Raw genomic sequence first — 56821 nt, forward strand, 5'->3', positions numbered from 1 at the left:
GACCTGATAGCTGTCCGCGCTGCTGTTGCCGCCGAGATTGCCGTTATTGTCGAAATTGCCGTAGCCGAGCGAGATGCCGACCAGGCCGTTGCCGAGCACCTTGTCCACGCCGAGCAGGACGCCGACACCGGTCATGTCGAAGGCGCCCGCGCCGCCGACGCTGGTGGGGCCGCCGAGCACGCGGGCCCAGGCGGAGACCGCGCCGTCGCCGGCACCCTTCTGCCCGGGGCCAGACTGGGCGACCGCCGCCGAGGCATCCTGAAGCGCGCCGCCGAGGCCGGCGCTATCCGGCCCGAGCGAGAGCATGGAGGCGTTGGCGCCGAGGTCGCCGGTGCCGCGACCCGAGCGCCGGGCGGAAATGCGGTCTTCCAGCGCGCGGGTGAACTGGCCCCGCTGCACCGCGTCCGCGGTGAGCAGATTGCCGATGGACTGGCCGGAGAGCTGGTCCAGCGCGGCGGCGCCGACGGCGTTGGTCCCCGTGGTGTCGAGCCCGTAGAACACATTGTCGAGGTCGCCCTGGGAACCGCTCTGGTAGGATGCGTTCAGATGGGCGGCCACGGCCCGCTGGTTCGCGGTCACGGCCGGGGCCGCGAAATTGCGCGAGAAAGTCACGTTGACCGAATTGGCGGTATAGCTCAGGGTTTCCGAGAGGAAGGGCGAGAGATCCACCACCTCGTCATATTGGCCGATCAGCCCGCCGCTGGAACGGGCGACGGTGAAGGTCTGGGTGGTCAGCTTGTCGGTCGGGTCGGTGACGATGCTCACGTCGCCGTCGAGGGTGATGGTCCCGGTGACGATCAGATTGTCGGTGCGGCTGGAATCGACTTCCAGCTGGTAGGAGCCGCTGTCCTGCTGGATGAGATCGCCTTGAATGGTGAGCGTGCCGATGGAATTGCCCGGCGTGAGGCGGCCGGCATTGTTCACGGTGCCGATGATGGTGCCGTTGCCGCCGAGCGCGCCCTGCGCGCCGATATTGAGCACCTTGGTGCGATATTCGCTCGCGCTGTTGATCTTCAGCAGGCCGGCATCGACCTGGGTGAGGTCGCGGGAGCCGGTGACGCTGGTGCGGATATCCAGCGTGCCACCGCCGTTCTTGCGGATATCGGCGGTGCCGGAAAGCGCCGGCCCCTGCAAGGTCAGCACCGCGCCGGGGTCCACATTGAAGGTGCCGCCGAATGTGGTGCCGCCGATTTCGCCATAGGAGACCGAGGCGTTCACCCGCACTTCGCGCAGCATGGTGAAGGACTGGCTGGCACTGATGCCGCCGCCCTGCAGGGTCAGCAGGCCCGAGACGTCGCCGAGATTTGCGTCGGAGGCGACGCGCACCAGGCCGTTGTCGACCCGCGTGCCGCCCTTATAGGTATTGTTGCCGGCGAGCGTGAGCGTGGACTCGCCCTGCTTGATCATCGAGCCGGTGCCGCCGATCGGCCCGCTATAGGTGCGATTGCGGATCTCGATATTGGCCACATAGGGCTGGGTGAGCGTGACCGCGGCGCCATATTCCAGATAGTCGGTGGTTTGGGAATATTGGGCGATCATCTCGTGGGCCTTGGTCGTGGGATGGAATTGATCCCAGAACAGGTAATCGCCCACATTGGCCGCCGAGCAGCCGTTGGTGTATTTGCCGGTTTCTGAATCGACGCAATTGTCCTTGGCGTTCTTGAAGCCGAACGAGGTGGGATCGCGCTGCACTTCCGCGAGCAAAGCGGCGGTGTCGATCACCACCAGGCGGGTCTGCGCATTGGCCTGCGCGAATTCATCACCGAGATTGTAGAGGCTCGCCTTAAGCTGGCGGTTGGTATCCTTGATGGCGGCGCTCAGCGGCTGGCGGTCGGCATCCGAGAGGCCGAGGAATTTCGGCGTGGTGCTGACGTCCGCGATGGTGGGCACATAATAGGTGGCGCCCAATTGGGCGATGTCCTTGCGGTCGTTGATCGTGGAATTGATGGTGCGTAGGTCTGCGGGAATGTTCTTGAGCAGAATGTCCTTCTGCGTTTGCAGCGTGCTGTAGAATGCGGTGCGGTTGGAGATGAAGGTGTACCAATTGGTATCTTCGATCTGCTGGCGGAAATTATTGCCGCCGATCCAGAAGGTGATCAGCGGCTTGTTGCCATAGCTGGAAGCCGGCTCCGCGGGAACATTGCTGCGCGGATCGTACCAGGAGCGCGTGATGCCGGTGACCTTGTCGTCGAATTGCCCGACCTGTTGCTCCAGGTGCTGCACGACGGCGGCCAGCGCATTGCTGTAGGGGGTGCCCGTCACCGCACCGCCCCAGGCAAGATTGCGATCCGCATTATAGGGCAGGTTGTTCAACTTGGAGAGGTATTCGACCCAGACCTGCCCGTTGGAGAAATGCCCCTTATAATAAAGCGGACCCTTTGGCTGCGTGATATCCGGCACCCAGCTGCCGCCCAGGACGCCGCCAATGCCCTGGCCGATCGAGCTGAGGAAGGACGTGCGGTCATAGGTGCGCCCGACGTCGGACAGGCTGTCTCCGAGGCTCCAAAGGGAGGTGTATTGCGGAGGTGCCTTTTGGGCGTAGGCAGTCGAGGAAAGCAATAGGAGCGAAATCGAAGCAAGAACCCGGCGCATGGGAATCTCCGCAAATAAATATCGCCGGCATAAGACCAGGCTTTGCCGCGAATGACGCTTTTGTCGAGGGGATGTTCGCTGACTAAATTGCAGCGCGTGACCCACGCTGTTTATGTCGATGTATAAAAATGATTTTCACCATGATCCTACACCGGCCGACATTTGGTTCTGTTTCTTATGGGGAGGTATCTTTGTCAAGCCGGAAATCGGAGAAATCGACGCGATTCCGTAAGGTTCTTACAAGGTCACATTCGGTAAAACGGCATCGTGGCCGTCAGGTCGAGGCAATATTTCGATTTTATGAAGGTCATCGTTTCGTCGTGGACAGAATAATATCTAAGTTTTGACAGGCGTTCGCAGTGCCCTGCCCGGACCTTGAGGATCGGTGGCGCCGGGGCCGCCCGATGTGCGGCCGGTGCGATGCCGCGCGTCGCGGAGCGGGCGCGGCGCTCCCCCTCGTCCACGGGCCTGTGGATGGTGAATAGCGCTTTTAAAAAAATGAGTTAGGTTGTCATACGGCCGTTGAAGCGTACCGTCAGCGTACGGGATGGTCGTACTTTCGGGAGAAGCGACAGATGTCCAAATTGTCCAACGTTTTCGTTGCCGTGGCATTGCTCGCGGGTGTGCCCGCCGCTTCGGCGCAGACCATGAATATGCCTGCGGCCAGCGCCGCGTCCCCGGCCAGCCCCTCGCCCGCCGAGATCGCCAAAGGCGCGAGCGTGCCGGCCACTCCGGTGTTCGTGGATACGGCGGCGCGGGCCAACCAGTTCGAGATCGTCACCAGTCAGGTGGCGCTGGAAAAGAGCAAGAACAAGAAGGTGCTCGCCTTCGCCAAGAAGATGGTGAAAGACCATACCAAGATCGGTAAGAATTTCGGGACCGCCTTCGGCAAGGCGAATACCGGACTGACCCTTCCGACCGGCCTCGGAGATGAGTTCGACAAGATTCTCGCCCGCCTGAAGAGCGAAGATGGCGCGACCTTCGATGCCGATTACATCGCCGTGCAGACCAAGGGTCATCAGGATGCCGTGGGCCTGTTCGCCGGCTATGCCAAGGGCGGCGACAACAAGACCCTGAAGGCATTCGCGCATAAGACGCTGCCGATCATCGAGATGCACCTGAAGATGTGCTACGAATTGGCCAAGCTGAAGCTCTGATCTGCTTGGATCCGTTCGAGATCAAAATCCGGATGACGCCCCCACCGCGTCATCCGGAACAGGCGCCACGGTTTCCCGCCAGGATGCGCCGGCGCCCGAGCCCGATCGGCTTACGCGCGGCGGCGGGCCTGGCCCGTGGACACGGGGCTTTCGGCCCACCGACGCTCCGCGATATCGGTGATCAGCGGCAGGCCGTGATCGCGCCAGAAATCGCCGTCGAACTTCACCAGGTCCGCGGCGTGCCAGAAGCCGGGCGCGGTTTCGGAAAAGTCGTCGTACTGCACATGCCAGCCGAGCGCGCGCTCTTCCGGGCTCCAGCGGGTCCGCCGCTCGGCCAGGATCTTCCGGCGGCCATGCGCCGCCGAGCGGATGGGATAATGGCGCAGGAGAAACCGATAGGGAAAGTCGACGGCGCCGGGGAATGAGGCCACATGGCCCCCGCTTGAAGCCAGATCGACCAGCTCCGGTCCTTGCAGCCACGCCTTGACCTGCTTGAAGTGCCCCGGGCGCGTGCCGAATTCGAAATGGCTGAAGGCGCTCTTGAGCGTGCCGGGCCGAAACGGCCGCGCGTCGATGGGCCGGAAGTGGATGAGATTGCTCGCCACGCGGTTCGCGCCGGCTTGGGCGGCCACATGGAGCGCTGTCGCAAGATCCAGCCCGGGGAAGGGCGAGCGGCGCAGTTCGTCCGCATCCGTATGGAGAATCCAGCGCCCCGCAAAGCCATGCGCGATCTGCGCCTTGCGCTGAAGGATCCGGCGCCATTCATAATGTTTCGCGGGCCCGTCCTGCGGGAAACGCTCGATGCGGACATGGTGCGGGTGGCGAGCGGCCAGCATGCGCAGAAGCGGCCAGGTTTCGTCGGTGGACCAATTGTCGATCGCCGCCACGTCGCAGCCTTGCTCGATCAGGTCCTCGACGACTTCGGCGATGACATCGGCCTCGTTATAGGCCGCGAGGATGGCGAGCGGGCGTTGTTGCGGCTGGGTGGCGAGCGCTGCGCGCGCGCGATCGACCGTGATGTCGTGCACCGTCACGATGGTGCGCAGCGCCCGGGCGATATTGTTGTTGATGGTATGGCCCGCATGGGTCGCCGGCAGGCCGCAGGCTTCCAGAAAGGCGATATATTCGTCGAGCGCCCATTCCCGCACATGAGCCGGATTGGCGGGCGGGCCCTTGTCGTCCGCGCCGCGCACCTTCACGCGATCGGGAGTGCTGGTGATGACGATGGCGCCGCGACGATAGCATTGCGCAAGCAAATTCAGCAGCGGCGTCGGGTCCAGGAGGTGTTCGACCACATCGGCGCAGACGACCACGGTGCTGGCGTCGGCATAGGCGGCGACCGACGCGCAACTGCGCTGGCAGAGATCGGCGTCCAGCCAGGTGCCCCAGGCCCCGAAGCGCTGGCGGCACGCGTCGATGTTCGGTCCGAAATCCACTCCGATATGCTCGCGCGCGCGCACTTGGCGCAGCTTGCGACCGTTGCCGCAGCCAATGTCCAGGATCCGCGTGCGCCCGCCCGCTTGAAGAAAATAGTCCGCCGCCTCATAGATTTCCGGCTGGTGCACGATCGTGCCGTCGAAGAACGGGGAATCGTCGAAATAATAGGACGCTGAGCGCGCCACATAATCCGCAGGCAATTGAAAGAGAGACATGCGTTCTCGCGCCTTGGGAAGGGGGCAGCGTGCCGCCGTTTCAGATGCTGGTCCGAGCGGATGTATAAATGCACGTGATGTACATGTATATATACTGTAGATGGTAATTTATTACATACGTATGTCAGTTTTGGGTGAATTTTTATTATACAACCGCAAGGTGATTATAATAATAAATGTCTATATTTTTGCAATCCCGGTGCCGGCGAGCCTCCTCGCGCCTGGAAGTGTCACCCCAGCGTCACGGCCCGTCGATAGGGAGCGTGTGAAGCTGGCGGTCCGTGGGCCGCAGGGGGGCTGAACACACATGGATCCGATCCTTCGCGTGGAAGACGTGCGCAAGTCCTTTGGCGCACACACCATTCTCAAAGGTGTCAGCTTTCAGATCGAGGAGGGCGACCTTGTCTCGATGATTGGGCCCTCGGGCTGCGGCAAATCCACCTTGCTGCGCTGCCTGAATGGGCTGGAATCCATGGATTCCGGCGTCATCGAAGCCTGCGGCGTGCGCATGGAGCGCAAGCCCGGCTCGGCCGCGCCGCTCAACGATGTGGCGCATCGGCTGCGCAAGAATGTCGGCATGGTGTTCCAGAGCTTCAACCTGTTTCCGCACAAGACGTTGCATCAGAACGTCATGATGGCGCCGATGGTGGTGAAGGGGGTGAGCCGCGACGAGGCGGCCGCCAATGCCGAGCGCCTGCTGAAGAAAGTCGGCCTGTTCGAGCAGATGGACCGCTATCCCATCAATCTATCGGGCGGCCAGCAGCAGCGCGGCGCCATCGCTCGCGCGCTCGCCATGTCGCCCAAGATCATGCTGTATGACGAGCCCACCTCCGCGCTCGATCCCGGCCTCGTGCACGAGGTGCTGGACGTGATGAAGGAGCTCGACAACGAGGGCATGACGCAGATCATCGTCACCCACGAAATGCGCTTCGCGCGCGATGCTTCCGATTACATCATCTTCATGGACAAGGGCGAGATCATCGAGATCTCGGACGAAGACGAGATCTTCGACAATCCCAAGGATCCGCGCACGCGCCAGTTCCTGCATCGTTTCGTCTGATGGCTCCGCACGACCCTTCGCCCTTCTCTCCCGCTTCGGGGATTGCCATGCGTCTTGCCCGCCTCGCCCTCTCGTCTTTGCTTCTCGCCGTTTCGCTGGCGGCGGCCGCTGTGTCCCCCGCATCGGCGCAGACCGCACCTGCGGCGCCGACCGCCGCGCGCACGCTCACCTATGGTGGCGACAGCACCAGCGGCGCGCCTTATACCTTCAAGGATCCGGCCGACCCCAATATTACGGTGGGCTTCGAAGTCGACATCATGAAGGAACTGGCGGCAAAGCTCGGCCGCAAGCCGGTGTTCATCCAGAACGACTGGAGCAATCTCATTCCCGGTCTTGATGCCGGCCTGTACGAGGCGGTGATCAACGGGCTGGAAATCACGCCCGACCACCAAGCTGTGGCGGATTTCTCGGCGCCTTACTACACCACGTTCGGCCAGATCGTGATCCGCCGCGGCGATGCGCCGATCGACAATCTGGAAGGCCTGAAGGGCAAGAAGGTCGGCACGCTCAAGTCCAGCCAGATGGAATATGTGCTGCGCAATGCCGGCGGCATCGATCTGCGCACCTATGACCAGGAGATCGACGCCTATTCCGATCTCAAGCTCAAGCGCATCGACGCCACCGTGATGGATTTCCCCATCGCGGTCTATTACGCCCAGCCCGACCGCGAGCTTCAGTTCACCGGCCAGCCGGTCGGCCGCATCGAATACGGCATCGCGCTGAAGAAGGGCGCGCATCCCGAGCTGCTGGCCGAGATCAACACCGGCCTGTCGCAGATGATGCATGACGGCTCGATGCGCACCATCCTCGATCATTGGGCGATCTGGACCCCGCTGATGGCCCAGCTCACTGGCGATCAGCGCCCGCTCCAGGCACAGCCGCTGGCCTATGATCATTTCGTCCAGGCGACCCAGCCGCAGGGCTGGAAGATGCAGCTTGAGCGCTATATGCGCTTCCTGCCCCAGCTCGGCTGGGCGGCGGTGATGACGCTGGAAATCTCCATCCTCGCCATGATCATCGCGGTCGGCCTCGGCGCAACGCTCGCCTTGTGCCGGGTGTATGGCGGCGTGCTGCTGGATCGCCTCGCCCAGGTCTATATCGAGGTGGTGCGCGGCACGCCGCTGCTGATCCAGGTATTGTTCATCTATTACGGCCTGCCCAAGGTGGGATTGCAGCTCGAACCGTTCGTCGCCGGCGTGATCGCGCTCGGCCTGAACTATGCGGCCTATGAGGCGGAAAATTATCGCGCCGGCCTGCTGGCCATTCCGCGCAACCAGATGGAAGCGGCCATCGCGCTCAACATGACAGAGCGCCAGGCGCTGCGGAACGTCATCATCCCCCAGGCGGCGCGCATCGTGCTGCCGCCCACCACCAACGACTTCATCTCGCTCATCAAGGATTCCTCCCTGGTGTCGGTGATCTCGCTGGTGGAACTGACCAAGACCTACGAGCTGATCTCCACCACTTATTATGATTATTTCGGCACCGGCCTGCTGGTGGCGGCGATCTATCTGCTCATCGGCCTGCCGTTCGTGCGGCTTGCCAAATGGGCAGAGCGCTATGCCAGCCGCGGCGTGACGCGCTCCATCGGCTGATCGCACGCCGCCTCAAAGGGACCCGCGTCAAAGGGGGTTGACGCTCATCCGTAGCGGGCGAGCGTCAATCCCTCGGTGTCGATCTCGGGCGTGCGGCGGGTGATCAGGTCGGCGAGCAGGCGCCCGGTGCCCGCCGCCATGGTCCAGCCCAGCGTGCCGTGCCCGGTGCCGAGGAAGAGGTTGGGATATTTCGCTTGCCCGAGGATGGGCGGCCCGTCCGGCGTCATGGGGCGCAGGCCGCTCCAGAAGGTGCCGGCCTTTGGATTGCCGCCGTCGGGGAACAGATCGCTGACCACGTGCTCCAGCGTTTCCCGCCGCGCATGGGGCAGCGAGAGGTCGAAACCCGCCAGTTCCGCGGTGCCGCCGATGCGGATGCGGTCACCGAGGCGGGTCACGGCCACCTTGTAGGTTTCGTCCATGACGGTGGATTCGGGCGCGCCGTCGGCGTCGGTGATCGGGACGGTGAGCGAATAGCCCTTCACCGGATAGACCGGCAGGCGGATGCCGAGCGGCCGCACCGCCTTGGGCGAATAGCTGCCGAGCGCCACCACATAGATATCGCCCCGAATGGTCCCGGCCTGGGTCTGGACGCCGGTGATGTTGGCGCCGTCATGCTCGATGGCGCGCAGCGCCCGGCCATAGGTGAACACCGCGCCCTTCTCTTCCGCCAGAGCGGCGAGCGCATTGGTGAATTTGTAGCAGTCGCCGGTCTCGTCGCCCGGCAGGCGCAGCCCGCCGGCGATCTTTTCCGCGACCCGCCCGAGCGCCGGCTCGGCGGCGATGCAGCCGGCGCGGTCCAGCAGCTCGTAAGGCACGCCGAAGCGATCGAGGATCGCCATGTCCTCGCCGGCATGGTCGAGCTGCGCCTGGGTGCGGAACATCTGCAGCGTGCCCTGCATGCGCGCGTCATAGGCGATGCCGGTCTGCTGGCGCAGGGCGATCAGGCAATCGCGGCTGTATTCGGCAAGGCGCAGCATGCGCCCCTTGTTGATCTCGTAGCGGGCATGGGTGCAATTGGTCAGCAGCCGCAGGCCGAAGGCGAGCATCGCCGGGTCGAGGCGCGGGCGGATCACCAGGGGCCGGTGCTTCATCATCAGCCATTTGATGGCCTTCAGCGGCAGGCCCGGCCCGGCCCAGGGCGCGGAATAGCCGGGCGAAACCTCCCCGGCATTGGCATAGCTGGTTTCCAGCGCGGGGCCGGACTGGCGGTCGACCACTTCCACCTCATGGCCGGCGGCCGCCAGATAATAGGCGAGGGTTACGCCGATGACGCCCGACCCCAGAATCACCACCTTCATCGTCCGGCCTCCCGCAGCCCGGCGCTGCGCGCCTGCCGCACCGCAAAATCGGATCAGACACCAAGGCGGCCCTGCCCGACAAGCGCGACGATGGAACGGCTTGCCCGGCCGGGCGGGATCGCCGCCGGCGGCGCGCCATCCGCACCGGCGCGTCGGAGTTTTCCGAGAGATGGATCTCTCCGCGCGCTCGCGTGTTCTTCCGTGCGCGGCGGTTCTCGCGAGCGCTGCGGAAGGCGGTCGTGCGGGCGGATCGCGAAAGACGGCCGGGCCGGTTGAGGCCGCGCGCGATGCGGGCGATAACTGGCCTCGCGGTCAATGGGCGCGGAGGCGGGCGCGCCGACGGAAGGGAGGTGCGGGTGTTCACAAACGCCGGGCTGCAGGGAAGCGACATCTCGGCGCTGTTCAACGCCGTGCCCAATCCCTATGTCATCCTCACGCCCGATTTCACCATCGTCGGCATGAACGACGCCTATCTGCGCGTGACCATGCGGCGGCGGGAGGACATTCTCGGCCTGTCCATGTTCGCGGCGTTTCCGAGCGATCCCGCGTCCGCGTCCAACCAGATGCTGCGGGCGTCGCTGGAGCGGGTGATCCGCAACAAAGCGCGCGACGACTTGCCCTTCATCCCCTATCCGATCCAGCGGCCCGACGGCGGGATGGAGATGCGCTATTGGAGCGCCACGCACACCCCCCTGTTCGGGCCCGACGGCAACGTCCGCCACGTGGTGCAGCACACGGTGGATGTGACCGAGCTGCACAATCTGCGGGTCAGCCTCGGCGCCACGACGCCGAGCCCGGCGCTGCTGATCGAGGGCGAGGTGTTCGACCGCGCCGAGGCGGTGCAGGAAGCCAATGCGAAGCTGCATCGCGAACGCCAGCGCTTGCAGGCCCTGTTCGAGCAGGCGCCGGCCTTCACCGCCGTGCTGCGCGGACCCGACCATCTGGTGGAACTGGCGAATGCCGCTTACCTGCGCCTCGCCGGAGGCCGGCCCCTGGTTGGGCTGACGGTGCGGGAGGCGTTCCCGGAACTTGCCGGGCAACCCGTCCTGGCTGCGCTGGATGAAGCCTATCGCACCGGAAAAGCCTTCGTCGCCCATGGCCTGTCCTTGATGCTGCGCCCAGCGCCCGGCCTGCCGCTGGAGGAGCATGTCCTCGACTTCATCTACCAGCCGGTGGTGGATGCGGACGGCTCCGTGGGCGGGATTTTCGTGCAGGGCCAGGACATCACCGAGCAGCGGCGGGCGGAAGATGCGCTGCGCAAGCTCAACGAATCCCTGGAAGCGCTGGTCGCCGAGCGCACCCGCGAGCGCGACCGTCTGTGGCGGCTCAGCGGCGATCTCATGGGCGTGTGCCGCGAGGATGGCGTCCTGGAGGCGGTGAACGGCGCCTGGAGCGATCTGCTCGGCTGGAGCGAGAGCGACCTGCTGGCCCACGGCTTCCTCGATCTGGTGCATCCCGAGGACGTGGCGGCAACCCGCGCCGCGCTCGCCCGCTCGCGCGAGGCGCCGGCCATTCCGCGCTTCGAGAACCGCTGCCGGCGCAGCGACGGCACCTATCGCGTGCTGGCCTGGACGCTGGCCGCCGACACCGGGCGCCTCTACATCGTCGGCCGCGACATGACCGACCAGCGCCTCACCGAAGAGCAATTGCGCCAGTCGCAGAAGATGGAGGCGGTGGGCCAGCTGACCGGCGGCATCGCCCATGATTTCAACAATCTGCTCCAGGGCATCACGGGTTCGCTCGATATTCTCAAGCGCCGCGTCGCGCAGGGCCGCACCGCCGAGCTGGAACGCTTCGTCGACAATGCCATGAGCTCGGCCCATCGCGCCGCCGCGTTGACCCATCGCCTGCTCGCCTTCTCCCGCCGCCAGCCGCTCGATCCCAAGGCGCTCAGGATCAATCCGCTGGTCCTCTCCATGGAAGACCTGCTGCGCCGGACCATGGGCGAGAGCATCCATCTGAACCTGGGGCTCGCCGAGGACCTGTGGTCGACCTTGTGCGACGCCAACCAGCTGGAAAATGCCATTCTCAACCTCGTCATCAACGCCCGGGACGCCATGCCCGAGGGTGGCCAACTGACGCTGGAGACCCGCAACGTCCACCTGGACGAGGGCTACGCCGCCCGCGTGCCCGGGGTGACCGCGGGCCATTATGTCTGTCTCAGCGTGAGCGACACCGGCACCGGCATGGACCCGCAGGTGATCGCGCGGGCGTTCGATCCGTTCTTCACCACCAAGCCCATCGGCCAGGGCACCGGGCTCGGACTGTCCATGATCTACGGCTTCGCCCGGCAATCGGAAGGGCAATGCCACATCTATAGCGAGGTCGGGGTCGGGACCTGCGTGAAGGTCTATCTGCCACGCCACCACGATGGCGTGCCCGAGCCCGCCGAACCGCCCGCCCCGCAGGTGCGGCAAAGCGGCGGCGCGGGGGGCGTGGTGCTGGTGGTGGAGGATGACCTGGTGGTGCGCGGGCTCATCCTGGAGGTGCTGCACGAGCTGGGATATGCCACCGTCGAGGCGGTCGACGGCCAGGCGGGCCTTGATCTGCTGAGGTCCGACCAGAGGTTTGACCTCGTGATCAGCGACATCGGCCTGCCGCGGCTCAATGGCCGGCAGATGGTGGATGCGGCGCGCGAGGCGCGGGGCGACCTGAAGGTGCTGTTCATGACCGGCTATGCGGAGACGGCCGCCGTCGCGGCGGGGTTCTTGGAGCCTGGAATGAGCATGGTGACCAAGCCGTTCGCGGTCGCCCACCTGGCGGCCCGCATCCGCGCCATGCTGGGGCAGGCGCAGCCCTGAGGACACGCGCTAAAGGTCGATGGTCAGCCGATCCTCGGCGGAGAGCGCGACGCAGGCCATGAGCGCATGGGTGCGATCCTGCGGCGACAGGAACCGGTCCCGGTGGATGGGGGTGCCCTGCGTCCATTCGATCTTGCAGGCGCCGCAAATGCCTCCGCCGCAGGAATTGGGAACGCGCACACCGTTGCGCTCCAACGCATCCAGCATGGAAACGCCCAGGGGCACGTCGATCTCCCGGCCCGAGCGGGCGAGCACCAGCGTATAGGGCAGGGCGCGCGGATCGAGCACCACGGGCGGCGGCGTGAAGCGTTCCACGTGCACCTGGTCCGCCGGCCAGTCCTGCGTTGCGGCCTCGAACGCGTCGGTCATGCCCTGCGGCCCGCAGCAGGCGACCATGACGCCGGGGCGCGGGGCGCCGAGCAGCGCGGCCAGGTCCGGCCGGGGGGCGGCGGCCGTGTCGTGGATCACCAGTTCGGCTTGGCCCGCCAGGGGCGTCAGCAGATCGGCGAGCGGCGGGGCGCCGCGCGCGAGAAGATGCAGCGTGAAATCCGTGCGCCCCTGCTTCACCAGGGCCGCCGCCGCCGACAGGAACGGCGTCACACCGATGCCGCCGGCGATGAAGATCAGGCGGCCGGCAGGAACGGGCACGCCGCCGCGCGGCACGGAGACGCCGATCTCGGTGCCCACCTGAAGCGTGTCGTGCATCTGGATCGAGCCGCCCCGCCCCTTCGGCTCGCGTTTCACGGCCACCACGTAGCGGTCGCCCTCGGTCGGCGGGTTACACAGGGAATAGGTGCGCAGGGTCCCGCCGGGCAGGCACAGGTCCACGTGCGCGCCGGGCTTGAAGCGCGGCAGGTTCCACCCCTCCGGATCCTGCAGCACGAAGCGCTTCACGCCCGCGCCGGCGGGTGTGATCTCGGTGACGACGGTGCGAATGGTCCGGCTCATGGTCAGATGTTTCGCACCAGATCGCCCACCCGCACCACACCGCCAACCAGGATGCGGCAATTGAGCCCCGAGCGGTTGATCAGGGGATCGAAGATCGCCTTGCCGGTGATCTCCTCGATATGGCGGCAGGGCACCGAGAGCCGGGTCGCCTCTAGCACCGTGTCGCCGAGCAGGAAGCGCTTGCCCACCAGATGGTTCAGCGGCACGCCCTCCACCGTCACGTTGCGCCGGTGGTCCTGCGGCTCGATCTCGATGCCGGCATCCCGCTTCAGGGCATCGAGGGTTTCGATTTCGAACAAGGTGATCTGCCGGCCTTCCTCTGGCCGGTCGGAATAAAAGCCCTCCTCGCGTCCGATCATGTAGCGGTCGCCTTCGATTCCCTTGCCCGGAACAAGGGTGATCTCGTTCATCGCGCGCATGGGCAGGAAGGCGCGGGCGGTGATGTGCAGGCACCGGACGACGCCGGTGAAGGTGGTGAGCGGGGCGCTCGAGGCGAGCGTGGTATCGCTGGCAAGCATGGAAGATCCTCGGTTTCGCTGGGAAGGGCCCCGGCGTGCCGGAGCCCGGGCGGCCGCTGGAGGGCCGGAGCGCTGGGCGCGGTCAGGTCATCGCCTTGTTGGCGGTTTCCGGGGCCATGAAGGTGGCGAAGGTGGTGATGAGGCCGCACACGATCAGATAGACCGAGATCGGCCAGGTGGCCCCGCCGCTCCAGGCCATGAGCGAGGCGGCGATGAAGGGGGTGAGGCCGCCGGAGATGGCCGCGCCGATCTGGAACCCGAGCGAGGCGCCGCTGTAGCGCAGGCGCGCCTCGAACAATTCCGAATAGAACGGCGCGCCGATGCCGAACATCACCATCTGGCCGAACGAGATGGCCACCACCACGGTGAGCGACACGATCAGTGGATCCCGGGTTTCCAGCAGCGCGAACATGGGGAAGGCGAACCCCATGCAGAACAGGCAGCTGAGATAGAACATGGTCTTGCGCCCCCATTTGTCGGACAGCCAGCCGAAGAAGGGGATCGAGAACAGGGCGATGAAGGAGGACAGCATCACCCCGTTCAGGATGGTGCTGCGCGACATGCCCAGCGTCTGCGTCGCATAGGAGATGACGAACACGCCGGCGATGGAGGCATAGGAGATTTCGGCGATCTTCAGCCCGACCGCGGTGAAGAACGGGCGGCGATGATATTTGAAGATCTCGACGATCGGCATCTGCGCCACTTCGCGCTTGGCCTGCAACTGGCGGAACGCGGGGGTCTCTTCGAGCCGCAGGCGGATGAACAGGCCGACGCCGATGAGCACGATCGAGAGCAGGAACGGCACGCGCCAGCCCCAGCTGAGGAAATCCGCGTCGGGCATTTGCGAGACCACGGCGAAGATGCCGAGGGCGGCGAGGTTGCCGATGGGATTTCCCACCTGGACCATGGAGCCGAACAGGCCGCGCCGATGCGCCGGCGCATTCTCCACCACCATGAGCACCGCGCCGCCCCACTCGCCGCCGATGCCGATGCCTTGAATGAAGCGCAGGGCCACCAGCAAGGCCGGCGCCGCGACGCCGACCTGGGCATAGGTGGGCAGTAGGCCGATGAGGAAGGTGCCGAGCCCCATGATGACGATGGTGGTGGCAAGCATGGCCTTGCGGCCGAGCTTGTCGCCGTAATGGCCGAAGATGGCGGCGCCGAGCGGGCGGGCCAGGAAGCCAACGGCATAAGTGCCGAAGGCGGCGATGGTGGCGAGGGCCGGCTCGGCCACGGAGAAGAACAGCTTGTTAAAGACCAGCGCGGTCGCCACCGCATAGATCAGGAAGTCGTACCACTCCACCGCCGTGCCGATGACCGACGACCAGATGATGCGGCGAAGGCTGGAGGGCGACGAGACTGCGGCGGGAGCCGCCATATGTTCGGTGATGGCCATGTTAATCCCCACGATGGAAGGTTAGTCTTCACCAGGACGCACGTTCCCGTTCCCCGTCCGGCTTCTGTGTCCGGGCGTGGCGTGTCGATGGCGGGCAGCAGCGCGGCGGGGCGCTGCGGCGGGAGGTTCAGGCTGGCAGGGCCGCGATGACGGCGATTTCCACCTTGATCCCCGGATTGGCGAGGCGGCTTTCGATGCAGGCCCGAGCGGGCGGCTCGGCCGGCACCCAGGCGTCCCACACCGTGTTGAAGGCGGCGAAGTCCGAAATATCCGGCAGCCAGACGGTGGCTGAGAGCAGGCGGGACTTGTCGGTGCCCGCTTCCGCCAGGATCGCGTCGATCTTGGCCAGCACCTGAATCGCCTGGGCTTCCACGCCCACCGAGAGATCGTCGGGCACCTGGCCCGCGAGATAGGCGATGCCGCCGAACACCGTGGCGGCGCTGAGCCGCTTGCCGACGCCGATATGCTTGATCATGAGGCCACCTTCAGGTCAGCCGCGACCGGCGCCTTGCCGAGCGCGCGGGCGATGGTGTCGTCCAGCATGGCGAGGCGGTCCTGTCCCCAGAAGCCCTCGCCGCGGAACACGTAGAAGGGGGCGCCGAACATGCCGGATTCCACGGCGCGATCGGTGTTCTGGTAATAGCCTTCCGCCGCCGCCTTGCCCTTCGAGTGTTCAAGGATCGCCGCGCCGTCAAGCCCGAGGTCGGAGGCGATGGAAACCAGCGTCGCCTCGTCCTCGATGTCGCGCTCCTCGACCCACAGGGCGGTCATGATGGCGTGGATCAGATCGTGCGGGGGCATGCCCATTTGGATCGCCGCGATGGCGAAGCGCGAGGGGATCTCCACCGACTGGGTCATGTATTTCGGCTCGAGATTGATCGGCATGCCGAGGATGTCGCGGAAGCGCCGCATCTCGAGGAAGCGGTAATCGCGCCTTTCCTTGGAGCGGAGCGGCAGCTTGATGCCGCCGGTGCGGGCATAGACCGCGCCGATATCGACCGGATAATAATTCACCGGCAGGCCGTAGCGCTCCGCCATGTCTTTCAGGCGCGGGTTGCCGAAATAGGCCCAGTCGGAATTGATCCAGAAATAATAGTCGATGGCGTCCGAAGTGGTGTCGCTCATGAGCGTTCTCCGAGGGATCAGCGTTCGTTGAATTGCGGGGACCAGCGCAGGAGGCGCCGTTCCACGCGCTCGGCGAGGGTGACCAGGCAGATCCCCGACAGGCCGAGAACCGTGATGGCCGCGAACATCTCGCTGGCGTTGAGGGTCGAGAGGGAGGAGACGATCAGATAGCCCATGCCCGTGGTCGTGCCGACGAACTCCGCGATCACCACGCCCACCAGCGAGAAGGAGATGGCGTTGGGCAAGGCGGCGAAGGTCCAGGCGAGCGCGCTTGGAACGCGCACGTTCCAGAGGATCTGGCGCGGTGAGGCGCCAAGCGTGCGGCAGAACTGGAGGATGTGGGCCTCCACCGACAAGGAGCCCTTGAAGGTGTTGAAGAAGATGAGGAAGAACACCACGAACCAGACCGTGACCACCTTCGCCACCAGGCCGAGCCCGAACATCATGGTGATCAGCGGCACCATGGCGATGCGGGGCAGGGAATTGCAGCAGACGATGAAGGGGTTCAGCGTCCGCGCGAGAATGGGATTCTGACTGAGGATGAGGCCGGCGGCGAAGCCGGTGACGCCCGCCACCGCGAGGCCCAGCAGCGTTGCGCCGAGGGTCGAGGCGAGGTGCGGGAACAGGAAGCCGGCCTGGGCGCCGAAGGTCCACGACCACAATTGCTCGGCGATGAGCGAGGGGCGGCTGATGAAGAACGGATCCAGGAACGTGTTCTTGATCAGATACGGCACCCGCGTCAGCCCCTCCCACAGGCCGAGGAACAGGGCGAGCAGCGCCAGCTGATAGAGCCGAACGCGCGTGGTTTCGCCGAACCGCGGGTCCCGGTGGGGGCGGGCGGGCTGCGCGAGCTGCGCGTTGACGCTCTCCATGACGCGACTCATGCTGCGGCTCCGATCACGCCCTGGGTGCCATCCGGGGTGCGCTGGTATTCACGCCCGAGCACGGCCCAGATGGCCTTGAGGTGCTGGCTGAAGGCGTCCGTCTCGCGCACCGTGTAGGGATCGCGGGGATGGGGAATGTCGATGCGATGGTCGAGCAGGACCCGGCTCGGCGGACCCGACAGGACGATCACCCGATCCGCCAGCGCCACCGCCTCGTCGAGGTCGTGGGTCACCATGACGATGGTCTGGTTCAATTGCCGCCAGATCTCGTGCAGTTCGCGATGTAGGTTGATCTTGGTGTGGGAATCGAGCGCGCCGAACGGTTCGTCCAGCAGCAGCACGCGGGGATCGCATGCTAGCGTCATCAGCAGTGCCGTGCGCTGCCGCATGCCGCCGGAGATCTGGTAGGGATAATAATGCGCGTAGGGCTCAAGCTTGGCGAGCTTGAGCAGGCTCTTCACCTTGGCCGCGATCTGGTCGGGCTGGAGATGCGCGAAGCGCGGTCCGAGGCCGACATTCTGCTCCACCGTCAGCCAGGGCAGCACTGTGTCCTTCTGGAACAGATAGCCCAGTCCCTGGGGGACCGTTCCCGGCAGCACCGGCATGCCGTCGAGGGTGATCGTGCCGGCGGTCGCCGGCTGGAAGCCGGCGATCATATTGAGCAAGGTGCTTTTCCCGCAGCCCGATGGACCCACGAGGCACACGAACTCTCCCTGCGCGATATCGAGCGAGACGCTGCCGATCGCGGTGTGCCGGGTGCTCTTGGAGCTATAGGTCTTGCCGACCGCGTCCAGGCGGATCATCACCCGCATCACGCTTTCCCCCGGGCCTTGAGGACGAAGGAATTGTCCACCTGGTCCGCGAACTTCGCGCGGGCCGCAAGATCCGCGGAGGGATACATCCGGCCATCGCCCATCAAGCTCATGAGGTTGGCATAGGCCTCCGGCGTATAGGTGTTTTCGAAGTTCCAGGTGGTCTTGAACTTCTTCACCGCCTCGACGAGGGCGGGCAGCGAGGCGCCGGGCAGGAAGTCGGATTTCACCAGTTCCGCCACGTCCTCGGGGGAGGCGGACTTCACATAGTCCGTGCCCTTCACGAGGCCGTTCACCAGCATCTGCACTTCGGCGCGCTTTTCTTCGAGGGTGTCCTTGAGCACATAGACGCCCACGCCCGGCAGGTCGCCCTTGAAGGAGGCGTTCCATTCGGCGCTGTCGTAGGAGCGGAAGATGGGGACGCCCCAGCCCTCCGCCTCGGCCGCATCCAGCATGGCGAAGGACGCGATGCAGCCGTCGACGGACCCGGCCTTCACCGCGCCGAGCATGGTGGTGAAGTCGCCGAGCGGGCGGAAGTCCACCTTGCCCTTCAAGCCCGCGGCCTCGGTGATGGCGACGCCGAGCAGCCAGGTCAGCGACTGGGGCTGGGTGACGCCGATCTTCTTCCCGGCGAGATCCTTCACGCTGCGCACGCCGGCATCATAGGCCGCCTTGCTGACGAGGATGTTGGCCAGCGCCGGCCGCCGCTCCAGCGAGCACACCAGCACGGACGGCTTGCCGGCCATGGTCAAAGCGACGGCGTCGCTGGACCCGGTGCAGGCGGCGAACACCTGCCCGGCGGACAGCATTTGCTTGGTCCGCGGGCCGCTCTGGGAGTTGAGATGCTCCACATCGAGGCCGGCTTCGGCGAAATAGCCCTTCTTCAGGGCGGCGTAGATGAAGGCATAGCTGGCATCGAGGCTCGCCACGCCGAACGTGACGTGCGGAGCCGCCCAGACCCGCCGCGGGAGCAAGGAAACGCCGGCGCCGAGGGCGGCCAGGCTGAGGACATGGCGGCGGGTGAAAGATGTGTCGGCCATACGGGTCCCCTGGGGTTATTGTTAGCTGCGAGCCACTCGCAAACACAAACAAGTTTACCCTCAGAAATCAATAGCCGCTAAATGATGCATATAAGGCATGCGCCCAAAAAAGCGGCACAGGCAGGTCGCGTGCCGCAGTGTTGGCCACAATTTTGAGGATTTGCACATCTCGCGGGAAAACCCAGGCGCAAATTTCCGCACAAGATCGTGTTTCCCGGTGGAAAAATTTCGTCGGTCCGCTTATGGCTTTCGCCTTGGCCGGGCCTCGGCGCGGTAGCGGGCAGGGAGACCAGTGGTGCTGGACGTCAGCCGGGCGGATCGCCTTGGCCCTAATCTGCGGGAATTGCGCCACGCGCGCGGCTTCACGCTGGACCAACTCGCAGGCCTGAGCCGGTTGACACGCGGGTATCTTTCCCTCGTCGAGCGCGGGTTGAAGACACCCTCCGTCACCGCCCTGCTGCGCCTTGCGGACGCGCTCGGCGTGAATATCGCCCAGCTGTTCGATCCCAATGCCGACCCGGCGCCGCGCTATACGCTGCACCGTTCCGGCGAGGGGCCGGCACCGCACATGGATGGCGCCTTCGGCCTCGTGCCGCTGGCGGCGGGACGGGCACGCAAGATGATGGAACCGTTCCTCATGACGCCGTCCATCGTGCCCCTGCAGAAGACCGGGCCGCGCTGGGAGCATGGCGGCGAGGAGATGCTGTTCGTCGTCAGCGGCCGCATCGCGGTCAATCTCGGTGCCGACGAACTGACCATGGAAAAAGGCGATTGCCTTTATTTCTCCGGCGAGATCAAGCATGAGGTGCGCAGCCTCGGCCGGCAGAAGGCCGAGGTGCTGGTGGTCATGGCATTGCCCCTCGACGGTCCGGCTTCGCGCGCGTCCTGAGGCGGCCTGCGGGCCGGCAGCTCCGCCCCGCTTCGCCCTGGATGGTCCATGTCCCTGCTTGCCCGCACCTCCACCGTCACGGCCGCGACACTCGGCTCGCGGGTGATGGGCTTTGCCCGCGATGCCGGCACGGCCGCCGTGCTGGGCGCGGGTCCGGCGGCGGATGCCCTCATGGCCGCGCTCTCCCTGCCGCTGCTGGCGCGCCGCCTTTTGGCGGAAGGCGCGTTCAACGCCGCCTTCCTGCCCGGCCTTTCGGCGGCGCAGGCGCGCGGCGGAGATGCGGCGGGCGATGCGCTCTCGCGCGCGGTGCTGATCCTCCTGGTGCTGCTGCTCCTGGTGTTGGCCGGGCTCGGCGCACTGTTCATGCCGGTTCTGATCGGCGTGCTCGCGCCCGGGTTCGGGCTCGGGGGCGAGCGGGCGGACCTTGCAATCGCCTGCGGGCGGATCGCGCTGCTCTATCTGCCCTTGGCGGCCGGGGCGGCGGTGTTCGGCGGCATCGCGAACGCCGGTGGGCGGGTGTTCTTGCCGGCGCTGGCACCGGGGCTCGCCAATGCCGTGGTGCTCTGCGTGATCCTTTATCTCGTGCTCTCGACCGACATGGCGACGGGGACGGCGGCGGTGCTGGTCGCCATGGCCCAGGTTGCGGCGGGTATCGCCCAGCTCGCGCTGATGAAGCTGGCGAGCCTTGGCGCGCCGGGCGCGCCCGCAGGCGCGAGACATCCGCCGGACTGGCGCGGCGCCCGCTCCGTGTTGCGCGCCTGCGCGCCCGCTTTGCTGTTCGCCGGCCTCTCCCAATTCCGCCTGCTGATCGCGGCGGCTACGGTCTCCGCCTTGCCGGGCGCGGTGGCAGCGCTGAATTATGCCCAGCGCCTCGTGGACCTGCCGCTCGGCCTCGTCGGCGCCAGCGCCGGGGCGGTGCTGGTGCCGCTGCTGGCGGCGGGCGGCGGGGGCAGGGGGCGCCATGCCAGCGGCGCCAGCCTTGCCGCGCTCGCGCTCGCCTTGCCGGCGGGCACCGGGCTCGCCGTGCTGGCGCAGCCCATCGTGGCCGTGCTCTACCAGCGCGGCAGCTTCGATGCGGAAGATGCGCGCCTCACGGCGCTGCTGCTGGCCGCGCTCGCCTTCTCCCTGCCGGCGCAGGGGCTGGAGCGGGTGCTGTCCGCCACCGCGCTCACCCATGGCATGACGCGGACCGTGGAGCGCGTGGGCCTCGCCTCGCTGCTCGCCTGCGCGCTCGCCTGCATCGGCCTCGGCGCCGCCTTCGGCCCGGCGGGGGCGGCGAGCGGGGTTGCGGTCTCGGCGGTGCTGAGCGCGCTGACCATTGGCGCCCTGCTGGCGCGCGCCGGCCATCTGCATGTGGATGGCGCGCTCGCCCGCGCCGTCGCCGGGCTCGCCGGTGGGTGCGTGCTGATGGCGCTGGTGGTCGGCGCCCTCGCGCAGGTCTGGCCGCATCCCGGTGCGGGCACATTCGCCGCTTTGGCGCGGCTCGTGGTGCTGGTGGGGGCGGGGATGCTCAGCTATGGCGCGGTCGCGCTGCTGGTGCGCCGTTCCGTGGCCCGCGCCGACTGAGCCGTCTTTCAACCTTCGCCCGAATGGCCTTAGGTGTTCCCAGCCCGAAGGAGTGCATTCATGGTTGAGCCTGTTCCCGCCACCGAGACCGCCCCCGCTTCCGCCCCGCCCTGCCGCTTCTTCGCTTATGCCACCGCCGACGGGCTCGCCTTGTTCGGCCGCGAGTGGGGCACTGCGGGCGAGGATCTCCCGGTGGTCTGCCTGCCGGGCGTGACGCGCAATTCGCGTGATTTCGAAGCTTTGGCCGGGGCGCTGGTGGCGCGCGGGCGGCGTGTCGTGGGGCTGGATTTCCGTGGCCGCGGCGGCTCCGCCTTCGGGCCCGTCGCCACCTATACCCCGCTCCAGGAGGCGATGGACACGATCGCCGCGCTCGCATCCCTCGGCATTGCCCGCGCGATCTTCATCGGCACCTCGCGCGGCGGGCTGGTGATGATGGTGCTCTCCCAGCTGCGCCCCGATCTGATGGCGGCGGCGGTACTGAACGACATCGGCCCGGTGATCGAGAAGGCCGGCCTTGCCCGCATCTCCGGCTATGTGGGCGTGCCGACTTTCACCGACTGGCCCTCCACCGTCGCGCGTCTGAAGGCCAGCCAGGGCTTCCTGTTTCCGAGCCTCGACGATGCCGGGTGGGAGCGCTTCGCCCGCCAGATCTATCGCGACGATGCCGGCACGCCGGCCCTCGCCTATGACCCGGCGCTCGCCGTCGCCTTCAAGGCCTTCGATCCCAAGGCCGAACTGCCGGACATGTGGCCGGGGTTCGAGGCCATGAAGGATATTCCGGTCATGGTGGTGCACGGCGCGCTGTCCGACATTCTCAGCACCGATACGGTGGCGCAGATGGCGGCGCGCCATCCCGGCCTTGCCGTCCACACCGTGGGGGACGAGGGTCATGCGCCGCTGCTCTGGGACGCGGCGACCCAGGAGGCCATCGGCGGCTTCATCGACGCGGCAAATCCGCCCCGCTGAGCGTTCCTTCCCCGCGCAGCGTGGCGCTTGCCCGCCGGGCAGCTTGCGCGGCGCGGCGGCGGGTGGCATGAGGCGCGCTTCGTCTTCGCGCGCGGCCGTCCGGCCGCTGCGCTGTCATGTCTGACGGCGGTGCCTTGGCACGCCGGTCTTCGGGAGGTCGCCATGGCGGCGGTCGCGGAACGCGTCTTTTCCGGTGTGCAGCCCACCGGCAACCTGCATCTGGGCAATTATCTCGGCGCCATCAAGCGCTTCGTCGCCCTGCAGGACAGCCATGACTGCATCTATTGCGTGGTCGATCTGCACGCCATCACCGTGTGGCAGGACCCGGAAGAGCTGAAGCGCCACACGCGCGAGGTCACCGCCGCCTTCATCGCCTGCGGCATCGACCCCAAGCGCCATATCGTGTTCAACCAGAGCCAGGTGTCCGGCCATGCGGAACTGGCCTGGATCTTCAATTGCGTCGCCCGCATGGGCTGGCTCAACCGTATGACGCAGTTCAAGGAAAAGGCCGGCAAGGACCGCGAGAACGTGTCGCTGGGCCTGTTCGCCTATCCAAGCCTGATGGCCGCCGACATCCTGCTCTACAAGGCCACCCATGTGCCGGTGGGCGAGGACCAGAAGCAGCATCTGGAACTGACGCGCGACATCGCCCAAAAGTTCAACGTGGATTTCGCCGCTTCCATCGCCGCCAATGGCCATGGGGAGGGCTATTTCCCGCTCACCGAGCCGCTCATCGCCGGCCCCGCCACCCGCGTCATGAGCCTGCGCGACGGTTCCAAGAAGATGTCCAAGTCCGATCCCTCGGACTTTTCCCGCATCAATCTCACCGACGACAAGGATGCCATCGCCGGCAAGGTGCGCAAGGCCAAGACCGATCCCGAGCCGCTGCCCTCCGAGGAAGCCGGGCTCAAGGCGCGTCCCGAGGCGGACAATCTGGTGGGCATCTATGCCGCGCTCGCCGACGGCACTAAGCAAGGCGTGCTGGATGAATATGGCGGCGGGCAATTCTCTGCCTTCAAGGCGGCGCTGGTGGATCTCGCGGTGGACAAGCTCGGCCCCATCGCCGGGGAGATGCAGCGCCTGATGGCCGATACCAGTGCCATCGACGCCATACTCACCGACGGCGCGGCCCGCGCGCGGGTGATCGCCGACCAGACGATCCGCGACGTGAAGGACATCGTGGGCATGGTGCGGGGCTGAGCGGTTCCCCGCGACGCCGGGGGCTTCGCGCCCGGCGTCGCGTGCTTTCCGCCCTGGGTCCTTTCGGCGTCCCAGCGGCGGCCGGGCGCCGGCCGCCACGGCGGCTTTTCGGAATTTGATCGGAGGCTGCGCCAATTTGATTGACTAGGAAATCATATGCATATAGTTTCCTAGTCAATCAAAGAGGGCGCCATGTCTTCCACTCCCCCCGCTCCGCCGGTTTCCGATCTCACGGCGCATCTGGGCTTCTGGCTGCGGCTGGTGTCCAACCACGTCTCCCAGGCCTTCGCCGCGAAGCTCGCGGACAAGGAGGTGACGGTCGCCGAATGGAGCGTGATGCGCGCGCTCTACGGCAAGGCGCCGATGCCGCCGAGCCGGATCGCGGACGAGATGGGCCTGACGCGGGGGGCGATCACCAAGCTCGCCGACCGGCTCATCGCAAAGGCGCTGATGGTGCGCGCGGCGAGCCCGGACGACGGCCGCGCACAAACCCTCGCGCTGACTGAGCGCGGCACCGCCCTCGTGCCCGCGCTCGCCGCGCTGGCCGACCGCAACGATGCCGAATTCTTCGACGCCCTCACCGCGGAAGACCGCGCGAGCCTGCTGCGGCTTCTGAGGAGCCTGGCCGAACGCGGCCAGATGACCGCAACCCCGATCGAATGATCCGCGCGCCCATTTCGGAGAACCACCATGGATGATCGACAGAAGACCGCGGCCCGCACCTGTCTCGCCGCCGCCGAGCACAACACCATGAGCTTTCCGCAGATCGTGGGAGCCTTGGGGGACGCCGGGTTTGAAAGCTATGCGGTCGATTTCCGCCGCGCGACCGCGACCTATTATCTGCCAGACGGGGAGAGCATCGCGCTGCCGGCGCATCGCGTCGTAGGCGCGGTTGTCCCCGCCTTCGATGCCGCGCGCCTCCAAGCCGCGATCCGCGACGCCCAGCAGCAGGTCGCGGGCTATACCTACACGGGATTTTGCGAACGTGCCGTCTCGGCCGGGTGCGCCGGCTATGTGGTGTCGTTCTCCGGCCGGCGGGCGCTTTATGTGGCGCGCACCGGGGAAACCCACGTCGAGCTGTTTCCGAATTCCTAGGCTGCGGCGCTTGCGCATAGGCTGCCACCGGTCCCGCACGGCGGCATGCCTTGCCGCTGCCACCGCACTGGCGTAAGCCTCCACGGCAGCCAAAGGAAGTTCCCATGCCGCAGGTGAGCCCTCAGCCGAACCTGACCGTCGATCCCGCCGAGGTCGCCCGCTTCGAGGCGCTGGGCGAAGAATGGTGGGATCCCAAGGGCAAGATGGCGCCGCTGCATGCCATCAATCCCGTGCGCCTCGCCTTCCTGCGCGACGTGATCGTGCGTCATTTCGGCCATGACCCGCGCAGCCTGCGGCCTTTGAAGGGGGTGCGCGTGCTGGACATCGGCTGCGGCGGCGGGCTCATCAGCGAGCCCATGGCGCGCATGGGGGCGGATATGGTGGGGATCGACCCCTCCGCCGGCAATGTGGACATCGCCCGCGCCCATGCGGCGCGCGCCGATCTCGCCGTGGATTATCGTGCCACCACCGCCGAGGAACTCGCCGATGCGGGCGAGCGGTTCGACGTGGTGATGGCGCTGGAGGTGGTGGAGCATGTGGCCGACGTCGGCCTGTTCGTGCGTCGCGCGGTGGAGATGGTGCAGCCCAATGGCCTGTTCATCGGCTCCACGCTGAACCGCACGGGCAAGAGCTTCGCGCTCGCCATTGTCGGGGCGGAATATGTGCTGCGCTGGCTGCCGCGCGGCACGCACCGCTGGGACAAGTTCGTGACCCCCGGCGAATTCGAGGCGACGCTCGCTGCCGGCGGCTTCGAAATGCGCGAATTGGCCGGCCTCAGCTTCGATCCGCTGCGCGGCACATGGGCGCTCTCGGCGGATACGGACGTGAATTATTTCATCGTCGCGGGGCCGATGGTCTAAGGGCCCTGCCGGCTCAGTTGCGGTCTTCCGGCAGGACGGGCAGGGGAAATACCGCCACCTCGTCATCGCGCAGCGCCTTCACCTCCTCGGCGCTGGCCTCGCCATAGATCGAGCGATGCTCGATCTCGCCGCCATGCATCTTGCGGGCGAGGGTCGCGAAATCCTCGCCGACATAATCGGCGTTGCGGGTCACGTGGTCGCGCAGCTCGCGCACCAGGCGGCGGAATTCGCGTTCCTGCTCGCCCATCAGGGCCACCGCGTTCGCCGGTGCCTGCGCGGGGGCCTGGCCAGGCGCCTCGTCCCCGGTCTGGGCGGGGGCGGCGTCGGGCGCCGCCGGCGGGGCGCCGCGATCGGTGCGGGCGACCGATGGCGCCATGATCGCCTTTTCCACGCGCACACTGCCGCAATTCGGGCACGACACCAGGCCGCGTCCGCGCTGGGCCTCGTAGCTGTCGGAGGAGGGGAACCAGCTTTCGAAATCGTGGCCCTGTTCGCACCTCAGCGTGTAGCGGATCACGTCGTGGCCCCGACCAGATGCAGATGCCCGCCCTGGCCACCGTCGGCGACCTCGAACCGGCGGCCGTGCTGCAGCGAGGGAATGCGCCGGCGGGCGGCGGCGACTTCCTTCAGGTCGATTTCGGCGAGGATCACGCCGGGGTCGGTGCCGCCCTCGGCGATCACGCGGCCCCACGGGTCCACGATCAGGGAATGGCCATAGGTTTCGCGGCCGTTCTCGTGACGCCCGCCCTGGGCGGCGGCGAGCACATAGGCGCCGTTCTCGATGGCGCGGGCGCGCAGCAGCACATGCCAATGGGCTTCCCCAGTGGGACGGGTGAAGGCGGCCGGCACGGTCAGCAGGTCGGCACCGTTCTCCGCCAGCGCCCGGTAGAGCGGGGGAAAGCGCAGGTCGTAGCAGATGGTAAGGCCGACCTTGATCCCGGAGACGGCGGCGGTCACGGCGCGCTCGCCGGGCCGGTAGGAATTGGATTCGCGATAGCTCTCGCCATTGCCGAGATCCACGTCGAACATGTGGATCTTGTCGTAGCGGGTGGCGATGTCCCCGTCGGGGGCGATCAGGAAGCCGCGATTGACGGCGCGCTGCTCGGAAATCTTCAGCGCCAGCGAGCCCACATGCAGGTGGATCTTCAGCTCGCGCGCCAGATCGCGGAATGCGGCGAGGGCAGGGTCCGCTTCTTCCTCATGCAGCTTTTCGAACAGCAGCGTGCGGTCCAGCTCCATGAGATTGGTGGTTTCCGGCGTCTGCACATATTGCGCGCCGGCCAGCGCGGCCTCGCGGATCAGCGCGCTCGCGGTCTCGATATTGGCGGCGACCTCGCGCCCGGAGCGCAATTGAACCAGGCCCACGCGCAGTGTTTCGGTCTTCTGGGTCTCACTCATGGCTTCGGCTCGCGGCGCGCAACAGGGATAAGAGGTGGCACGTTGGAAGGGGGCAAGTTGCGCGGAGGGAAGTGTAGAGGCTCGTCCCACCGCGCGCGAGGGGGTAAAGGCCGCGCGGCTCGGCTGGAGCGGCGAGGAGCCCGCGCGGCGCGGCTCAGGCCGCGATCAGGGTGTCGAGCTCGCCCGCGCTTTCGAGGGCATAGAGATCGTCACAGCCGCCCACATGGGTCTCGCCGATGAAGATCTGGGGAACACTGGTCCGCCCGCCCGCGCGCCGGGACATTTCCTCCTGTCCGGCGGGGTCCGTGGTCACGTCGATCTCGGTGAACGTCAAACCTTTTCGGCGCAGCAACTCCTTTGCAGCATGGCAATAGGGGCACCAGCTCTTGGTGTAAATTTCGATGGTTTTCATGCAGGCCTCTGCGCGACGGGCCAAACCGCCGTCACGTAATTGTTGCATAATAAGGCTCTTCAGCCGGCTTCGACAACCCTGGCGAATGTCACGGCGTCGATATGAACGGCCTTTGCATACCTCAACGCCTGGGCGCAGGCATCCAGCGTCGCCCCGGTTGTGAGCACATCGTCCACAATCACAATCCGCCGCCCGGCCACATGGTGCTGGAGCGAATCGGGCACGCGAAATGCCCCTGAAACATTCGCGCGACGTTCCGCGCGGCTGAAGGAGACCTGCGAAGGGGTGGCCCGGGTGCGCGCCAGCACGTCGGTGCGGCACGGCACGCCGCTCGCCCTGGAGATCCGCCGGGCCAGCAGGGCGGCCTGGTTGAAGCGGCGCCGCCACAGCCGAAGGGGATGCAGCGGCACCGGCACGATGAGGTCGGCCTCGCGCAGCAATTCGCCCGCCGCGCGCATCATCAGGCGCGCCATGGGGGCCGCCATGTCGAGCCGGTCGCCATATTTCAGGCCATGCACGAGATCGCGAGAGACCGGGCCGAACAGCACCGCCGCGCGCGCCCGGTCGAAGGCCGGCGGATCGGTGACCGCCTCCAGGGACAGGCGCGGCGCGCCGTCGCCTTGCTGCTGCTCATAGGCGAAGGGAATGCCGAGCCGTTCGCAATAGGGTCGCTCGACGAACGTGAGGCGGCGCCAGCATCCCCCGCACAGGCCCTCCGCCTCGTGCACGATGGCGCCGCATGCGACGCAGGTGGGCGGCAGCACGAGGCCGAGCACCGCCTTGCCGGCCGCGTGCAGCGCCCGCCCGGCGCCGCGTCCACCAGCAAGCAGCCGCTCCGCGATGCGCGGCGCAGGTTCGCCGGGCTCCGCGCCCTCGCCTTGGCCAGCGTCTCGATCTGGAACCGCTGCCTGCATGTCGGCCGACCACCCGCCCCGTTTGGCGCACAATGGCGCGGAGCTGCCACGCCTTCAATGGGCGGGCCGACGGCGTTCCGTCCCAGCAGTGTCAGCCGGGGCGGGCGAGGGGACGATCCGCCGTCATGGCCGGGCGCGATCGGGACCCGCATGATTGTCCACGGGCGGTGCCATCTTTGAGGGTTGTCATGCGCGGGCTTGTCCCGCGCTTCCACGCGGTTCCGCCGGGGCCGGCTTTTCGAGGTGGATATGACCACCGGGAGATGACCACCACGAAACGCCGACCGAGAGACGGAAAAGGGAAAGGCACCTGTCTTGGAGCGTACCCGTCCCGCCGAATGCCGATGCGCCTAGCCCGGCCGCCAGCGGCGCAGGAGCAAAGCGTTGCCGATGACGCTGACCGAGGACAGGGCCATGGCCGCCGCCGCCACCATGGGCGAGAGCAGCAGGCCAAGCACGGGATAGAGCACGCCGGCCGCGATCGGCACGCCCGCCGCATTGTAGAAGAAGGCGAAGAACAGGTTGCGGCGGATATTGGCCATGGTCGCCCGCGAGAGGGAGCGGGCATCGGCGATGCCGGCGAGATCGCCCTTCAGCAAGGTGATGCCGGCGCTCTCCATGGCGACATCGGTGCCCGTGCCCATGGCGATGCCCACATCCGCGGCGGCAAGCGCGGGGGCATCGTTCACCCCGTCCCCGGCCATGGCGACGATCCGCCCCTCGGCGCGGAGGCGGGCGATCAGCGCCGCCTTGTCCTTGGGCAGGACCTCGGCCACCACTTCGGTCAGGCCCAGCCGGTCGGCGACCGCCTGGGCGGTGGCGCGATTGTCGCCCGTGAGCATGATGACGCGGATGCCGTCCGCCTTCAGCGCCGCGAGCGCCGCCGGCGTGCTCGCCTTGATGGGGTCGGCGACCGCGATCAGGCCGATGGCGGTTCCGCCGGCGGCGACGAGCACCACGCTCGCTCCCTCGCGGCGCAGGGCCTCGGCCTCACCGGCAAGGGCATCGCTGGCGATGTTGTGCTCGGCGAGGAAGGCGGCATGGCCCACCAGCACGGTTTCGCCCGCCACGGTGCCGATCACGCCTTTGCCGACCGGACTGTCGAAGCCCGCCGGCTCGCTCAAGGCGAGGCCGCGCGCCTGCGCGCCGGCGACGATGGCGGCGGCGAGCGGATGCTCGCTCGGCCGTTCGAGACTGGCGGCGAGGCGCAGCACCTCATCCTCGGTGCGGCCGAGGGCACGCACGGCGGTGAGCTTGGGCTTGCCTTCGGTGAGGGTGCCGGTCTTGTCCGCCACCAGCGTATCGACCTTCTCCAGCCGCTCCAGCGCCTCCGCGCTCTTGATCAGGATTCCCGCCTGCGCCCCCCGCCCGACGCCCACCATGATCGACATGGGGGTGGCAAGGCCGAGCGCGCAGGGGCAGGCGATGATCAGCACCGACACGCCGGCCATCAGCGCGAAGGTCAGGCGCGGCTCCGGACCGACCAGCATCCACACGCCGAACGCCACCAGGGCGGCGGCGATGACCGCCGGCACGAACCAGCCGGCGACCTGATCGGCGAGGCGCTGGATCGGCGCGCGCGAGCGCTGGGCCTGCGCCACCATCTGGACGATCTGGGAGAGCAGCGTCTCGCTGCCGACCTTCTCGGCCCGCATCACGATACCGCCGCTGACATTGAGCGTCCCGGCGATGACTGTGTCGCCGATATCCTTGGAAATCGGCAGAGATTCCCCCGTAATCAGGGATTCATCCAGACTGCTGCGGCCTTCGTCTACGGTGCCGTCCACCGGCACCTTCTCGCCGGGGCGCACCCGCAGGCGGTCGCCGGGGTGGACGCGATCGAGCGGCACATCCTCTTCCGAGCCATCGGAATTGAGGCGGCGCGCGGTTTTCGGGGCAAGGCCGAGCAGCGCCTTGATGGCGCCGGAGGTCTGGTCGCGCGCCCGCAATTCCAATACCTGCCCGAGCAAGACCAGGACCGTAATCACGGCGGCGGCCTCGAAATAGACCGGAACCGCTCCATCATGTGTCTGGAAAGATTGAGGAAATATCCCAGGCACAAAGGTGCCGACCAAGCTGTAGAGGAACGCCACGCCGGTGCCGAGGGCGATCAGCGTGAACATGTTCAAATGCCCGCTCCGTACCGAGGCAGCGCCACGCTCGAAGAACGGCAGGCCGCACCATAGCACCACCGGAGTGGCGAGGACGAACTGGACAAAATTCGACGTCTGCTGCGCGAGCAGGTGCAGGCCGAACAGGTGCTGGCCCATCTCCAGCGCGAACACCGGCACCGTCAGCACCAGGCCGATCCAGAATCGACGAAACATATCAACGAGTTCGGCGTTGGGCGCGTCATCGAGCGTCACCAGATCCGGTTCCAGCGCCATGCCGCAGATGGGGCAGGCGCCGGGGCCGATCTGGCGGATTTCCGGATGCATTGGGCAGGTGAAGACCGTCCCCTCCGGCACCGGCGCGGCCGGCGCCGCCTTGTTGGCGAGGTAGCGGTCGGGATCGGCCTCGAACTTGGCCTTGCAGCCGGCACAGCAGAAATAGAAGGGCTGGCCATTGTGGTCGGCCCGATGCTTGGCGGTGTGGGGATCCACATCCATGCCGCAGACCGGGTCCTTGGCCATGTGGGAATGGGCGCAGGCGGAATGATCATGGCCTGCATGATCGTGCCCCGTCCCGGCCGGCACCGGAGCCTTGGCGCCGCAGCAGGGCGCGGCGACGGGTTTCTCCGCCGCCTTCAGCGGCGCTGGGCCGCCGCCGCAGCCTGTGGCAGCCGCTTCGGCCGAGGTCGTCGGAGAGGAGGGGGCGTGCGGATCGTGTGTCATGATCGCCTCATTGCGTCTCCACGCGCGGCCGTCTTTGCGCTCGCTCAGAAAGACGCGAATTGATTGCACGAGATAACCCCCAGGGGGTATCTTCATCTTGTTATCTATACCCGTCAGGGGTATATGGCAAGCATGCGTGACCCGGCAAAATCCTCCGTCCTGAAGCGCCTCAACCGCATCGAGGGGCAAGTGCGCGGCATTGCCCGCATGGTGGAGGAGGATCGTTATTGCATCGACCTCATCACCCAGATCTCCGCCGTCCGCGCCGCCTTGCGCCGGGCCGAGGAGGAGGTGCTGCGCGATCATGTCGCCCATTGCGTCGAGCACGCGATCCGCTCCGGCGACGCGGACGAACAACGCAAGAAAGTCGCCGAGCTGATGGATGTGATCGCCCGCAGCGAACGTTGATCTTGGGCCCGACACTGCCGCCGGCGATACCCCGGTGATAGGATGGAAATGATGATTCGACGGGGGTGCCCATGACATCTGGACCGGCCTGCGACCGCTCGTCCCGGACGCGCGCGTCCCGTCGCGGGCGTGGTGCCTTCTCATTGGCGCGCTCGCTCTCGGCCGTAGCTCTGGGGCTGGCGGCATTTGCCGCGGCGACGCTGGCACCCGCTTTCCTGTCGCCCGCCGCCGCAGGGCCTGCCGGGCCCGCCGGTACATTGTGCAACGCGGATGAGGCGGTGATCTTTTCCTGCCCGGCCGGTGCGCGAACCTTGTCGATCTGCGCCTCAGGAGATCTTGGTGGCGACAGCGGCGTCGTGCTGTATCGCTATGGCCGGCCGGGACGCCTGGAGATCACGTATCCCGATCCCGCTGTTCCGCCCGTGCAGGCCTTCACCGCCGGCCGCCTGATGTTCGCCGGTGGCGGCGGCGCTTGGTTTCGCTTCGAGAAGGGACCGTTTCGCTACACGGTGTTCAATGCCATCGGCCGCTGGAATCCCAAGGGCGGCCCCTTGGCGCTCGCGGGCGTCGCGGTGGAGAAGGATGGCAAGGCGCTCGCGGATATCGCCTGCGACGGCGATCCGGTGAGCGTGCTCGGCTCGGATTTTTTCGAGCGCGCCGGCATTAAGCTGACTGGCGACTTCGAGATCCCCGAGGCCTTCTTCCCGAAATAAGCACTGCGTGCGTTTGCCCGTTTCGTGGAATCGGGAAAATGCTTTCTGTAACTGGGTCCGCGCGTTTTCTTCGCGCGAACCGGTGTCGCTTTCGCTCGAAAACGCCTAGTCCGCGAGCGCTGCAATGATGGCGTTCAGCACCGGGAAGCCAGCGGGGGTCGCGGCGAGGCGGTCGCCGGTGCGCTTCACCAGGGCGTCCGCTTCCAGAGGTGCGATGCGGCTTTCGGGGATGGCCGGTCCCGCGAGCCGTGCATATCGGGCAAGATCAACGCCCTCCGCCAGGCGCAGGCCCATGAGCAGTAGCTCGTCGGCCTGTTCGGCGCGCGCCAACGTCTCGTCGGACACGATGCCGTGGCCGTTCGCCTCCACCAGCTCCAGCCATTTTTCGGGCTGCTTCTGTGTGAAGGTGGCGCGGCGCGCCCCGTCCACCGCCAGCCGCCCATGGGCGCCGGGGCCGAGGCCGGCATAGGTGCCATAGCGCCAATAGACGAGATTGTGCCGCGCCTCGGCGCCGGGCCGGGCGTGGTTGGAAATCTCATACGCCGGCAACCCGGCGGCGGCGGTGATCTCCTGCGTGACATCCCACAGCGCGCGGGCATGGTCGTCGTCCGGGATCAACAGCTTGCCGGCGGAATACAGCTTCTCGAACATGGTGCCCGGCTCGATGGTGAGCTGGTACAGCGAGAGATGCTCGCATCCTTCCGCGATGGCGCGTTTCAGCTCGCGCGCCCAGTCTTCCGGCTTCTGGCGCGGGCGGGCATAGATGAGATCGAAAGACACGCGCTCGAACGCATTGCGCGCGATCGCGACCGCCGCCAGCGCCTCATCCACCGAGTGCATGCGGCCCAGCGCTTTCAGCTCGGCATCGTCCAGCGCCTGCACGCCCAGGGACACCCGGTTCACTCCCGCCGCGCGATAGCCGCGAAACCGCTCGGCCTCGACGCTCGTGGGATTGGCCTCCAGCGTGATCTCGGCATCGGCGGCAAGCGGCCAGGCGGCATTCACCGCCTCCAGGATCGCCGCGACGGTGCTTGGCGCCATGAGCGAGGGCGTGCCGCCGCCGAAGAACACCGTCCCCGCCTCGCGCGGCCCGGTGAGGGCGCGCATATGGGCAATCTCCCGGCGAAAAGCGGCGATGAAGCGCGCCTGATCGGGCGGGGTGTGGCGCACGTGGCTGTTGAAGTCGCAATAGGGGCATTTGGCGAGGCAGAAGGGCCAATGCACATAAACGCCGAAGCCTCCGGCACGATCTTCTCCACCCGGGCGGGCCGCCCCCTCTCCCGCTTGCGGGGGAGGGCCGGGGTGGGGGAAAGAGGGCGTGCGAGACGCTGGCATCGGCGCTGCGGCGCGTGCCCCCTCCCAACCCTCCCCCGCACTCGGGAGAGGGCCTGAACCGTTTGAAGCGGAAAGCGCAGAAGCGGTCGTCGTGGTCATGCCTCCAGGCAGGCCTGCGCCAATTGGCGAAAGGCGCGGGCGCGATGGGAGAGGCCGAAGCCGAGCGGCGGCATGGAATGCTTCTCCTCCGCGCTCATTTCCGCGAAGGTGCGGGTGTGGCCCTCGGGTACGAACATGGGATCATAGCCAAACCCCTTGGCGCCGCGGGTCGGCCACACCAGTTCGCCCTCCACCACGCCCTCGAATTCCTCCACATGGCCGTCGGGCCACGCCAGGCACAGGGCCGAGACGAAGCGGGCGGTGCGCGAATCCGGGTCGGTTGCGCCGCGCGCCACCAGCAGCGACTGGATGGTTTCCATCGCCTTTTCGAAATCGCGCTCCGGCCCCGCCCAGCGGGCGGTGTGGATGCCCGGCTGGCCGCCGAGCGCGTCGATGACCAGCCCGCTGTCATCGGCGAAGGCGGGTAATTGCGCCGCGCTCGCCGCCGCGACCGCCTTGAGGCGGGCATTGGCGGCAAACGTGGTGCCGGTCTCGTCGGGCTCGGGCAGGCCGAGTTCGCCGGCGGCCACCGCTTCCACCCCATAGGGTTCGAGCAGCATGCGCATCTCGATGAGCTTGCCCTTGTTGTGCGTGGCGACCACCAGCCGCCCTTCGAGCCGGCGATGGGTCATCAGGCCACCGCCTGCTTCTGCAAATCCACCAGCTGGTTGATGCCGGTGCGGGCGAGCGAGAGCAATTGCAGGAATTCGGCCTCGCTGAACGGGGTCTTTTCCGCCGTGCCCTGGATTTCGACGATGCCGCCGGAACCGGTCATGACGAAATTGGCGTCGGTCTCCGCCTTGCTGTCCTCGGGATAATCGAGATCGAGCACCGGCGTGCCCTCGAAAATGCCGCAGGAGACCGCCGCGACGTGCTCGCGCAGGGGGATGGTCTTCAGCATGGAGCGCGAATACATCCAGCTCATGCAATCGTGCAGGGCGATCCAGGCGCCGGTGATGGCGGCCGTGCGGGTGCCCCCGTCGGCCTGGAGTACGTCGCAATCCAGCGTGATCTGGCGTTCGCCGAGGCCGACCAGGTCGGTGACCGAACGCAGGGAGCGGCCGATCAGCCGCTGGATCTCCTGCGTGCGGCCGGATTGCTTGCCGGTGGTGGATTCGCGCCGGGTCCGCTCCAGCGTGGCGCGGGGGAGCATGGAATATTCCGCCGTCACCCAGCCGCGGCCCTGGCCCTTGAGCCACGGCGGCAGGCGCTCTTCCAGGGTCGCCGCCACCAGCACATGGGTGTCGCCGAACTTGACGAGGCACGAGCCCTCGGCATGGCGCAGAACGTTGCGCTCGAAGGAAACGGCTCGCATCTCGTCGCTCGCGCGGCGGCTCGGGCGCATAATCTATCCAATCCGTTGTGAAACTGGCCGTCGTTTTAGGGGTGGGCGCGCGCAGGAGCAAGGGGCGTGGTATGCTGCGTCATGGTTCAGGTGGGCGCGGTGTGCGAACAGGCGATGGTGTCGCGGCGAGATAACCGGCGAGATATCGGGCGGGATGATCTGCGGCATCATGCAATGTCCCCGCCGGCGCCGCGCACCTGTCCCCCTGCTTTATCCCGCCCGCCCGATCCGGAGTGAGGCCTTGCCCATCGACCCCATCATTCCTCCCTTTTCAGCCGCCCTCGGACAGATCGACGAGCGCTCGCGCGAGATTTTCCGCCAGATCGTGGAAAGCTATCTCGCGACCGGCGAGCCGGTGGGCTCGCGCAACATCGCGCGCCTCATCCCCATGTCGCTGTCGCCGGCCTCCGTGCGCAACGTCATGGCGGACCTGGAAGCGGCGGGGCTGATCTACGCGCCGCACACAAGCGCCGGGCGCCTGCCGACCGAGCGCGGACTGCGCTTTTTCGTCGATGCGCTGATGGAAATCGGCGATGTGAGCGAGGGCGACCGGCGCAACATCGAATCCCAGGTCGCCGCCGCAGCCAAGGGCTATACCGTCGACGGCGTGCTGCGCGAGGCTTCCGCCTTGCTCTCCGGCCTGTCGCGCGGCGCAGGCGTGGTGACGGCCATCAAGACCGATCCGCGCCTCAAGCATGTGGAATTCGTGCCGCTGGATACCAACCGTGCCCTGGTCATTCTGGTGTCCGAGGACGGGCAGGTTGAAAACCGGGCCGTGCCGCTGCCGCTTGGCCTTCCGGCCTCGGCGCTGACCGAGGCCACCAATTTCCTCAACGCCCATATTCGCGGCCGCACGCTCGCCGAGGCGCGGGCCGAGATGGAAAACCTGTTGAGCGACCTGCGCCAGCAATTGGACGCCCTGACCGCCCGGGTGGTTGAGGCAGGCCTTGCCTCCTGGTCCGGCGACGGGCCGGCCGAGCGCAAGCTGATCGTGCGCGGCCAGGCGAAATTGCTGGAGGATCTTCACGCCCTGGAAGATCTCGAACGCATCCGCCTGCTGTTCGACGATCTCGAATCCAAGCGCGACGTGGTGGATCTGCTCGGCCGGGCGGAGGATGCCCAGTCGCTGCGCATTTTCATCGGCTCGGAGAATAAATTGTTCTCGCTCTCCGGCTCCTCCACCATCGTCGCGCCCTATCACGACAGCCAGGGCCGGGTGCTGGGGGTGCTTGGGGTGATCGGACCGACGCGGCTCAATTATGGGCGCATCGTGCCCATGGTGGACTTCACGGCGCGGGTCGTGAGCCGCGTTCTCGGCGCTCCGGGGGCCGACGCGGCTTGATTTTTCCCGCCATGCCCCCGATATGCGGGGCGAATTCGGTGCACCTGCCCGTGGGGCGGTGTTGTTAGCGACGAGGACATGGGCATGAGCGATCAGGGTGGCGCGAACGACGCGAAGCCCCATACCGACCTGAACTCCGATCCGGAGGGCGCGGAAATGGAAGCGCTCGCCGAAGCGGAAGAGGCCGGTGGACTCCACGCGGAAAAGCAGCGGCTGGAGGGCGAGGTCGCGAACCTGAAGGACAAGTTCCTGCGCGCCTACGCGGAAGCGGAGAACATCCGTCGCCGGGCCGAGAAGGAAGTGGCTGATGCCAAGACTTATGGCATCGCCTCTTTCGCGCGTGACGTATTGAACGTTGCCGATGATCTCGCCCGCGCCCTCGGCGCGGTGGAAGCGGAAGCCAAGGAAAAGGCCGAAGGCGCATTCAAGGCGCTGCTGGACGGCCTGGAACTGACCGAGCGCAGCCTTCAGAAGGGCCTGGAAAAGCACGGCATCCGCAAGGTGGAGCCGGTGGGGGAGAAATTCGATCCCAATCTGCACCAAGCCATGTTCGAGGTGCCGGACGCGAGCGTGCCCAACGGCACCGTGGTCCAGGTGGTCCAGTCCGGCTATGTGATCGGTGATCGGGTTCTGCGTCCCGCCATGGTCGGCGTTTCGCGCGGCGGTCCCAAGGTGGCGCCGGGCGAGGCCAAGGCTGAGAACGGTTCCGCGAACTGAGCGCCGTTTCCGGCCGGTTCGGTTGAACGAAAGCCGTCGTGCCGTTTAGGCGCGGCGGCTTTTTATTTGAGCGCCCTCGGTGTGTCCTCAGTTGGATTCGATCCCATCGCGGATCGCCCGGACGCGGGTGTAGGTATCCTGGAAGGCATCCGCCTTCACCACCGTGATCATCCGGATATGCGCGTTCGAGCCGAACCGCAGCCACTGGATTACCTTCACGTCCGCCCCCGATGTGGCATCCTTGGCGGTGGCGATGATCTCAAAGCCCGGCTGGCCGCCGATGCGCAAGGGCTCGGCCCGGTCGATATGCATGTCGCGAACCGCCGGCACCGAGGAAAGCGAGCGCAGGGCGAACTGCCCGCGATCGTCCTCACGCGGCGTGCCGGGCGAAACGCCGACCACGAAGATCGGCTGGCTCGCGCTTTCCACCACGTCCTTGTCGCCCTCGGTCAGCACCGCGGCGGTATTGCCGATGACCTTAACCACCCGGAACCCCGCGAGGTCGCCGAGCTTGAACGGCAGGCCCGCCAATTGTTCCTGGGTCGAGGGCGGGGCACGGAACGCCAGCGTCATCAAGCTTTTGCGGACGGCCTCGTCGGTCAGTTCACCGGCATTGGCCTCGGGAACCTGCACCGTGATGAGCGCCGTGCCCTTCGGGGAGCCTGCGAGCAGGATCCATTTCTTCGCGACCACCGGCCCGGCGCTCTGCTTGCCGATCACCAGCAGGGTCTGTGCCTCACGCAAAGCGGAGGAGTCCGGGAGACTCTTGGGGTCGGCCACCAGCGGACCGCGGCTTTCGACGGTAATGCCCTTGGTGGCGAGCGCCGCGTCGGTAAAGCCGGCCTCGATCTGGGCATAGGCCTGGGGCGGCATCTCGATGATGAGAAGGGAGGCGGCCTTGCTACGGTCCTCGAAGCCGGAGAAGGTCGGGCTTTCCACCATGCCGTCGGGCGGCACGACACCCACCAGCGTCCCCTTTGGAAAAACGGCATCGGCAGCGCCGGCAAGCCCGCCCGAAACCAGCAGCACGGCGAGCGAAAGCCCGAGGCGGATCTTCATCTTCGGCAATCCCATTACGGCAAATCCATTGCGGCCAGACCCATCATGGCGTCTTGGCGGCGAAAGCGGGCGGAAGCGTGGCCCGCGCTGATGTCGCAGGTTCGGCCGGGTCCAGCTGGGGAGGGTCCACGCGGCGCAGCGTGAGGTTGAAGCGGCCGGGATGCGGCAGCAGGGTCGAAGTCCCCGGCAGGATGCGGTCGATGCCGTGGAACGCGAGCCGGCTTTCGCCCGCCAGCAGCAGCGCATCGCCCGAGGCCAACCGCAGCGAACGGGTCGGGCTCCGTCGCTCGGTGCCGCCGAGGCGAAACAGCGCGGTGTCGCCCAACGAGAGCGAGAGCACGGGGGCGGTGAAATCGTGCTCGTCGCGATCCTGGTGCAGGCTCATGCGGGCATCGGGTGCGTACCAATTGATCAGGCAGGCCTGCGGCAGCGCGGCATCGCCGGTGAGCGCGGCCCAGGCGGCGAGCAGGGCGGCGGGCATGGGCGGCCACGGCGCCCGCGTGTCCGGGTGGAAGGACTGATAGCGATAGCCCGCCTCGTCCGAGACCCAGCCGAGCGGGCCGCAATTGCTCATGCGCACGGAAAACGGCTTTCCCGTCCGCGGCATGCGGGGTGTGAACAGCGGTGCCTCGGCAAGGACGGCGTTGATCTCGTCCACCAAGGCCTCCTGGCGCGGGCGGTCGAGGAAATCCGGCCAATACAGGCACCCCGGCGCGACTTCCATCTGCTGCGACACCTGACGTCTTGCCTCCCGCTCCACCATGGCCGAGCCGCATGCTCTCGCCAAGCCGGTCCGCCCGCCTCGGCGCGAGCACATGGGAACGCCTGGGTGCGAGCCGCGTTCCTTGGATGACGGAAGGACAGGAGATTCCCCATGAAACAACGTCTTGCCGGCGCTGCCGGCGTCCTCGCCCTGGTGCTTGGCGCGTCCGCCGCCAGCGCCCAGACCACGGCGGTCATCGTCACCCAGCCGTCTGGCTATGTGACCGTCACGCCCGACCAGCAGGTGCTGATCCAGCGCTATGTGGTGCAGCATCCGGTGACGGCGACCATCGTGACGCAGCCCGGCTTCGTTCCTGTGCCCGGCGCGGTGCTGCCGGCGGACGTGCAGGTGCAGACCTTCTCCACCGACGTGTCCTATGGAGGCTTCGATGCCCCCAGCTACCGCTACGTGGTGATGCCTGATAACCAGACGGTGTTGGTGGAGCCGGGCAGCCGGCGCATTATCGAGGTAATAAGGTAAAGTTTTAGCCCTCGGGCCGACCGCGCGGCGGGTTCCCGGAAACGCCGGGAAATCAAATTTTTCACCCTGCCGGGTGCTCCTGGCGGGGTGTATTTGCAGATCCTTATCGCGAGAAGGTGAAAAAGCGAGGCGCGTGGTCACGCATGCCTTGCGGCGCCTAATGACCCCTCCTATATCGGCCTCGAACGCTGTCATCACAGCGTACCCCAATGCAACGGGGACCGGCGGACAGCCGCGGGAGGGGCCCGCGGGCATCCTTCATGGGCGCTGTAAAGGCCCGGCCGGTCTGCCGATAAGGAGAAGTACATGTCCAAGATCATCGGCATCGACCTCGGCACCACCAATTCCTGCGTCGCGGTGATGGAGGGAAGTTCCCCGAAAGTCATCGAGAACGCCGAAGGCGCGCGCACCACGCCGTCCATCGTCGCCTTCACGGAAGACGGCGAGCGTCTGGTCGGCCAGCCGGCGAAGCGCCAGGGCGTCACCAATCCGGAGCGCACCTTCTTCGCGGTGAAGCGCCTGATCGGCCGCCGCTACGACGATCCCACCGTCGAGAAGGACAAGAAGCTGGTTCCCTACCACATCGTGCGCGCCGACAACGGCGACGCCTGGCTGGAAGCGGACGGCAAGAAATATTCGCCCTCGCAGATTTCCGCCTTCATCCTTCAGAAGATGAAGGAAACCGCCGAGGCGTTCCTGGGCGAGAAGGTTGAGAAGGCGGTCATCACCGTTCCGGCCTACTTCAACGACGCCCAGCGTCAGGCCACCAAGGACGCCGGCAAGATCGCCGGCCTCGAGGTGCTGCGCATCATCAACGAGCCGACCGCGGCCGCGCTCGCTTATGGCCTCGACAAGAAGTCGGCCGGCACCATCGCGGTGTATGACCTCGGCGGCGGCACGTTCGACGTGTCGGTGCTTGAGATCGGCGACGGCGTGTTCGAAGTGAAGTCCACGAACGGCGACACGTTCCTGGGCGGCGAAGACTTCGACATGCGCCTGGTCACCTATCTCGCCGACGAGTTCAAGAAGGAGCAGGGCATCGACCTGCGCAACGACAAGCTGGCCCTTCAGCGCCTCAAGGAGGCCGCCGAAAAGGCGAAGATCGAGCTGTCGTCCGCGACCCAGACCGAGATCAACCTGCCCTTCATCACCGCCGATGCGTCCGGCCCCAAGCACCTGACCATGAAGCTGACGCGCGCCAAGTTCGAGGCGCTGGTGGACGACCTGATCCAGCGGACCGTCGAGCCCTGCCGGCTCGCGCTCAAGGATGCAGGCCTCTCCGCCGGCCAGATCGACGAAGTGGTGCTGGTGGGCGGCATGACCCGCATGCCCAAGGTGCAGGAGATCGTGAAGCAGTTCTTCGGCAAGGAGCCCCACAAGGGCGTCAACCCGGATGAAGTGGTCGCCATCGGCGCCGCGATCCAGGCGGGCGTGCTCCAGGGCGACGTGAAGGACGTGCTGCTGCTCGACGTGACCCCGCTCTCGCTCGGCATCGAGACGCTGGGCGGCGTGTTCACCCGCCTGATCGACCGCAACACGACCATCCCCACCAAGAAGAGCCAGGTGTTCTCCACGGCGGAAGATGGCCAGACGGCCGTGACCATCCGGGTGTTCCAGGGTGAGCGCGAAATGGCGGCGGACAACAAGGTCCTCGGCCAGTTCGACCTTATGGGCATCCCGCCCGCGCCGCGCGGCGTGCCGCAGGTGGAAGTCACCTTCGACATCGACGCCAACGGCATCGTGCAGGTGTCCGCCAAGGACAAGGGCACGGGCAAGGAGCAGCAGATCCGCATCCAGGCGTCTGGCGGCCTCAATGAGGGCGACATCGAGAAGATGGTGAAGGACGCCGAGGCGCACGCCGCGGAAGACAAGAAGCGCAAGGCCCTGGCCGAAGCCAAGAACCATGGCGAGGCGCTGGTCCATTCCACGGAGAAGGCGCTGTCGGAATATGGCGAGAAGGTCGGCTCCCCCGAAAAGACCGCCATCGAGACCGGCCTGACCGAGCTGAAGGCGGCACTGGAAGGCTCCGACGTGGACGCGATCCAGGCCAAGACGCAGGCCCTGGCCCAGGTGTCGCTCAAGCTCGGCGAGGCCATGTATGCGGCCCAGCAGGGCGGCGAGCCGGGCGCTTCGGCGAAGCCCGCCGACGATGTGGTGGATGCGGAATTCACCGAAGTCGACGACGACAAGAAGAAGTCGGCTTGATTTTTGCCTGCGGCAAATACGTGCATGTGAACGTCTAACGAAGGTACCCCCGGGCAAGTCCCGGGGGTCGACGTTTCCGGCGGTGCGGCCGTTTGCGTTCGGTCGGTCGAGCCGGAGCGGCGCGAAGGCTGATCTTTGTGTCGAGGACGCCTGAACCGGGGCGGCGGATAATCGAAGCCATGTCAAAGCGCGACTATTACGATGTTCTGGGCTGCGAGCGCGGTGCCGACGAAACGGTGCTGAAGGCCTCGTATCGCAAGCTTGCCATGAAATGGCATCCCGACCGCAACCAGGGCGACGGGGAAGCCGAGGTGCGCTTCAAGGAGGTCAGCGAGGCCTATGAAGTGCTCAAGGACCCGCAGAAGCGCGCGGCCTATGATCGCTTCGGCCATGCCGCCTTCGAGAATGGCGGCGGTGGCGGCGGCGCGGGTTTCGGGCCAGATTTCGCTTCCACCTTTGCGGATATTTTCGACGATCTGTTCGGCGGCTCCATGGGAGGGCGCGGTGGCGCGACCGGCCGGGGCGGCGCCCAGGGCGGGCGCGGCCGTGGCGCGGACCTGCGCTACAACATGGAAATCACGCTTGAGGAAGCGTTCGCGGGCAAGACCGCCGAGATCAAGATTCCTACCTCCATCGTCTGTGAGAGCTGTTCCGGCTCGGGCGCCAAGCCGGGCACCCAGCCGAAGGTCTGCCGCACCTGCGGCGGCGCGGGCAAGATCCGCCATGCTCAGGGCTTCTTCACGCTGGAGCGCACCTGCCCGGCCTGCCAGGGGCGCGGCAGCGTGATCGAGGATCCCTGCACGGCCTGTGGCGGGGCGGGCCGCGTGACGCGCGAGCGTTCGCTTTCGGTGCAGATCCCGGCTGGCGTCGAGGACGGCACGCGCATCCGCCTTGGCGGTGAGGGCGAGGCCGGCGTGCGCGGCGGACCCGCGGGCGATCTCTATATTTTCCTCTCGCTTGAGCCTCACCCCTTTTTCCAGCGCGAGGGCGCGGACCTGTATTGCCGCGCGCCGATCTCCATGGTGACGGCGGCGCTCGGCGGCTCGGTGGAGGTGCCGACCATCGACGGCGAAAAGACCAAGGTCCGCATTCCCGAGGGCACGCAATCCGGCAAGCGGCTGCGCCTGTCCGGCAAGGGCATGCCGATCCTGCGCTCGCGCGCCCATGGCGACATGTATGTGCAGGTGGTGGTGGAAACGCCGCAGAACCTCACCAAGCGCCAGAAGGAATTGCTCTCCGAGTTCGAGCGCGAATGCTCCAGCGAGACCAATCCGGAATCCAACGGCTTCTTCGCCAAGGTGAAGGATTTCTTCCAGGGCGCGGGCGAGGCCGATTAAGCGGTCTCGCGCGCTTGTGACGACCGCCATCCCGCCCTAGACCTGCGCCGGGCGGGGGGCACCGGATGGAACCGGGAACAGAAAATATGCCGCGCGCAGTCGCGCGCGCTGCCGAGCGTCTGGATTGGCTCGATGCCATTCGCGGCTATGCCATCATCCTGGTGGTCGGCATCCATGCCGCGGCCTATAGCTTCATCCCGTTGGATTCGCTGGGCGGCTGGTTCGGCTTCCTGCTGTCGGCGGCGACCGTGCCCTTGTTCTTCGCGGCCGACGGCTTCCTGATTTCCCGCAGGCTCGACGAGGGGCGCCCGCCGCGATGGCGTGATGTTCCGCGCTGGGCCAGGCGATTGCTGCTGCCGTTCCTCATTTTCTCGCTGCTTTATGCGGGCCTGCGCTGGATCGGCGAAAGCCGGGGCCTGTTGGCCGAGCACCTGATCCCCGTGGATGATCCGCTGGCCCTGCTGGTGACGCTCTACCGCGCGCCGCATGCGCAGAACCTCTATTTTCTCCCCGCCCTGTTCCTGGTGCGGCTCGCCGTCCTGCCGCTGATCCCCTTGATGCGGCACGGGATCGGGATGCGGATCGCGCTTCTGCTGGCCGCCATCGGCCTCAACCTTGCCGCCCGCGCGACCTTTCTCGCGCCTTTGCTTTCGGCTCCGGTGCTCGATCCGGTGGTGTATCTGTTCTGGGGCCTGCCGCTGTTCCTGTCCGGTCTCGTCCTCGCGCAGCTTGCCCCGCGGGTTGCGGGGCGTGAGGCGATGGTGGGGGCCGGCGCCCTGCTGCTTGCGGCGCTTGCACAGGCGTGCGGCCTTGGCAGCGTCTTCATCGTCTATCCCTATATCGCAGGATTGATGGCGCTGGGCCGCGGCCTGCTGAGCGGGGAGGGGCGGCTCGCGCGGGCCTTCGCCTTCCTCGGCCGACGCACCATGGGCATTTATCTGCTGCACGGGCCGCTGTTCCTCAAGGCGGGGCAGATGCTGATTTCCAAAGCGGGACTGGCGGGATGGCCGGCGTTCTTTGCCCTGTGGGGATTCGGCTTTGCGTGCGGGCTTGCGGCGACTCTGGCTGTGGAGCGGCTGCGGCTTGACGGCCTGTTGTTCGGCGCTCTAACGCCGCGTCCGCGAAAAGGTCGCCACCATTCCGCCGAACTCGCGGGCGATCAGTCTGCGCCGAGATGTGGGGAAGCATGACTGCGCGATTCGTCTTCAGCTGTGTTGCGACCCTCCTGGCCTTGCTTGGCGGCACCGGGTTGGCCATGGCCCATCCCCACGTCTGGGTGACCATGAAAACCCAGGTGGTCTATGCCCCGGACGGCACCATCACCGGCCTCAAGCAGGACTGGACCTTCGACGATGCCTTCAGCGCTTTCGCCCTCCAGGGCCTGGAACGCAACAAGGATGGGTCCTATCCCGACAGTGTTCTGAAGCCCTTGGCCGAGGTCAATGTGACATCGCTGAAAGAATATGATTATTTCGTCAAGGCAAAGACCGCCACGGCGAAACTCGTATTCAAGGATCCGGTCGATTATTACCTGACTTACGAAAACGAAGTCCTGACGCTCCACTTCTTCCTGCCGCTGGCAAAGCCATTGCCTGCCAAGGGAACGATGAGTTTCGACATTTACGACCCGACCTATTTCGTTTCGTTCGAATTCGCCGACAAGGACCCCGTCTCCCTCTCCGGGGCGCCGAAGGGGTGCACCTTCCAGACCGTTCAGCCGGAGCAGCCGCAGAATATGCAGCTCGGGGAGGAGTTCTTCACCAACCTCACCTCCTCCAGCACCTACGGCGCCCAATATGCAGACAAAGTCGCGGTGAAGTGCCCATGACGCCCCCTCTCGCCGATCCTTCGGCGGGATTTCGGGCAGAATTCGCGTCGGCGAAATGTGACCTACCGGAAGAGCCCTCCATGATGCTTTGCTGGCGGCCGTCGCGCGCGCGACGCCATCCATTTGCCCTCGCGGGGGCCTTGTTCGCGGGCCTTGCCGTCGCGGTCCTGATCCTCCTGGCGGCGGAGCCGGCGGTCGCCCAGGCGCTGAACGCGGCGCCGGGGGCGTTCGGGCCCAAGACCACGCCGTTCGGGCTTGGCGGCGGCGGGCCTGCGCCGTCCGGCCTTGCCGGCTTTCTGATCGCCAAGCAGAGCGAATTCTATCGCGCCCTCATCCAGGCGGTGCGGGCGGCCAAGGCCGATGGCCATGCCTTCGGCCTGCTGGCCGGGCTTTCCTTTGCCTATGGCGTGTTCCACGCGGCGGGGCCGGGACATGGCAAGGCGGTGATCTCCTCCTATCTGCTGGCGGATGGCGGCACGCTGCGCCGTGGGGCGCTGCTGGCGCTGGCGGCGGGCATGGTGCAGGCCCTGGCGGCGGTGTTGTTCGTGGGGCTGCTGGCGATCCTGCTCGGTGGCACCGCCGCGTCCATGGCGGGGGCCATGAATGTGCTTGAGATTGCGGCCTATGGCGGTATCGCCGTGTTCGGCGCCTATCTCGCCTTCCGCAAGGCGCTCAGCCTGATCGCGGTGCTGCGCGGCCAGCCCGCGGCCCATGTCCACGGCCCCGATTGCGGCTGCGGCGACAAGCATGCGCCCGACCCGCACCTGCTGGACGGGCGTGGCGGCTGGAAGCGGGCGGCGGTGGCGGTGGTTTCCGCCGGCGCCCGGCCGTGCTCCGGCGCGATCCTGGTGCTGACCTTCGCGCTGTCGCAAGGGGTGATCTGGAGCGGCGTTGCGGCCACGTTCGCCATGGGGCTCGGCACCGCGCTGACGGTGACCGGCATCGCGGCGCTCGCGGTCTATGGCAAGCGGCTGGCGGTGAAGCTGGCCACGGTCGCCTCCGGCCGGGGCACGGCTTTGCTGCTGGCGATCGAGATGGGCGCCGCAATGCTGGTGTGCGTCTTCGGCGTCGCGCTGCTGACCGGCTATGCGGTGAGCGAACGCCTGCTCCCGGGCTAAAACTTTGCAGGCGCAACGCATTTTCGCTGCGTTGCGCCAAAATTCGTCAAGCCTCCTTTTTTGGCAACTTCATTTCACAATCCCTCCAAACAACGAAATTGCCGGGGGCGCGGGCGCGTGTAAGCTTTGAGGTAGATCAAAAGATGCGTCGGCGTCCGTACGGGCGCACGAAGGAGAGCGGCCCAGCGGCCGCCGCGTCGCACCGGAGGCGCCCATGGCCATGAAGCCCGTCTCGCTCGACGACAAATATGACCTGACGCAGGATGACGTCTTCGTCTCCGGCACCCAGGCGCTCGTGCGCCTGACCCTGATGCAGAAGGAGCGCGACCGGCGCGCCGGGCTCAATACCGGCGGCTATGTTACCGGCTATCGCGGCTCTCCCCTGGGCGGGCTGGACCAGCAGTTCGGCCGGGCCCAGAAACTGCTCACCGCCAATGACATCCTGTTCCAGAGCGGCCTCAATGAGGATCTCGCCGCCACCGCGCTCTGGGGCTCCCAGCAGGCGGAGCTGCGGGGCGAAGGCAAGTATGACGGCGTGTTCGGCCTCTGGTACGGCAAGGGGCCAGGCGTGGACCGCTCGGGCGATGTGTTCCGCCACGCCAATAATGCCGGCACCTCCAAGCATGGCGGCGTGCTCGCCCTCATGGGCGATGATCACACCTGCGAGAGCTCCACCACCGCGCACCAGAGCGAATTCCATTTCGTCGATGTGATGATCCCTGTGCTGAACCCGGCCGGGGTGCAGGAGATTCTGGATTACGGCCTTTATGGCTGGGCGCTCTCGCGCTTCGCCGGCACATGGGTCGGGCTGAAGGCGGTGAAGGACACCATCGAATCCACCGGCATCGTGGACGGGCGGGTGGACCGGGTGCGTATCGAGCCGGCGCTCGGCTTCGCGCTGCCGCCGGGCGGGCTCAACATCCGCCTTGGCGATACGCCGATCGCCCAGGAGGAGCGGCTTCAGGAATATAAGCGCGACGCGATCCTGCATTTCCTGCGCGCCAACCGGCTAAATCGTTTCATCACCTCCGGCGGCGCGCGCCCGCGCATCGGCATCGCCACCGTCGGCAAGAGCTATCTGGACGTGCGCCTTGCCCTCGACGAACTGGGCATCGACGAGGTGCGCGCCAATGATCTCGGCCTGCGCATCTGGAAGGTGGCCTGTCCCTGGCCGCTGGAGCCGGTGCAATTGCGCGAATTCGCGGCCGGGCTCGACCTCATCATGGTGGTGGAGGAGAAGCGCTCGCTGATCGAGGTGCAGGTGCGCGAGGAGCTGTACGGCACCGCCAACCAGCCGGTGTGCATCGGCAAGCGCGACGAAGCGGGCCAATGGCTGTTTCCGGTCAAAGGCGCGCTCGACCCCAACGACATCGCCATCGCGCTCGCCAAGCGCCTGCTGGCCTATGGCGACCTGCCGGACATCGCCGCCCGCCTCGCCGAGCTGGAGGAGGCCCAGCGGGTGCTTGCGGCGACCGGCGACGTCGCCACCCGCATTCCCTATTTCTGCTCCGGCTGCCCGCACAATTCCTCCACCGTGGTGCCGGAAGGCATGCGCGCCTATGCCGGCATCGGCTGCCATTACATGGTGCAATGGATGGACCGGGAGACCACCGGCTTCACCCAGATGGGCGGGGAGGGCGCCAATTGGATCGGCGAGGCGCCGTTCTCCAAGCGCGGCCATGTGTTCCAGAATCTCGGCGACGGCACCTACAACCATTCCGGCTATCTGGCGCTGCGCGCCGCCATCGCCTCGGGCGTGAACGTCACCTACAAGATCCTGTTCAATGATGCGGTGGCCATGACCGGCGGCCAGCATCACGAAGGCAATCTCACCGTGCCGGTGATCGCCCGCCAGGTGGCGGCCGAGGGCGCCAAGCGGGTCGTCGTCGTCACCGACGAGCCGGAGAAATACGCGAGCGGCGAGGCCTGGCCCGCAGGCCTTACCATTCATCATCGCGACGAGTTGGAAACCGTCCAGCGCGAACTGGCCGCCGTGCCCGGCTGCACCGTGCTGATCTACGACCAGACCTGCGCCTCCGAGAAGCGCCGGCGCCGCAAGCGCGGCCAGTTTCCCGATCCCGACAAGCGGGTCATCATCAACGAGCGGGTGTGCGAGGGCTGCGGCGATTGCGGCGTGAAGTCCAATTGCGTGTCCGTGCAGCCGCTGGAAACCGAGTGGGGCCGCAAGCGGGAGATCGACCAATCTTCCTGCAACAAGGATTTTTCCTGCGTCAACGGCTTCTGCCCCTCGTTCGTCACGGTGCACGGCGCCAAGCCGAAGAAGTCGGCCGGCGTGGCCTCCGGCGCCCAGGATTGGCCGGAGCTTCCCGAACCCGCGCATCCCGAGATCCACGGCACCTATGGCATCATCGCCACCGGCGTGGGCGGCACCGGAGTGGTGACCATCGGCGCGATCCTCGGCATGGCCGCGCACCTTGAAGGCAAGGCCTGCGGCATGATCGACATGGCCGGGCTCGCGCAGAAGGGCGGGGCGGTCTACAGCCACATCCGCCTTGCGAACCGGCCGGAGGACATCACCGCCATCCGCATTCCCGCGCGCGGCGCCGACCTGATCCTCGGCGGTGACCTGGTGGTGGCCGGCACCAAGAAGGTGCTGGCGGCGGTGAAGCCCGGCGCGACCATCGTGGTGGTGAACACCCACGAAGTGCTGCCGGGCGATTTCACCCGCGACGCGGATTATTCCCTGCCCACGGAACGGCTCAAGCGCACCATCTCCGGCCTCGCGGGCGTCGAGAAGACCCATCTCATCGAGGCGAGCCGGCTCGCGGTGGCGCTGTTCGGCAATTCGCTGGCGCAGAACATCTTCATGGTGGGTTATGCCTATCAGTTCGGCGCGCTGCCGGTGTCGGAAGCGGCGATCCTGCGGGCGCTGGAGCTGAACGGCGAGGCGGTGGCCATGAACAAGGCCGCCTTCCTGTGGGGCCGCCGGGCGGCGCACGATCCCGCGCGGGTGGATGCCTTGCTCGGGCCGACCGCCGCCACCACCGATGCGCGCAAGCTCTCCCAGGGTCTGGATGAGATCATCGCCCGCCGGGAGGCCTCGCTCACGGCCTATCAGAACGCGGCCTATGCGAGGCGCTATGGGGAGCTGGTGGCGCGCGTGCGCGCCGCCGAGGCCGCGCGGGCGCCGGGCCGGGGCGGGCTGGCGGAGGCGGTCGCGCGCAATCTCTACAAGCTCATGGCCTATAAGGACGAATATGAAGTCGCCCGGCTGTTTGCCGACGGCGAGTTCCAGCGCCAGGTCAATGCCGCCTTCGAGGGCGACCTGAAGTTCGAATTCCACCTCGCCCCGCCGCTGCTCGCCCGCGCCGACGGGCCGAACGGCGAGCCGCGCAAGATGCGGTTCGGCCCGTGGATGATGAAGGCGTTCGGCCTTCTCGCGCGGTTCAAGGGGCTGCGCGGCACGCCCTTCGATCCATTCGGCCGCACCGCCGAGCGGCGCACCGAGCGGGCGCTGATCGCGGCGTACGAGGCGCTGCTGGGCGAGATCGTCGGCGCGCTCGATGCCGATAACCATGCCCATGCCGTTGCGCTCGCAAGCGTGCCCGAGAAGATCCGCGGCTATGGCCCGGTGAAGGCGCGGCATCTTGAGGCGGCGAAAGCGGAGGAGGCCGCGCTTTTCGCCCGCTTCCGCGCTCCGCCCGTGCGGCCGGCGCAGGCGGCGGAATAGGGGCCTGTTCAGCCGAGTTCGAAGCTGGTGATGCCGAAGACGCGATCGAGCGGCAAACCGGACGCGGGGCCTTTGTACATGCGCGCGGTCTCGAACACCGGCGCGAACCCGGCGCCCTCGGCCAGGGCCCGCGCCGCCCCGTTGGGCTCCGGCACATCGAGGAACAGCGGCGCCTCGGGCGCGTGGGCATGGGCGAAGGTGCTGAGTGCGCGAAACAGCAGGCGCGCGTCCGCCGGGGTGTCGGCGAACAGCGGCCCGATCTTGTGGCCGCTGCGGCAGCGCCGCACCACTCCATAGCCCGCCAGCGCGCCCGCCCGGTGGACGCCGAAGGCGCGCCCGTGGGTCGGGGCGAGCCATCTCGCGCGGAAATCCGGCCGGGAAAAGCCGAAGCAGGCGTCATCCATGGCACCCGCTTCCGCCAGCCCGGTCGTGTCGAGGGGCAGGACTGCGCCGTCGGCCTCGAACGCTTGGGGCGGGCCGCCATAGCGGGTATTGCGGTGGGCCAGGACGAAACCGGATTTGCGGTAATTCTCTTGCTGCGCCAGCACGCCGTCGAGGCCGACGACGCGCCCGGCGAGCCGCGCCATGGCGGCATCCCACACCTTCAGCCCCAGCCCGCGACCGCGCAGGTCCGGCCGGCAGATGTAGAACCCGAGGAAGCCGAAATCGGCCCCATAGCGCACCGCAGAGACGCAGGCCGCAAGCTGCTGCCCCTGGTCGAACACGCCGAGGAAGCCACCGGCGTCCTGCGCAAGGAAGGCGGCCGCATCGTCGAGGCCGGGATTCCAGCCTTCGCGCGCCGCCCATTCCACGGCCAGCGCGACCTCGTGCGGCGACAGGGTGCGCGCGTCCATGCCCATGGTGAGGCCCCAGAGCCGGCGGAACTGCCGACCGGCGCAGCTTCGCCGCGCGCGCCTCAGGTGCGCAAGGTGGAATCGCCGATGACGATGCGGCTGCGTCCCCTGGCCTTGGCGAGGTAGAGCGCCCGGTCCGCGCGCTCCAGCATGGCTTCCAGGTTCTCGTCGTCGTCTTGGCGCACCGCGATGCCGATGCTGGCCTGCACGTGAAAGGTCAGAGCGCCGCTGGTGATCGGTTCGGAGCGGATGGCGGCCATCAGGCGCTGGGCGATGCGCGCGCCATAATCCTTGTCCGCGCCCGGCAGCAGGATGGCGAATTCCTCGCCGCCCATGCGGGCAATGATGTCGTTCTGGCGCAGGATCGCCCGGCAGCGTGCCGCCACCTCCTTCAGCACGGTGTCGCCCGCGGCGTGGCCGAACTGGTCGTTGACCTTCTTGAACCGGTCCATATCCAGCATCAGCAGGCACAGATGCTGGCCGGAGAGTTCGGCCAAGCGGAATTCCGAGCGCCCGGTTTCGAAGAAGCGGCGGCGATTGTAGGTCTCCGTCAGCGCGTCCGTGCCAGCGAGGCGGCGGAATTCCGCTTCCAGGCGGCGGCGTTCCGTCACATCCCAGAACACCACGACATAGGTGTCGCCGATGATGCGCAGGCGAAACTGGACGATGCGGATGGCGCCGTCCCGGCACACCACTTCCCACTCGGTGCGCAGCACGCCGTCCTGGTTCGCGCGCGCGGCCTGGATCAGGCCATGCCACTCTTCAATGGCGCGGCCGCGGACTTCGGGATCGGGAAAAGCCGGCTCCCACCAGGCGTCATGATGGGGACGCAGCGGCGTGTCGTCGTACAGGAACAGGTCATCGGAGACCTGGTTCGCGTATAACTCATTGAAGCCGCTGTCATAAATCTCCACGCCCACGGGCAGGCGCTCCACCACGGTCTGCAGCAGGCGCGACCAGTCCACCACCGGCGGCTGCTGGCGGGGGTCGGCCGCATGCTGCGCCAAGGTCAGGACGGTGACATCCGCGCTGGCGGGCCGGGCGAAGCGGAAACCGAGCTTCGCCGCGCCCGTGGGCAGAAAACAGTCAAGCACCAGCTCGTCCGCCGGCAAGGTCTGTTCGAGGATGGCGGCAAGGCGGCCGGCGGCGAAATCGCCGACCAGGTAGGACAGGGTCTGCCCCGCCGGATCACATCCCAGCAGCCCGGCGGCGGCAGCATTCGCGTTCTGCGCGCGCCGATGCGTGCTGTCGATCACCAGCACGGGCGCATGCACCAATCCTATCCACTCGGCGGCATTGATCGGCATGATGAGCTGGCAGCAATTGGAGGCACGCGGTTGGTGGGTACAGGGCCGGACAGGGCAATTCAACCGTTCATTGTAGGAATCGGAGCTACAGCCCGTTCCAAGAAGCCCGCGAGGTCCTCGGTAATGAAGTCCACATAGGCGGCTTCGCGGCCTTCGAACTCCCAGGTTTCGCGGGCCGCGATCCGTTCGCCGGGCGGCACCACGAGGGTGGTCACCATGCCGATCCGGTGCGGCACCTCCAGGTTGCGGGCGAGATCCTCGAACATGGCGGCGCGGGTGGGATCGACGCCATGGGCGCGCAGGAAGCGCTGATAGGCCTCCTCGGTCGGCTTGGGATGGAATTCCGCCGCCACGATGTCGTGCACCGCCGCGAAATGCCCGCCGAGCCCGAGCTTCTCCAGCACGTTGCGGGCGTGCCGTTCCGAGCCGTTGGTATAGACCAGCTTGGTGCCGGGCAGCGCCTCGATGGCGGCGGCGAGGCGGGGGGAATGCTCCAGCTCCGACAGGTCGAGATCGTGCACATGGGCGAGGAAGGCTTCGGCGTCCACCCCATGCTCGATCATCAGCCCGCGCAGCGAGGTGCCATAGCGGCGATAATAATCCTTCTGCACCACGAACGCTTCCTCGTGGCTGATGTTGAGCAGGCGCGCCACATAATCGCGCATGCGGGCGTCGAGCTGCGTCCAAAGGTCGAGATGTGCGGGATAAAGAGTATTGTCGAGATCGAAGACCCAGGTCTCCACTTCCTCAAAGGAACGCGACGGCGTTATTGACGACATGAGACGCTCCCCGTGCGGATCTGCTGGATGTACCTAATTTGTTCTTCGTGTATTTCGACCCCGGCGGCGCCGCCGGGGTCGATGATGCTGGCTCAGCGGGTGATGAGGGTTCCCGCGCCGTGGTCGGTCAGCAGTTCCAGCAGCACCGCGTGGGGCACCTTGCCGTCCAGGATAACGACGCCCTCGACGCCCTGTTCCAGGGCATAGATGCAGGTTTCCACCTTCGGGATCATGCCGCCGGAAACCGTCCCGTCCGCGATCAGCGCCTTGGCCTCCGCGATGGTGAGGCGGGGGATGAGCTGCTTGGTCTTGTCGAGCACGCCGGGCACGTCGGTGAGCATGAGCAGGCGCTTGGCGCCGAGCGCGCCGGCGATGGCGCCGGCGAAGGTGTCGGCGTTCACGTTATAGGTGCCGCCGTCGAGCGCGGCGGCCACCGGCGCCAGCACCGGGATCAGCTCGCGGCCGAGGATCTGGTCGAGCACCATGGTGTCCACCTGGTCCGGCTCGCCGACGAAGCCGAGGTCCACCACCTTCTCGATATTGCTGCCGGGATCGACCACCACGCGGCTCGCCTTCTTGGCCAGCACCATGTTGCCGTCCTTGCCGCACAGGCCGATGGCCTTGCCGCCGGCTTCGTTGATGAAGCCCACGATCTGCTTGTTGATGGAGCCGGCGAGCACCATTTCGACGATTTCCACCGTCGCCTTGTCGGTGATGCGCAGGCCGCCGGCGAACTCGCTCTTGATGCCGAGCTTGGTGAGCATGGCGCCGATCTGCGGGCCGCCGCCGTGCACCACCACCGGGTTCACGCCGGCCTGTTCCAGCAGCACGATGTCCTCGGCGAAATTGCGCGCCACGGCCTCGTCGCCCATGGCATGGCCGCCGTATTTTACGACGATGATGGCATCGTCATAGCGCTGCATGTGGGGCAGGGCCTTGGCGAGCACCTCGGCTTGCAATCTTCCTTCCGCCAGCTCGGCGGGTTCCTGCACGCTCATCGGCTCGGCCTCTCGTCATCGGGCTTTGGGCGGCGCCGTTCTAGAGCATGTGGAGGCAAAGTCGAACGGTTTTTAACCGCTTGCCCCCGCTGCGCCCCGGCAGGGTGGGGAAAGCGTTGGCAGGTCACAAAACGGCGATTTGGAACCGTTACAGGAAAAGCCGGGGAAACCCCCGCGGGCCGGTCATGTATCCAACACATTTCCCGCCCTAACCGTGCTACGCGCCGGGCGGGCGCTTTTCCTTCCGCCTGCCTTCCCTTAGGATAAGTTATGCCGACCACACGCCAACATGCGAGACGCGCGCTCGATTTGCGGCCGCGCTATATCGCGCTGCTCTTCGTTATCTGCCTTGTCATGGTGGCGATCCCGATCCTGACGCATCCGATTCCGCCCCTGTCGGATTATGTGAACCATCTCGCCCGCATGCATGTGATCGCCTCGGTGCCGGGCGATCCTGACCTTTCCCGCTTCTATTTCATCGAATGGAGCGTGATCCCCAATCTGATGGTGGATCTGGTGGTGCCGATCTTCGCGCGGGTGATGAACGTCTATGCCGCCGGCGAAGTATTCACGCTGGCCACCTTCGCGCTGATCGCCTTCGGCACCATGCTGCTGCACCGCGCGCTGTTCGGCTCCTGGTCGGCGATCGCGCTGCTCGCCTTCCCGCTGCTGTACAACAGCGTGTTCCTGGTCGGCGTGATGAACTACATCTTCGGCATCGGCCTCGCGCTGACCGCGCTCGCCAGCTGGATCCTGCTGCGCGACAAGCCGTGGCCCTGGCGCTATGCCGTTTCCTGCCTGTTCGTGCTGCTGCTGTTCTTCTGCCATCTGGTGGCGACCGGCATCTATGGCATCGGCATCCTCTCGTATGAACTCTACCGCCTGTGGCAGCGGGGCGAAGGGCCGCTGCGCGCGCGCATCATCCGCTTTGTCACCGCCGGCTTTCCGTTCGCCCTCACCTTGCCCCTGATGCTGGCCAGCCCGACTCTGAAGCTGGCGGGGCAGGACTGGTGGGAGCCGCGCGGCAAGATCGACGGCGTCGAGATGGTGGTGAACGTCTATTACGACTATGTCGCCTTCGCCCTCACCGGCATCGTGCTGCTGGCCGCCCTATGGGCGCTGCGCCATCGCCTGATCCGCCTGCATCCGGTCATCACGCCGCTGCTGATCGTGAGCGGCGCGATCTATCTGGCGCTCCCGCGTACCTTTTTCGCCACCTACATGGCGGACCAGCGCATTCCGATCGCCATCGCCTTCATGGTGATCGCCTGCATCCAGGTGGATCTGCGCCATCGTCTCGCGCGGCGCGGCTTTGCCGTCGTGCTGCTGCTGCTGTTGGCGGTGCGGGTCGGCGAAGTGCAATTGGTGTGGGACCGCCTGTCGCAATGGACCGTGGCCTTCCGCGGCTCGGTGGAGCAGATCAAGCGCGGCTCCAAGGTGCTGGTCGCCTATGCCGACCCCATGGGCGGGTATGACGTGCGCGACCTCGGCCTCGTGCATGCGGCCTGCCTGGCCATGATCGAGAAATCCGCGCTCGTCACGACCGCTTTCACCGTGCCCGGCAAGCAGATCCTGCGCGTGCGCCCGCCGTACAAGGACTGGGTGGACACCGAGGACGGCACCCCGCCGACCCTCGAGCAGATGCTGCTCTCCTCCGAGGAACCCACCGCGGACGGCCCGCGCTATTGGGACCTGTGGCCAAAGCATTTCGACTATGTGTATCTGCTGTTCACCGAGCCCAACGACAAGAACCCCGACCCCGACGAGATGAAGCTGATCTACAGCGGCGATCGCTTCCAGCTCTACCAGGTGATCAAGACCAAGCCGGAATCCTGATTGCGGGTCACCGCGCCGTCATCCATCTATGACAGACGATTCCGGCAACAGGCGCGTGGCGCGGCCGTCCGCGCGGCGGGGCCGCGCCGTGCCATCGAAAGCAGGGGCCATCGAAAGGCAGTGATGGAGACCATTCTGACCCATGCGCTCCTCGTGTTCGAGGACCGCATCGCTCCCGGAACCCTGGTGGTGCGCGACGGGCGCATCCATGACGTGGGCGAGGGGCGCTCCCAGCTTCCGGCGGCGCAGGATTGCGGCGGCGACTATATCGCCCCGGGCCTGATCGACCTGCACACCGACGCGCTCGAAGGTCATTTCGTGCCGCGTCCGAAGGTGATCTGGCCCGATCCGCGCGCCGCCGCCCTCGCCCATGACGGGCAGACCGTCGCCTCGGGCATCACCACGGTGTTCGACGCCATCTGCGCGGGTGGGTTCGACCAGGCGAAATCCGTGCGCCGCGAACTATTTACCGTGATGCTGGAGGCGGTGGAGCAAAGCGCGCCGCTGTTCCGCGCCGACCATCATATCCACCTGCGCTGCGAACTCACCGACCCGTCCGTGCTGGAACTGGTGGAGCCGCAGCTCGGCCGGGAGCGGCTCTCGCTCGCTTCCCTCATGGACCACACGCCCGGCACCCGCCAATGGCGCAATGTGGAGCATTTGAAGACCTTCCTGTCCGGCATCGGCAAGAGTGCCGAGGATGTGGAGCAGGAAGTGCTGGAGCGCACCGAGCGCGGGCGGGCGGCGGTGGCGGAAAATCATTCCCGCCTGGCGGCCCTTCTGCGCGACACCGGCATCGTGCTCGCGAGCCATGACGATACCGTGCCCGCCCATGTGGCGATGGCGCAGGACGCCGGGTGCACCATTTCCGAATTTCCCACCACGATGGAAGCCGCGCGCGCCGCCCATGCGGCGGGGCTCACCACCATCGGCGGCGCGCCCAATGTGGTGCGCGGCGGTTCCCATTCCGGGGGCGTGGCCATGAAGGATCTCGCGGCCGCCGGGCTGCTGGATGCGCTGGCCTCCGATTATGTGCCCGCGAGCCTGCTCCAGGGCGCGCTTGCGCTGACCCGCCAGGGCATCGCGCTGCCGCAGGCCATGGCGCTGGTCACGGCGCGGCCGGCGCGCATGGCGGGGCTTGAAGATCGCGGCCGCCTGGAATCCGGCCTGCGCGCCGACCTGCTGCGCTTCCGCCTCGAGGGGGAGACGCCGGTGGTGCGCGAAGTGTTCGTCGAAGGCGCGCGGGTGTTCTAAAAAGGCGTGGCGCATCTTGCGCGAGAGCGGGCGCGCCTTAGTTTGGCGCGCCGTCCGCGCCCGCCGCGCCGGTTGTGAATGGGGGTTCGAATGTCGCCGCGCTATGCCATCTATCTCGCGCCGCCCGGCGAGAGCGCCCTGTGGGCCTTCGGCTCCTCCGTGCTCGGCTATGACGCCGCCACCGGCGCCGAGGTCGCGCCGCCCGCGCTCGCCGGGTTCGATGCCGAGACCTGGCATGCCCTGACGCAGGAGCCGCGCCGCTACGGGTTTCACGGCACGCTGAAGGCGCCGTTCCGCCTCGCCGAAGGCCTGGACGAGGCCGATTTGTTCGCCGCCGTCTC

49 protein-coding genes and 1 pseudogene (2 of these 50 cut by a window edge) are annotated in these 56821 nt (G+C 66.9%); 25 read left to right on the plus strand and 25 right to left on the minus strand.

The genetic code is table 11. The annotated features are described in order from the left end of the window. Window positions 1-2592: the 5' portion of an autotransporter domain-containing protein gene (locus V5F78_RS01705; protein ID WP_394068875.1), read on the minus strand. It extends 615 nt beyond the left edge of the window; the window shows 2592 of its 3207 coding nt (coding positions 1-2592); the start codon lies at window positions 2590-2592; its stop codon lies off the left edge, out of view. Window positions 2593-3167: 575 nt separating this feature from the next. Here V5F78_RS01705 and V5F78_RS01710 point away from each other — a divergent pair. Then, window positions 3168-3749: a DUF4142 domain-containing protein gene (locus V5F78_RS01710; protein WP_394068877.1), complete on the plus strand. Its 582-nt coding sequence runs from the start codon at window positions 3168-3170 to the stop codon at window positions 3747-3749. A 110-nt stretch (window positions 3750-3859) separates the two neighbouring features. Here V5F78_RS01710 and V5F78_RS01715 read toward each other — a convergent pair whose 3' ends face one another. Then, window positions 3860-5401 (minus strand): methyltransferase domain-containing protein, encoded by a 1542-nt coding sequence (locus V5F78_RS01715; RefSeq protein ID WP_394068878.1) that lies wholly within the window; start codon window positions 5399-5401, stop codon window positions 3860-3862. A 307-nt stretch (window positions 5402-5708) separates the two neighbouring features. On the opposite strand from V5F78_RS01715, the gene V5F78_RS01720 reads away from it, so the two are divergent. After that, complete coding sequence (locus V5F78_RS01720; RefSeq protein WP_394068880.1) at window positions 5709-6461, plus strand: amino acid ABC transporter ATP-binding protein; 753 nt, start codon at window positions 5709-5711, stop codon at window positions 6459-6461. Between the two features lie 47 nt (window positions 6462-6508). Beyond that, window positions 6509-8056, plus strand: coding sequence for an ABC transporter substrate-binding protein/permease (locus tag V5F78_RS01725; RefSeq protein ID WP_394068882.1), 1548 nt, complete (start codon window positions 6509-6511; stop codon window positions 8054-8056). 44 nt (window positions 8057-8100) lie between these two features. Here the strand turns inward: V5F78_RS01725 and V5F78_RS01730 are convergent, their stop codons facing one another. Continuing rightward, window positions 8101-9354: a D-amino acid dehydrogenase gene (locus V5F78_RS01730; RefSeq protein ID WP_394068884.1), complete on the minus strand. Its 1254-nt coding sequence runs from the start codon at window positions 9352-9354 to the stop codon at window positions 8101-8103. Window positions 9355-9710: 356 nt separating this feature from the next. Between V5F78_RS01730 and V5F78_RS01735 the strand changes: the two genes are divergently transcribed. Then, window positions 9711-12155, plus strand: coding sequence for a PAS domain-containing protein (locus V5F78_RS01735; protein WP_394068886.1), 2445 nt, complete (start codon window positions 9711-9713; stop codon window positions 12153-12155). A gap of 9 nt (window positions 12156-12164) precedes the next feature. On the opposite strand, the gene V5F78_RS01740 is transcribed toward V5F78_RS01735, so the two are convergent. The 8 genes from V5F78_RS01740 to V5F78_RS01775 form a co-directional block, all read right to left on the minus strand. Then, window positions 12165-13103: a PDR/VanB family oxidoreductase gene (locus V5F78_RS01740; protein WP_394068887.1), complete on the minus strand. Its 939-nt coding sequence runs from the start codon at window positions 13101-13103 to the stop codon at window positions 12165-12167. Between the two features lie 2 nt (window positions 13104-13105). Then, on the minus strand, window positions 13106-13621 hold the full coding sequence (locus V5F78_RS01745) for an MOSC domain-containing protein (protein WP_394068889.1): 516 nt from the start codon (window positions 13619-13621) through the stop codon (window positions 13106-13108). A gap of 82 nt (window positions 13622-13703) precedes the next feature. Next, on the minus strand, window positions 13704-15017 hold the full coding sequence (locus tag V5F78_RS01750; protein ID WP_394068891.1) for an MFS transporter: 1314 nt from the start codon (window positions 15015-15017) through the stop codon (window positions 13704-13706). Between the two features lie 127 nt (window positions 15018-15144). Continuing rightward, on the minus strand, window positions 15145-15492 hold the full coding sequence (locus tag V5F78_RS01755) for a RidA family protein (protein ID WP_394068893.1): 348 nt from the start codon (window positions 15490-15492) through the stop codon (window positions 15145-15147). After that, entirely contained in the window at window positions 15489-16142 is a 654-nt protein-coding gene (locus tag V5F78_RS01760; RefSeq protein ID WP_394068895.1) for a 2-hydroxychromene-2-carboxylate isomerase, read from the minus strand. The genes V5F78_RS01755 and V5F78_RS01760 overlap by 4 nt, the downstream gene beginning before the upstream one ends. 17 nt (window positions 16143-16159) lie before the next feature. Next, the gene (locus tag V5F78_RS01765; protein ID WP_394068896.1) at window positions 16160-17026 is read right to left on the minus strand and encodes an ABC transporter permease; all 867 of its coding nucleotides are present in this window, start codon (window positions 17024-17026) and stop codon (window positions 16160-16162) included. Then, a complete protein-coding gene (locus V5F78_RS01770) occupies window positions 17023-17838 on the minus strand; it encodes an ABC transporter ATP-binding protein (protein ID WP_394068898.1) in 816 nt (271 codons plus the stop codon). The genes V5F78_RS01765 and V5F78_RS01770 overlap by 4 nt, the downstream gene beginning before the upstream one ends. After that, entirely contained in the window at window positions 17838-18878 is a 1041-nt protein-coding gene (locus V5F78_RS01775; protein ID WP_394068900.1) for an ABC transporter substrate-binding protein, read from the minus strand. The genes V5F78_RS01770 and V5F78_RS01775 overlap by 1 nt, the downstream gene beginning before the upstream one ends. A gap of 295 nt (window positions 18879-19173) precedes the next feature. Here V5F78_RS01775 and V5F78_RS01780 point away from each other — a divergent pair, with 295 nt between their 5' ends. The 7 genes from V5F78_RS01780 (at window position 19174) to ubiG (ending at window position 25454) form a co-directional block, all read left to right on the plus strand. Beyond that, the gene (locus V5F78_RS01780; protein ID WP_394068902.1) at window positions 19174-19767 is read left to right on the plus strand and encodes a helix-turn-helix domain-containing protein; all 594 of its coding nucleotides are present in this window, start codon (window positions 19174-19176) and stop codon (window positions 19765-19767) included. Window positions 19768-19815: 48 nt separating this feature from the next. After that, window positions 19816-21333 (plus strand): murein biosynthesis integral membrane protein MurJ, encoded by a 1518-nt coding sequence (gene murJ / locus V5F78_RS01785; RefSeq protein WP_394068904.1) that lies wholly within the window; start codon window positions 19816-19818, stop codon window positions 21331-21333. Window positions 21334-21393: 60 nt separating this feature from the next. Then, a complete protein-coding gene (locus V5F78_RS01790; RefSeq protein ID WP_394068906.1) occupies window positions 21394-22299 on the plus strand; it encodes an alpha/beta fold hydrolase in 906 nt (301 codons plus the stop codon). A 162-nt stretch (window positions 22300-22461) separates the two neighbouring features. Next, window positions 22462-23499 carry a tryptophan--tRNA ligase gene (gene trpS, locus V5F78_RS01795; RefSeq protein ID WP_394068908.1) on the plus strand — a complete coding sequence of 346 codons (1038 nt, stop codon included), beginning with the start codon at window positions 22462-22464 and terminating at the stop codon, window positions 23497-23499. Between the two features lie 192 nt (window positions 23500-23691). Then, the gene (locus tag V5F78_RS01800; protein ID WP_394068910.1) at window positions 23692-24162 is read left to right on the plus strand and encodes a MarR family winged helix-turn-helix transcriptional regulator; all 471 of its coding nucleotides are present in this window, start codon (window positions 23692-23694) and stop codon (window positions 24160-24162) included. Between the two features lie 27 nt (window positions 24163-24189). Next, window positions 24190-24594 (plus strand): DUF1398 domain-containing protein, encoded by a 405-nt coding sequence (locus tag V5F78_RS01805; RefSeq protein ID WP_394068912.1) that lies wholly within the window; start codon window positions 24190-24192, stop codon window positions 24592-24594. 104 nt (window positions 24595-24698) lie between these two features. Next, the gene (ubiG, locus tag V5F78_RS01810) at window positions 24699-25454 is read left to right on the plus strand and encodes a bifunctional 2-polyprenyl-6-hydroxyphenol methylase/3-demethylubiquinol 3-O-methyltransferase UbiG (protein WP_394068914.1); all 756 of its coding nucleotides are present in this window, start codon (window positions 24699-24701) and stop codon (window positions 25452-25454) included. 13 nt (window positions 25455-25467) lie between these two features. On the opposite strand, the gene V5F78_RS01815 is transcribed toward ubiG, so the two are convergent. The 5 genes from V5F78_RS01815 to V5F78_RS01835 all read right to left on the minus strand — a co-directional run bounded on the left by V5F78_RS01815 (window position 25468) and on the right by V5F78_RS01835 (window position 31012). Continuing rightward, window positions 25468-25971 carry a DUF1178 family protein gene (locus V5F78_RS01815; RefSeq protein WP_394068916.1) on the minus strand — a complete coding sequence of 168 codons (504 nt, stop codon included), beginning with the start codon at window positions 25969-25971 and terminating at the stop codon, window positions 25468-25470. Then, entirely contained in the window at window positions 25968-26852 is an 885-nt protein-coding gene (locus V5F78_RS01820; protein ID WP_394068918.1) for a carbon-nitrogen hydrolase family protein, read from the minus strand. The genes V5F78_RS01815 and V5F78_RS01820 overlap by 4 nt, the downstream gene beginning before the upstream one ends. Before the next feature lie 154 nt (window positions 26853-27006). Beyond that, a complete protein-coding gene (gene grxC / locus V5F78_RS01825) occupies window positions 27007-27264 on the minus strand; it encodes a glutaredoxin 3 (protein ID WP_348844390.1) in 258 nt (85 codons plus the stop codon). A gap of 59 nt (window positions 27265-27323) precedes the next feature. Then, window positions 27324-28178 carry a ComF family protein gene (locus tag V5F78_RS01830; RefSeq protein ID WP_394068920.1) on the minus strand — a complete coding sequence of 285 codons (855 nt, stop codon included), beginning with the start codon at window positions 28176-28178 and terminating at the stop codon, window positions 27324-27326. 350 nt (window positions 28179-28528) lie between these two features. After that, on the minus strand, window positions 28529-31012 hold the full coding sequence (locus V5F78_RS01835; protein ID WP_394068922.1) for a heavy metal translocating P-type ATPase: 2484 nt from the start codon (window positions 31010-31012) through the stop codon (window positions 28529-28531). A gap of 132 nt (window positions 31013-31144) precedes the next feature. Between V5F78_RS01835 and V5F78_RS01840 the strand changes: the two genes are divergently transcribed. Together V5F78_RS01840 and V5F78_RS01845 are read left to right on the plus strand one after the other, a co-directional pair. Then, window positions 31145-31420, plus strand: coding sequence for a metal-sensitive transcriptional regulator (locus V5F78_RS01840; protein ID WP_394014068.1), 276 nt, complete (start codon window positions 31145-31147; stop codon window positions 31418-31420). 71 nt (window positions 31421-31491) lie between these two features. Continuing rightward, window positions 31492-32133, plus strand: a complete 642-nt coding sequence (locus V5F78_RS01845) for a hypothetical protein (RefSeq protein WP_394068923.1) — start codon at window positions 31492-31494, stop codon at window positions 32131-32133. Window positions 32134-32238: 105 nt separating this feature from the next. Here the strand turns inward: V5F78_RS01845 and hemW are convergent, their stop codons facing one another. From hemW to rph, 3 genes are all read right to left on the minus strand, one after another. Further along, on the minus strand, window positions 32239-33357 hold the full coding sequence (gene hemW, locus V5F78_RS01850) for a radical SAM family heme chaperone HemW (RefSeq protein ID WP_394068924.1): 1119 nt from the start codon (window positions 33355-33357) through the stop codon (window positions 32239-32241). Window positions 33358-33563: 206 nt separating this feature from the next. After that, window positions 33564-34199, minus strand: coding sequence for an RdgB/HAM1 family non-canonical purine NTP pyrophosphatase (rdgB, locus tag V5F78_RS01855; RefSeq protein WP_394068926.1), 636 nt, complete (start codon window positions 34197-34199; stop codon window positions 33564-33566). Beyond that, window positions 34199-34912, minus strand: coding sequence for a ribonuclease PH (gene rph / locus V5F78_RS01860; protein WP_394068928.1), 714 nt, complete (start codon window positions 34910-34912; stop codon window positions 34199-34201). Before rph ends, rdgB begins: the two co-directional genes overlap by 1 nt. 241 nt (window positions 34913-35153) lie before the next feature. Between rph and hrcA the strand changes: the two genes are divergently transcribed. Then, window positions 35154-36254, plus strand: coding sequence for a heat-inducible transcriptional repressor HrcA (hrcA, locus tag V5F78_RS01865; protein WP_394068930.1), 1101 nt, complete (start codon window positions 35154-35156; stop codon window positions 36252-36254). 84 nt (window positions 36255-36338) lie between these two features. Beyond that, on the plus strand, window positions 36339-36971 hold the full coding sequence (gene grpE / locus V5F78_RS01870) for a nucleotide exchange factor GrpE (protein ID WP_394068932.1): 633 nt from the start codon (window positions 36339-36341) through the stop codon (window positions 36969-36971). 87 nt (window positions 36972-37058) lie between these two features. Here the strand turns inward: grpE and V5F78_RS01875 are convergent, their stop codons facing one another. Both V5F78_RS01875 and V5F78_RS01880 read right to left on the minus strand, forming a co-directional pair. After that, window positions 37059-38030, minus strand: a complete 972-nt coding sequence (locus V5F78_RS01875) for a hypothetical protein (RefSeq protein WP_394068933.1) — start codon at window positions 38028-38030, stop codon at window positions 37059-37061. 43 nt (window positions 38031-38073) lie between these two features. Further along, window positions 38074-38754 (minus strand): alpha-ketoglutarate-dependent dioxygenase AlkB family protein, encoded by a 681-nt coding sequence (locus V5F78_RS01880; protein ID WP_394069069.1) that lies wholly within the window; start codon window positions 38752-38754, stop codon window positions 38074-38076. 150 nt (window positions 38755-38904) lie between these two features. Here V5F78_RS01880 and V5F78_RS01885 point away from each other — a divergent pair, with 150 nt between their 5' ends. From V5F78_RS01885 to V5F78_RS01915, 7 genes and pseudogenes are all read left to right on the plus strand, one after another. Next, a complete protein-coding gene (locus tag V5F78_RS01885; RefSeq protein WP_394068934.1) occupies window positions 38905-39273 on the plus strand; it encodes a DUF1236 domain-containing protein in 369 nt (122 codons plus the stop codon). Between the two features lie 288 nt (window positions 39274-39561). Continuing rightward, window positions 39562-41478: pseudogene (dnaK, locus tag V5F78_RS01890) on the plus strand (molecular chaperone DnaK); the annotation flags it as partial. Window positions 41479-41657: 179 nt separating this feature from the next. Beyond that, window positions 41658-42815, plus strand: coding sequence for a molecular chaperone DnaJ (gene dnaJ / locus V5F78_RS01895; RefSeq protein ID WP_394068936.1), 1158 nt, complete (start codon window positions 41658-41660; stop codon window positions 42813-42815). 86 nt (window positions 42816-42901) lie between these two features. After that, window positions 42902-44005, plus strand: coding sequence for an acyltransferase family protein (locus V5F78_RS01900; RefSeq protein WP_394068938.1), 1104 nt, complete (start codon window positions 42902-42904; stop codon window positions 44003-44005). Then, a complete protein-coding gene (locus tag V5F78_RS01905; RefSeq protein WP_394068940.1) occupies window positions 44002-44643 on the plus strand; it encodes a DUF1007 family protein in 642 nt (213 codons plus the stop codon). The genes V5F78_RS01900 and V5F78_RS01905 overlap by 4 nt, the downstream gene beginning before the upstream one ends. An 80-nt stretch (window positions 44644-44723) precedes the next feature. Next, complete coding sequence (locus V5F78_RS01910) at window positions 44724-45761, plus strand: nickel/cobalt transporter (RefSeq protein WP_394068942.1); 1038 nt, start codon at window positions 44724-44726, stop codon at window positions 45759-45761. A gap of 214 nt (window positions 45762-45975) precedes the next feature. Continuing rightward, a complete protein-coding gene (locus V5F78_RS01915; RefSeq protein ID WP_394068944.1) occupies window positions 45976-49452 on the plus strand; it encodes an indolepyruvate ferredoxin oxidoreductase family protein in 3477 nt (1158 codons plus the stop codon). Between the two features lie 8 nt (window positions 49453-49460). Here the strand turns inward: V5F78_RS01915 and V5F78_RS01920 are convergent, their stop codons facing one another. From V5F78_RS01920 to argB, 4 genes are all read right to left on the minus strand, one after another. Beyond that, window positions 49461-50312 (minus strand): GNAT family N-acetyltransferase, encoded by an 852-nt coding sequence (locus V5F78_RS01920; protein ID WP_394068946.1) that lies wholly within the window; start codon window positions 50310-50312, stop codon window positions 49461-49463. A gap of 56 nt (window positions 50313-50368) precedes the next feature. Beyond that, window positions 50369-51613: a GGDEF domain-containing protein gene (locus tag V5F78_RS01925; protein WP_394068947.1), complete on the minus strand. Its 1245-nt coding sequence runs from the start codon at window positions 51611-51613 to the stop codon at window positions 50369-50371. Window positions 51614-51672: 59 nt separating this feature from the next. Then, window positions 51673-52392, minus strand: a complete 720-nt coding sequence (locus V5F78_RS01930) for a pyrimidine 5'-nucleotidase (protein WP_394068948.1) — start codon at window positions 52390-52392, stop codon at window positions 51673-51675. 92 nt (window positions 52393-52484) lie between these two features. Then, on the minus strand, window positions 52485-53390 hold the full coding sequence (gene argB / locus V5F78_RS01935; protein WP_394068950.1) for an acetylglutamate kinase: 906 nt from the start codon (window positions 53388-53390) through the stop codon (window positions 52485-52487). A 270-nt stretch (window positions 53391-53660) separates the two neighbouring features. Here argB and V5F78_RS01940 point away from each other — a divergent pair, with 270 nt between their 5' ends. From V5F78_RS01940 to V5F78_RS01950, 3 genes are all read left to right on the plus strand, one after another. Then, the gene (locus tag V5F78_RS01940; protein WP_394068952.1) at window positions 53661-55226 is read left to right on the plus strand and encodes a hypothetical protein; all 1566 of its coding nucleotides are present in this window, start codon (window positions 53661-53663) and stop codon (window positions 55224-55226) included. Between the two features lie 123 nt (window positions 55227-55349). Beyond that, window positions 55350-56480 (plus strand): alpha-D-ribose 1-methylphosphonate 5-triphosphate diphosphatase, encoded by a 1131-nt coding sequence (locus V5F78_RS01945; protein WP_394068953.1) that lies wholly within the window; start codon window positions 55350-55352, stop codon window positions 56478-56480. A gap of 90 nt (window positions 56481-56570) precedes the next feature. Further along, window positions 56571-56821, plus strand: the beginning of a protein-coding gene (locus tag V5F78_RS01950) for a DUF1045 domain-containing protein (protein ID WP_394068954.1). 472 nt of this gene lie beyond the right edge of the window; 251 of the gene's 723 nt are visible here — the first part of the coding sequence; the start codon lies at window positions 56571-56573; its stop codon lies beyond the right edge, outside the window.

Source organism: Roseixanthobacter glucoisosaccharinicivorans (genome assembly GCF_043195095.2).
In the GTDB taxonomy this organism is placed as follows: Bacteria; Pseudomonadota; Alphaproteobacteria; order Rhizobiales; family Xanthobacteraceae; genus NCEH01.

Excerpts from the sequence above, each read along its gene's own strand:
- V5F78_RS01710 (WP_394068877.1), top strand. The coding sequence starts at position 3,168 with ATGTCCAAATTGTCCAACGTTTTCGTTGCCGTGGCATTGCTCGCGGGT.
- V5F78_RS01715 (WP_394068878.1), bottom strand. The coding sequence starts at position 5,401 with ATGTCTCTCTTTCAATTGCCTGCGGATTATGTGGCGCGCTCAGCGTCC.
- V5F78_RS01720 (WP_394068880.1), top strand. The coding sequence starts at position 5,709 with ATGGATCCGATCCTTCGCGTGGAAGACGTGCGCAAGTCCTTTGGCGCA.
- V5F78_RS01725 (WP_394068882.1), top strand. The coding sequence starts at position 6,509 with ATGCGTCTTGCCCGCCTCGCCCTCTCGTCTTTGCTTCTCGCCGTTTCG.
- V5F78_RS01730 (WP_394068884.1), bottom strand. The coding sequence starts at position 9,354 with ATGAAGGTGGTGATTCTGGGGTCGGGCGTCATCGGCGTAACCCTCGCC.
- V5F78_RS01740 (WP_394068887.1), bottom strand. The coding sequence starts at position 13,103 with ATGAGCCGGACCATTCGCACCGTCGTCACCGAGATCACACCCGCCGGC.
- V5F78_RS01745 (WP_394068889.1), bottom strand. The coding sequence starts at position 13,621 with ATGCTTGCCAGCGATACCACGCTCGCCTCGAGCGCCCCGCTCACCACC.
- V5F78_RS01750 (WP_394068891.1), bottom strand. The coding sequence starts at position 15,017 with ATGGCCATCACCGAACATATGGCGGCTCCCGCCGCAGTCTCGTCGCCC.
- V5F78_RS01755 (WP_394068893.1), bottom strand. The coding sequence starts at position 15,492 with ATGATCAAGCATATCGGCGTCGGCAAGCGGCTCAGCGCCGCCACGGTG.
- V5F78_RS01760 (WP_394068895.1), bottom strand. The coding sequence starts at position 16,142 with ATGAGCGACACCACTTCGGACGCCATCGACTATTATTTCTGGATCAAT.
- V5F78_RS01765 (WP_394068896.1), bottom strand. The coding sequence starts at position 17,026 with ATGAGTCGCGTCATGGAGAGCGTCAACGCGCAGCTCGCGCAGCCCGCC.
- V5F78_RS01770 (WP_394068898.1), bottom strand. The coding sequence starts at position 17,838 with ATGCGGGTGATGATCCGCCTGGACGCGGTCGGCAAGACCTATAGCTCC.
- V5F78_RS01775 (WP_394068900.1), bottom strand. The coding sequence starts at position 18,878 with ATGGCCGACACATCTTTCACCCGCCGCCATGTCCTCAGCCTGGCCGCC.
- murJ (WP_394068904.1), top strand. The coding sequence starts at position 19,816 with ATGTCCCTGCTTGCCCGCACCTCCACCGTCACGGCCGCGACACTCGGC.
- V5F78_RS01790 (WP_394068906.1), top strand. The coding sequence starts at position 21,394 with ATGGTTGAGCCTGTTCCCGCCACCGAGACCGCCCCCGCTTCCGCCCCG.
- trpS (WP_394068908.1), top strand. The coding sequence starts at position 22,462 with ATGGCGGCGGTCGCGGAACGCGTCTTTTCCGGTGTGCAGCCCACCGGC.
- V5F78_RS01800 (WP_394068910.1), top strand. The coding sequence starts at position 23,692 with ATGTCTTCCACTCCCCCCGCTCCGCCGGTTTCCGATCTCACGGCGCAT.
- V5F78_RS01805 (WP_394068912.1), top strand. The coding sequence starts at position 24,190 with ATGGATGATCGACAGAAGACCGCGGCCCGCACCTGTCTCGCCGCCGCC.
- ubiG (WP_394068914.1), top strand. The coding sequence starts at position 24,699 with ATGCCGCAGGTGAGCCCTCAGCCGAACCTGACCGTCGATCCCGCCGAG.
- V5F78_RS01820 (WP_394068918.1), bottom strand. The coding sequence starts at position 26,852 with ATGAGTGAGACCCAGAAGACCGAAACACTGCGCGTGGGCCTGGTTCAA.
- grxC (WP_348844390.1), bottom strand. The coding sequence starts at position 27,264 with ATGAAAACCATCGAAATTTACACCAAGAGCTGGTGCCCCTATTGCCAT.
- V5F78_RS01830 (WP_394068920.1), bottom strand. The coding sequence starts at position 28,178 with ATGCAGGCAGCGGTTCCAGATCGAGACGCTGGCCAAGGCGAGGGCGCG.
- V5F78_RS01835 (WP_394068922.1), bottom strand. The coding sequence starts at position 31,012 with ATGACACACGATCCGCACGCCCCCTCCTCTCCGACGACCTCGGCCGAA.
- V5F78_RS01840 (WP_394014068.1), top strand. The coding sequence starts at position 31,145 with ATGCGTGACCCGGCAAAATCCTCCGTCCTGAAGCGCCTCAACCGCATC.
- V5F78_RS01845 (WP_394068923.1), top strand. The coding sequence starts at position 31,492 with ATGACATCTGGACCGGCCTGCGACCGCTCGTCCCGGACGCGCGCGTCC.
- rdgB (WP_394068926.1), bottom strand. The coding sequence starts at position 34,199 with ATGACCCATCGCCGGCTCGAAGGGCGGCTGGTGGTCGCCACGCACAAC.
- rph (WP_394068928.1), bottom strand. The coding sequence starts at position 34,912 with ATGCGCCCGAGCCGCCGCGCGAGCGACGAGATGCGAGCCGTTTCCTTC.
- grpE (WP_394068932.1), top strand. The coding sequence starts at position 36,339 with ATGAGCGATCAGGGTGGCGCGAACGACGCGAAGCCCCATACCGACCTG.
- V5F78_RS01875 (WP_394068933.1), bottom strand. The coding sequence starts at position 38,030 with ATGAAGATCCGCCTCGGGCTTTCGCTCGCCGTGCTGCTGGTTTCGGGC.
- V5F78_RS01880 (WP_394069069.1), bottom strand. The coding sequence starts at position 38,754 with ATGGAAGTCGCGCCGGGGTGCCTGTATTGGCCGGATTTCCTCGACCGC.
- V5F78_RS01885 (WP_394068934.1), top strand. The coding sequence starts at position 38,905 with ATGAAACAACGTCTTGCCGGCGCTGCCGGCGTCCTCGCCCTGGTGCTT.
- dnaJ (WP_394068936.1), top strand. The coding sequence starts at position 41,658 with ATGTCAAAGCGCGACTATTACGATGTTCTGGGCTGCGAGCGCGGTGCC.
- V5F78_RS01900 (WP_394068938.1), top strand. The coding sequence starts at position 42,902 with ATGCCGCGCGCAGTCGCGCGCGCTGCCGAGCGTCTGGATTGGCTCGAT.
- V5F78_RS01905 (WP_394068940.1), top strand. The coding sequence starts at position 44,002 with ATGACTGCGCGATTCGTCTTCAGCTGTGTTGCGACCCTCCTGGCCTTG.
- V5F78_RS01910 (WP_394068942.1), top strand. The coding sequence starts at position 44,724 with ATGATGCTTTGCTGGCGGCCGTCGCGCGCGCGACGCCATCCATTTGCC.
- V5F78_RS01915 (WP_394068944.1), top strand. The coding sequence starts at position 45,976 with ATGGCCATGAAGCCCGTCTCGCTCGACGACAAATATGACCTGACGCAG.
- V5F78_RS01920 (WP_394068946.1), bottom strand. The coding sequence starts at position 50,312 with ATGGGCATGGACGCGCGCACCCTGTCGCCGCACGAGGTCGCGCTGGCC.
- V5F78_RS01925 (WP_394068947.1), bottom strand. The coding sequence starts at position 51,613 with ATGCCGATCAATGCCGCCGAGTGGATAGGATTGGTGCATGCGCCCGTG.
- V5F78_RS01930 (WP_394068948.1), bottom strand. The coding sequence starts at position 52,392 with ATGTCGTCAATAACGCCGTCGCGTTCCTTTGAGGAAGTGGAGACCTGG.
- argB (WP_394068950.1), bottom strand. The coding sequence starts at position 53,390 with ATGAGCGTGCAGGAACCCGCCGAGCTGGCGGAAGGAAGATTGCAAGCC.
- V5F78_RS01940 (WP_394068952.1), top strand. The coding sequence starts at position 53,661 with ATGCCGACCACACGCCAACATGCGAGACGCGCGCTCGATTTGCGGCCG.
- V5F78_RS01945 (WP_394068953.1), top strand. The coding sequence starts at position 55,350 with ATGGAGACCATTCTGACCCATGCGCTCCTCGTGTTCGAGGACCGCATC.